This is a genomic window from Priestia sp. JNUCC 25 (assembly GCF_053667915.1).
In genome coordinates this window covers 1,800,527-1,858,197 of the sequence record NZ_CM132211.1, presented here as the reverse complement: position 1 = coordinate 1,858,197, position 57,671 = coordinate 1,800,527, and the positions used below count along the sequence as shown (strand labels likewise).

Annotated in this window: 53 protein-coding genes and 4 pseudogenes (1 of these 57 cut by a window edge); 17 read left to right on the top strand and 40 right to left on the bottom strand. The window is 33.9% G+C overall.

Going from position 1 to position 57,671, the window contains the following annotated elements; all coding sequences use genetic code 11:
• The first annotated feature begins 484 nt into the window (after positions 1-484).
• Positions 485-1,837 (top strand): branched-chain amino acid transport system II carrier protein, encoded by a 1,353-nt coding sequence (gene brnQ / locus JNUCC25_RS09430; protein ID WP_029321146.1) that lies wholly within the window; start codon positions 485-487, stop codon positions 1,835-1,837.
• A 722-nt stretch (positions 1,838-2,559) separates the two neighbouring features.
• On the opposite strand, the gene JNUCC25_RS09425 is transcribed toward brnQ, so the two are convergent.
• The 6 genes from JNUCC25_RS09425 to JNUCC25_RS09400 form a co-directional block, all read right to left on the bottom strand.
• Positions 2,560-3,159 (bottom strand): hypothetical protein, encoded by a 600-nt coding sequence (locus JNUCC25_RS09425; RefSeq protein ID WP_140456754.1) that lies wholly within the window; start codon positions 3,157-3,159, stop codon positions 2,560-2,562.
• A 46-nt stretch (positions 3,160-3,205) separates the two neighbouring features.
• Positions 3,206-3,580, bottom strand: coding sequence for a DUF5412 family protein (locus JNUCC25_RS09420; RefSeq protein WP_029321142.1), 375 nt, complete (start codon positions 3,578-3,580; stop codon positions 3,206-3,208).
• A 59-nt stretch (positions 3,581-3,639) separates the two neighbouring features.
• Entirely contained in the window at positions 3,640-3,996 is a 357-nt protein-coding gene (locus JNUCC25_RS09415) for a CPCC family cysteine-rich protein (RefSeq protein WP_029321141.1), read from the bottom strand.
• 60 nt (positions 3,997-4,056) lie between these two features.
• Positions 4,057-4,392, bottom strand: a complete 336-nt coding sequence (locus JNUCC25_RS09410; RefSeq protein WP_407728414.1) for an Imm8 family immunity protein — start codon at positions 4,390-4,392, stop codon at positions 4,057-4,059.
• Between the two features lie 142 nt (positions 4,393-4,534).
• A complete protein-coding gene (locus JNUCC25_RS09405) occupies positions 4,535-5,014 on the bottom strand; it encodes a hypothetical protein (protein WP_029321138.1) in 480 nt (159 codons plus the stop codon).
• Between the two features lie 759 nt (positions 5,015-5,773).
• On the bottom strand, positions 5,774-6,994 hold the full coding sequence (locus JNUCC25_RS09400; protein WP_029321136.1) for a DUF418 domain-containing protein: 1,221 nt from the start codon (positions 6,992-6,994) through the stop codon (positions 5,774-5,776).
• 451 nt (positions 6,995-7,445) lie between these two features.
• Between JNUCC25_RS09400 and JNUCC25_RS09395 the strand changes: the two genes are divergently transcribed.
• From JNUCC25_RS09395 to JNUCC25_RS09385, 3 genes are all read left to right on the top strand, one after another.
• The gene (locus tag JNUCC25_RS09395) at positions 7,446-7,952 is read left to right on the top strand and encodes an RNA polymerase sigma factor (protein ID WP_407728358.1); all 507 of its coding nucleotides are present in this window, start codon (positions 7,446-7,448) and stop codon (positions 7,950-7,952) included.
• Positions 7,936-8,859 (top strand): anti sigma factor C-terminal domain-containing protein, encoded by a 924-nt coding sequence (locus JNUCC25_RS09390; RefSeq protein WP_407728357.1) that lies wholly within the window; start codon positions 7,936-7,938, stop codon positions 8,857-8,859. The genes JNUCC25_RS09395 and JNUCC25_RS09390 overlap by 17 nt, the downstream gene beginning before the upstream one ends.
• Before the next feature lie 148 nt (positions 8,860-9,007).
• A complete protein-coding gene (locus tag JNUCC25_RS09385) occupies positions 9,008-9,244 on the top strand; it encodes a hypothetical protein (protein WP_029321134.1) in 237 nt (78 codons plus the stop codon).
• Positions 9,245-9,516: 272 nt separating this feature from the next.
• On the opposite strand, the pseudogene JNUCC25_RS09380 reads toward JNUCC25_RS09385, so the two are convergent.
• Positions 9,517-9,636: pseudogene (locus JNUCC25_RS09380) on the bottom strand (heavy metal-binding domain-containing protein); the annotation flags it as partial.
• A 528-nt stretch (positions 9,637-10,164) separates the two neighbouring features.
• Here JNUCC25_RS09380 and JNUCC25_RS09375 point away from each other — a divergent pair.
• Entirely contained in the window at positions 10,165-10,293 is a 129-nt protein-coding gene (locus JNUCC25_RS09375; RefSeq protein WP_255286331.1) for a hypothetical protein, read from the top strand.
• 6 nt (positions 10,294-10,299) lie between these two features.
• Here the strand turns inward: JNUCC25_RS09375 and sda are convergent, their stop codons facing one another.
• The 4 genes from sda to JNUCC25_RS09355 form a co-directional block, all read right to left on the bottom strand.
• Positions 10,300-10,446, bottom strand: coding sequence for a sporulation histidine kinase inhibitor Sda (gene sda, locus JNUCC25_RS09370; RefSeq protein ID WP_029321131.1), 147 nt, complete (start codon positions 10,444-10,446; stop codon positions 10,300-10,302).
• Between the two features lie 534 nt (positions 10,447-10,980).
• Positions 10,981-11,631 carry a sigma-70 family RNA polymerase sigma factor gene (locus JNUCC25_RS09365; RefSeq protein ID WP_035438898.1) on the bottom strand — a complete coding sequence of 217 codons (651 nt, stop codon included), beginning with the start codon at positions 11,629-11,631 and terminating at the stop codon, positions 10,981-10,983.
• 203 nt (positions 11,632-11,834) lie between these two features.
• Entirely contained in the window at positions 11,835-12,659 is an 825-nt protein-coding gene (locus tag JNUCC25_RS09360) for a putative protein N(5)-glutamine methyltransferase (RefSeq protein ID WP_407728356.1), read from the bottom strand.
• Between the two features lie 257 nt (positions 12,660-12,916).
• On the bottom strand, positions 12,917-13,405 hold the full coding sequence (locus JNUCC25_RS09355) for a DinB family protein (RefSeq protein WP_029321126.1): 489 nt from the start codon (positions 13,403-13,405) through the stop codon (positions 12,917-12,919).
• A gap of 757 nt (positions 13,406-14,162) precedes the next feature.
• On the opposite strand from JNUCC25_RS09355, the gene JNUCC25_RS09350 reads away from it, so the two are divergent.
• Positions 14,163-14,624 (top strand): hypothetical protein, encoded by a 462-nt coding sequence (locus tag JNUCC25_RS09350; protein WP_029321124.1) that lies wholly within the window; start codon positions 14,163-14,165, stop codon positions 14,622-14,624.
• 904 nt (positions 14,625-15,528) lie between these two features.
• On the opposite strand, the gene JNUCC25_RS09345 is transcribed toward JNUCC25_RS09350, so the two are convergent.
• From JNUCC25_RS09345 to JNUCC25_RS09335, 3 genes are all read right to left on the bottom strand, one after another.
• The gene (locus tag JNUCC25_RS09345; protein WP_013056517.1) at positions 15,529-16,302 is read right to left on the bottom strand and encodes an SDR family NAD(P)-dependent oxidoreductase; all 774 of its coding nucleotides are present in this window, start codon (positions 16,300-16,302) and stop codon (positions 15,529-15,531) included.
• Between the two features lie 126 nt (positions 16,303-16,428).
• Entirely contained in the window at positions 16,429-17,214 is a 786-nt protein-coding gene (locus tag JNUCC25_RS09340; protein ID WP_029321121.1) for an SDR family oxidoreductase, read from the bottom strand.
• 210 nt (positions 17,215-17,424) lie between these two features.
• Positions 17,425-18,162, bottom strand: coding sequence for an SDR family NAD(P)-dependent oxidoreductase (locus JNUCC25_RS09335; RefSeq protein ID WP_387569640.1), 738 nt, complete (start codon positions 18,160-18,162; stop codon positions 17,425-17,427).
• A gap of 195 nt (positions 18,163-18,357) precedes the next feature.
• Here JNUCC25_RS09335 and JNUCC25_RS09330 point away from each other — a divergent pair, with 195 nt between their 5' ends.
• The 3 genes from JNUCC25_RS09330 to JNUCC25_RS09320 all read left to right on the top strand — a co-directional run bounded on the left by JNUCC25_RS09330 (position 18,358) and on the right by JNUCC25_RS09320 (position 22,325).
• On the top strand, positions 18,358-18,966 hold the full coding sequence (locus JNUCC25_RS09330; protein WP_454223190.1) for a TetR/AcrR family transcriptional regulator: 609 nt from the start codon (positions 18,358-18,360) through the stop codon (positions 18,964-18,966).
• Between the two features lie 739 nt (positions 18,967-19,705).
• The gene (ltrA, locus tag JNUCC25_RS09325; RefSeq protein ID WP_328243077.1) at positions 19,706-21,355 is read left to right on the top strand and encodes a group II intron reverse transcriptase/maturase; all 1,650 of its coding nucleotides are present in this window, start codon (positions 19,706-19,708) and stop codon (positions 21,353-21,355) included.
• A gap of 502 nt (positions 21,356-21,857) precedes the next feature.
• The gene (locus tag JNUCC25_RS09320) at positions 21,858-22,325 is read left to right on the top strand and encodes a DinB family protein (RefSeq protein WP_454223188.1); all 468 of its coding nucleotides are present in this window, start codon (positions 21,858-21,860) and stop codon (positions 22,323-22,325) included.
• Between the two features lie 757 nt (positions 22,326-23,082).
• Here the strand turns inward: JNUCC25_RS09320 and kduD are convergent.
• From kduD to JNUCC25_RS09260, 12 genes are all read right to left on the bottom strand, one after another.
• Entirely contained in the window at positions 23,083-23,862 is a 780-nt protein-coding gene (gene kduD, locus JNUCC25_RS09315) for a 2-dehydro-3-deoxy-D-gluconate 5-dehydrogenase KduD (protein ID WP_454223187.1), read from the bottom strand.
• 22 nt (positions 23,863-23,884) lie between these two features.
• Positions 23,885-24,715: a 5-dehydro-4-deoxy-D-glucuronate isomerase gene (kduI, locus tag JNUCC25_RS09310; protein ID WP_454223185.1), complete on the bottom strand. Its 831-nt coding sequence runs from the start codon at positions 24,713-24,715 to the stop codon at positions 23,885-23,887.
• 307 nt (positions 24,716-25,022) lie between these two features.
• Positions 25,023-25,991, bottom strand: coding sequence for a hypothetical protein (locus JNUCC25_RS09305; RefSeq protein WP_454223183.1), 969 nt, complete (start codon positions 25,989-25,991; stop codon positions 25,023-25,025).
• A 6-nt stretch (positions 25,992-25,997) separates the two neighbouring features.
• Positions 25,998-27,140 carry a glycoside hydrolase family 88 protein gene (locus JNUCC25_RS09300; protein ID WP_454223182.1) on the bottom strand — a complete coding sequence of 381 codons (1,143 nt, stop codon included), beginning with the start codon at positions 27,138-27,140 and terminating at the stop codon, positions 25,998-26,000.
• A 15-nt stretch (positions 27,141-27,155) separates the two neighbouring features.
• Positions 27,156-28,007, bottom strand: a complete 852-nt coding sequence (locus tag JNUCC25_RS09295) for a carbohydrate ABC transporter permease (protein WP_454223180.1) — start codon at positions 28,005-28,007, stop codon at positions 27,156-27,158.
• Positions 28,007-28,960, bottom strand: coding sequence for a carbohydrate ABC transporter permease (locus JNUCC25_RS09290; protein ID WP_454223178.1), 954 nt, complete (start codon positions 28,958-28,960; stop codon positions 28,007-28,009). Before JNUCC25_RS09290 ends, JNUCC25_RS09295 begins: the two co-directional genes overlap by 1 nt.
• A gap of 56 nt (positions 28,961-29,016) precedes the next feature.
• Positions 29,017-30,327 carry an extracellular solute-binding protein gene (locus JNUCC25_RS09285; RefSeq protein ID WP_454223177.1) on the bottom strand — a complete coding sequence of 437 codons (1,311 nt, stop codon included), beginning with the start codon at positions 30,325-30,327 and terminating at the stop codon, positions 29,017-29,019.
• Between the two features lie 78 nt (positions 30,328-30,405).
• Complete coding sequence (locus tag JNUCC25_RS09280) at positions 30,406-31,410, bottom strand: LacI family DNA-binding transcriptional regulator (RefSeq protein ID WP_454223175.1); 1,005 nt, start codon at positions 31,408-31,410, stop codon at positions 30,406-30,408.
• A gap of 523 nt (positions 31,411-31,933) precedes the next feature.
• Positions 31,934-32,959 carry an ABC transporter substrate-binding protein gene (locus tag JNUCC25_RS09275; RefSeq protein ID WP_454223173.1) on the bottom strand — a complete coding sequence of 342 codons (1,026 nt, stop codon included), beginning with the start codon at positions 32,957-32,959 and terminating at the stop codon, positions 31,934-31,936.
• 77 nt (positions 32,960-33,036) lie between these two features.
• Positions 33,037-33,801: a class II aldolase/adducin family protein gene (locus JNUCC25_RS09270; protein ID WP_454223172.1), complete on the bottom strand. Its 765-nt coding sequence runs from the start codon at positions 33,799-33,801 to the stop codon at positions 33,037-33,039.
• Positions 33,802-33,831: 30 nt separating this feature from the next.
• A complete protein-coding gene (locus JNUCC25_RS09265; RefSeq protein WP_454223170.1) occupies positions 33,832-34,887 on the bottom strand; it encodes an ABC transporter substrate-binding protein in 1,056 nt (351 codons plus the stop codon).
• 38 nt (positions 34,888-34,925) lie between these two features.
• A complete protein-coding gene (locus JNUCC25_RS09260; protein ID WP_454223168.1) occupies positions 34,926-35,897 on the bottom strand; it encodes an aliphatic sulfonate ABC transporter substrate-binding protein in 972 nt (323 codons plus the stop codon).
• Positions 35,898-35,936: 39 nt separating this feature from the next.
• Between JNUCC25_RS09260 and JNUCC25_RS09255 the strand changes: the two genes are divergently transcribed.
• Complete coding sequence (locus tag JNUCC25_RS09255; protein WP_225519253.1) at positions 35,937-36,002, top strand: hypothetical protein; 66 nt, start codon at positions 35,937-35,939, stop codon at positions 36,000-36,002.
• On the opposite strand, the pseudogene JNUCC25_RS09250 reads toward JNUCC25_RS09255, so the two are convergent.
• From JNUCC25_RS09250 to JNUCC25_RS09220, 7 genes and pseudogenes are all read right to left on the bottom strand, one after another.
• Positions 36,000-36,689: pseudogene (locus JNUCC25_RS09250) on the bottom strand (enoyl-CoA hydratase/isomerase family protein); the annotation flags it as partial. The gene JNUCC25_RS09255 and the pseudogene JNUCC25_RS09250 sit on opposite strands and share 3 nt — an antisense overlap.
• A 19-nt stretch (positions 36,690-36,708) precedes the next feature.
• Complete coding sequence (locus tag JNUCC25_RS09245) at positions 36,709-37,092, bottom strand: hypothetical protein (protein WP_057274777.1); 384 nt, start codon at positions 37,090-37,092, stop codon at positions 36,709-36,711.
• A 17-nt stretch (positions 37,093-37,109) separates the two neighbouring features.
• Positions 37,110-37,880, bottom strand: a complete 771-nt coding sequence (locus tag JNUCC25_RS09240; protein ID WP_454223166.1) for an ATP-binding cassette domain-containing protein — start codon at positions 37,878-37,880, stop codon at positions 37,110-37,112.
• A gap of 18 nt (positions 37,881-37,898) precedes the next feature.
• Positions 37,899-38,681 carry an ABC transporter permease subunit gene (locus JNUCC25_RS09235; protein ID WP_454223164.1) on the bottom strand — a complete coding sequence of 261 codons (783 nt, stop codon included), beginning with the start codon at positions 38,679-38,681 and terminating at the stop codon, positions 37,899-37,901.
• A 26-nt stretch (positions 38,682-38,707) separates the two neighbouring features.
• The gene (locus JNUCC25_RS09230; RefSeq protein WP_454223163.1) at positions 38,708-39,793 is read right to left on the bottom strand and encodes an LLM class flavin-dependent oxidoreductase; all 1,086 of its coding nucleotides are present in this window, start codon (positions 39,791-39,793) and stop codon (positions 38,708-38,710) included.
• Between the two features lie 55 nt (positions 39,794-39,848).
• Positions 39,849-41,033 carry a CaiB/BaiF CoA transferase family protein gene (locus JNUCC25_RS09225; RefSeq protein ID WP_454223161.1) on the bottom strand — a complete coding sequence of 395 codons (1,185 nt, stop codon included), beginning with the start codon at positions 41,031-41,033 and terminating at the stop codon, positions 39,849-39,851.
• Positions 41,034-41,193: 160 nt separating this feature from the next.
• A complete protein-coding gene (locus JNUCC25_RS09220) occupies positions 41,194-42,069 on the bottom strand; it encodes a LysR family transcriptional regulator (protein WP_116739938.1) in 876 nt (291 codons plus the stop codon).
• Between the two features lie 310 nt (positions 42,070-42,379).
• Here JNUCC25_RS09220 and JNUCC25_RS09215 point away from each other — a divergent pair, with 310 nt between their 5' ends.
• Both JNUCC25_RS09215 and JNUCC25_RS09210 read left to right on the top strand, forming a co-directional pair.
• Positions 42,380-43,561 carry an acyl-CoA dehydrogenase family protein gene (locus JNUCC25_RS09215; protein ID WP_454223158.1) on the top strand — a complete coding sequence of 394 codons (1,182 nt, stop codon included), beginning with the start codon at positions 42,380-42,382 and terminating at the stop codon, positions 43,559-43,561.
• On the top strand, positions 43,558-44,133 hold the full coding sequence (locus tag JNUCC25_RS09210) for a hypothetical protein (RefSeq protein ID WP_454223156.1): 576 nt from the start codon (positions 43,558-43,560) through the stop codon (positions 44,131-44,133). The genes JNUCC25_RS09215 and JNUCC25_RS09210 overlap by 4 nt, the downstream gene beginning before the upstream one ends.
• Positions 44,134-44,765: 632 nt before the next feature.
• Here JNUCC25_RS09210 and JNUCC25_RS09205 read toward each other — a convergent pair.
• Positions 44,766-45,611: pseudogene (locus JNUCC25_RS09205) on the bottom strand (Rpn family recombination-promoting nuclease/putative transposase).
• Positions 45,612-45,867: 256 nt separating this feature from the next.
• On the opposite strand from JNUCC25_RS09205, the pseudogene JNUCC25_RS09200 reads away from it, so the two are divergent.
• Both JNUCC25_RS09200 and JNUCC25_RS09195 read left to right on the top strand, forming a co-directional pair.
• Positions 45,868-45,963: pseudogene (locus JNUCC25_RS09200) on the top strand (VOC family protein); the annotation flags it as partial.
• Positions 45,964-46,634: 671 nt separating this feature from the next.
• Positions 46,635-47,837 (top strand): COG4705 family protein, encoded by a 1,203-nt coding sequence (locus JNUCC25_RS09195; RefSeq protein WP_454223155.1) that lies wholly within the window; start codon positions 46,635-46,637, stop codon positions 47,835-47,837.
• Between the two features lie 192 nt (positions 47,838-48,029).
• Here the strand turns inward: JNUCC25_RS09195 and JNUCC25_RS09190 are convergent, their stop codons facing one another.
• The 5 genes from JNUCC25_RS09190 to mreC form a co-directional block, all read right to left on the bottom strand.
• A complete protein-coding gene (locus JNUCC25_RS09190) occupies positions 48,030-48,698 on the bottom strand; it encodes a phosphatase PAP2 family protein (protein ID WP_029324511.1) in 669 nt (222 codons plus the stop codon).
• A 140-nt stretch (positions 48,699-48,838) separates the two neighbouring features.
• On the bottom strand, positions 48,839-50,257 hold the full coding sequence (locus JNUCC25_RS09185) for a HAMP domain-containing sensor histidine kinase (protein ID WP_454223153.1): 1,419 nt from the start codon (positions 50,255-50,257) through the stop codon (positions 48,839-48,841).
• Complete coding sequence (locus JNUCC25_RS09180; protein ID WP_029324506.1) at positions 50,254-50,934, bottom strand: response regulator transcription factor; 681 nt, start codon at positions 50,932-50,934, stop codon at positions 50,254-50,256. Before JNUCC25_RS09180 ends, JNUCC25_RS09185 begins: the two co-directional genes overlap by 4 nt.
• A gap of 322 nt (positions 50,935-51,256) precedes the next feature.
• On the bottom strand, positions 51,257-51,952 hold the full coding sequence (locus JNUCC25_RS09175) for a response regulator transcription factor (RefSeq protein ID WP_098602758.1): 696 nt from the start codon (positions 51,950-51,952) through the stop codon (positions 51,257-51,259).
• A 167-nt stretch (positions 51,953-52,119) separates the two neighbouring features.
• Complete coding sequence (gene mreC / locus JNUCC25_RS09170; RefSeq protein ID WP_454223150.1) at positions 52,120-52,911, bottom strand: rod shape-determining protein MreC; 792 nt, start codon at positions 52,909-52,911, stop codon at positions 52,120-52,122.
• 432 nt (positions 52,912-53,343) lie between these two features.
• On the opposite strand from mreC, the gene JNUCC25_RS09165 reads away from it, so the two are divergent.
• The 3 genes from JNUCC25_RS09165 to JNUCC25_RS09155 all read left to right on the top strand — a co-directional run bounded on the left by JNUCC25_RS09165 (position 53,344) and on the right by JNUCC25_RS09155 (position 56,250).
• Positions 53,344-54,108, top strand: coding sequence for a COG4705 family protein (locus JNUCC25_RS09165; RefSeq protein ID WP_258198348.1), 765 nt, complete (start codon positions 53,344-53,346; stop codon positions 54,106-54,108).
• A gap of 113 nt (positions 54,109-54,221) precedes the next feature.
• Positions 54,222-54,602, top strand: coding sequence for a hypothetical protein (locus tag JNUCC25_RS09160; protein ID WP_140456750.1), 381 nt, complete (start codon positions 54,222-54,224; stop codon positions 54,600-54,602).
• A gap of 299 nt (positions 54,603-54,901) precedes the next feature.
• A protein-coding gene (locus JNUCC25_RS09155) for an IS3 family transposase (protein WP_454223148.1) occupies positions 54,902-56,250 on the top strand; the annotation gives its coding sequence in 2 pieces (ribosomal slippage) (positions 54,902-55,349 and positions 55,349-56,250; 1,350 coding nt in all).
• A gap of 240 nt (positions 56,251-56,490) precedes the next feature.
• On the opposite strand, the gene dhaK is transcribed toward JNUCC25_RS09155, so the two are convergent.
• Positions 56,491-57,671: the 3' portion of a dihydroxyacetone kinase subunit DhaK gene (dhaK, locus tag JNUCC25_RS09150; protein ID WP_064471556.1), read on the bottom strand. The gene runs 583 nt beyond the window's last position; only the last 1,181 of its 1,764 coding nucleotides appear in the window; its start codon lies off the right edge, out of view; the stop codon is at positions 56,491-56,493.

Sequence of the window (57,671 nt, the reverse complement as noted above, 5' to 3'; positions counted from 1 at the left end):
TCACTAGCTCAGGAGATAAAAGTAAGCGTTCTTTATAAGACTTAGAACGCTCCATTTCTTGAAGTAATAAATCAACTACTTTTTCCTTTTAGATGTTTAGCTCATATTAAAAAGTTTTATAAGTTTCGTAGTACTATATTTACAAACTTTCTTGACTTAATTGCATATCATTCAATCAAATTAATTAAAAGGATAATATACGCGATTTGAATATGATTTATAATTTTTTAAAAATAATACCGTTATTAACCTACTTAACGTACGCATTTTGAATAAAAATCTGGGTTTTTAATATTATTTTTATTTTAATAATGGATAATGAACGGAAAATTGATAATTTTTTAAATTTTATCAAAAAAGTTTATTTTTTATATTGAAATATGTAATTTGACTGTTTATAATACAAAAAAGATAAGTTATTTGCAATTTAAGTTGTCTGAAAATTTAATTTTTTATGAAGAATATTATTAATGGGGGTTTCACCTTGTCAAACAAAGTACCGTTTTCTTTTATAGTAATCATTGGTTTAATGTTATTTGCATTATTTTTTGGAGCTGGAAATTTAATATTCCCTGCTATGCTTGGCCAGTCAGCGGGAGCAAATATCTGGTCAGCAAATGCGGGTTTTTTAGTTACTGGAGTAGGCTTGCCTTTACTTGGTGTACTAGCTTTTGGATTCTCCGGAAAGGAAGATTTACAATCATTAGCAAGTCGCGTACATCCTATCTTTGGTTTAGTATTTACAACTGTTCTTTATCTAGCTATTGGACCTTTATTTGCTATCCCACGAACAGGTAACGTCTCTTTTGAAATCGGACTTAAACCTTTCATTTCTGAAAGCTCTAGTTCTATAGCTTTACTCGTATTTACTATTATATTTTTCAGTATTACATGCTTTTTTTCTCTCAATCCTGCGAAAATTGTCGATATTGTTGGAAAATTCTTAACGCCAATTAAATTAACATTCATTGGAATTTTAGTTCTAGTTGCTTTTATTCATCCTATTGGAAAATTTCAAGCACCCACAGAAAAATATGTAACAAACTCTTTTTTTAATGGGTTCCAAGAAGGATATCTCACAATGGATACTCTTGCATCTTTCGTTTTCGGAATCATTATTATCAATGCAATTAAAGAGAAAGGCGCTAAAACAAAGAAGCAAATTATAACTGTTTGCCTAAAAGCTACGGGAATTGCTGCTATTATTCTTGCAACTATCTATTCTGCCCTTTCATACATGGGCGCTTCAAGTGTAGAAAAGCTTGGGCATTTAGATAATGGTGGTACGGTGTTAGCGAAAGTTTCTGATTATTATTTTGGAGAATATGGAGGATTACTACTAGGCTTAATGATCACAGTAGCTTGTCTGACAACTAGCGTAGGGCTTATTACTTCATGCTCTTCTTATTTCCATAAATTATTACCTTCTATTTCTTATAAGAAAATTGCGATTAGCTTATCCGTGTTTAGCGCAATCATCGCAAATGTTGGATTAAATCATTTAATTTCTTTTTCAGTACCTGTTTTAACAGTTCTCTATCCATTAGCAATTGTTCTAATCTTTTTGACTTTCCTTCATTCTTTATTTAAAGGATGTGCTGAGGTATACCAAGGTAGCCTATTCTTAACATTTGTTGTAAGCCTGGTAGATGGATTAAATGATTTTGGCTTACACATCCCTGGTATTGACCAATTATTTACTTACTATCTTCCTCTTTACCATATTGGATTAGGTTGGATATTCCCTGCGATTATTGGAGGTCTTGCAGGTTATGGAGTTAACTTGTTTAAAAATAAAGAGCAATTTACTTCTAAATCAACAAGGTTAAATAAATAAATTTACTTTAATTCTCTGGATAAATTAAAGCATTTAGATGAACACTTTGAAGCCTACTTTTATTACTATTTGGTACTTAGTATAAAATGAAGCTTCAATTAACTTCTAAATAAGGAATATAACTATGGAGAAAACGTCACAAAATTATAGTTGTATGGATGCGTTAGTATTTAGATAAGATTAAAGAAAATTTAATCGAAGAAGATGAATCACTTAAAAATTCTCTTAAATAATAAAGCAAATGTAAAAAGAGTCTTTTACTATACGAAGTAAAAGACTCTTTTTACGCGTTGCTTTTATTATATATGTTTTTGATAAAATATTATTAGATTTCTGCTTTTAGACATAAACAAGCTTCTATATCCCCCTTTTTTGTAAAGATCAATCAAATCTCTTAAAGATCTTAGCTTTTTGAAATTAATTATAAATTAATCTAAGAATAATTCAGTCATTTATTTAAAAGCTCTTATTACATATTTAGGTAAGTCCTCTTACCATTTTTATACTTATTTTAAACTTATATCTATATCATTCTAAAAAAATGTTCGTAAAAGTGTAGAGTTTTCAAAAGACGTTCGTAATTCGTTTTTTAATTTAAACGAACGATGGAAATGATAGGTTTTCTATATAATAGAAAAGTCCGTAAAGGTATACTTTTACGGACTTTTAGTTTAATTCTTTTCCAATTTGTTATGATAACAAAAAAAGTTCTACACTTCTTTTTATTTTTGTAACTTTTGGTTGAAGGTCTCAGCAATAAATACAAATTCTATATCGTCTTTATGAATGAAAAATGTAGTACATCCATGAATATCTGTAATGCTATTGGATTGACCGCATACAACATCTATTTCAACTAACTCAAAATTGACAGCATGAGCATTTTCAATATCCAAACCAGTTGTTAAACAGTGAATACTATCTCCAAAAGACTTAAAAATAAGCCTTTTTCCTTTTAAGTCCTCTTCGTTAACTTCAAAATACTCATTATCTAATATGCCTTTAAAAGATGATGTTTTCGGAAAACATTCAATATGATGGATACCTTGATAGTATTTTAAACTAAACATATAGGTATGTGTTTCATCTGGCTCAATCTCGATACCGTATTTATAAGTAAAAGTCTTATAAACCATTTCATAAAACAAGGGCATGACAATATCGTCCCAAGCATAATAAGCATGGGCATGTATAGGTACTAGATGTGGGTATAAGCTTGTAATTGCTTGCTGAAAATTCAGCAAAATTTTTGTATCTGTAAGTTCAGATAAAGAATCGTCTATTTCATGATTTTTTATCTTCAAGACCCTATTATCAATCATCGTTTTCTCCTCCTTCTCATTGCCCTTGATTGTTTGAAAATAGATTTTAATTATCTATGTCATTAGCATTAACCGTATCCTTTTTAACGTTTAATGTATGACCACTAATTTCAATTGTTTCGTTATTTATCCACTTTACTGTAGCTGTTTCTTGAGGATAGTTCCAATAGATATTTTTTCTTTTGTTGAAAGTTTTGTTTGTATTGATTAATTCTCCCCTTATAGCGAAGGGAGTGGTGGCGCCACCATTTGAACGATAAATTTTCACAATATAATCACCTTTAGGTGAAGTACTTTGTGAAGGATATTCTCCCTTTGGTACAAATTGAAGATAACTAGGTGCAAAGAGGAACCACCAAATAAATCCTATAACCATCAAAGTACTTAATACACTTAGTAACCTTATATATCTTTTTTTCACTTCTAGCTCCTATTTAGATTACATTATAGTTTCATTTTTCTTTCCTTTTACAATTATTTTCAAAAACCTCGTTCATTTAGTAAGAAATTTTCATAGTGTTTTATCTCTCTCCAAATTTCTTCATTGTTACTTGATTGATCGGGATTTAACTTTTCAAAAGCACTTATTAATAATTTCTTTATATGCTTCTCTTTAACTGACGGATTCTTTTCCATGGTGTCATACATAACACCATGACTTTGAAAGTTTTTTCGTCCCTGCGTTAAAGAATATTCTCCGTTTGACCCTCCAAAAATTTCATCAGCATAAGGGTCATCCTGGCCATCGTCTTCCCAATTACATAGAATACAAATTTCAAATTCGCCTTTATTTTCTAAAGTTAAGTATTTACAACATGGACATTGCACGCGTTTCATTTAAAAGTTTGTTCTCCTTTTTAATTAGGGGGTTGCTACAATCCCCACTTTATCCGAACTTTACGTTTCACACCCTCTAATAGCGTATCTACTAACTGCAAGTAAGCATTCTTCCCAACTTGGTCTGCTGCAATGTAGGAGTAATTTCTTAAATCGATCTTCTACAGCCTTAATATTAAAGTCATTCATAATAAATAAGCCTCTGCCTGTTTCGATTTCTTGGTCTTTTAGCATTGAACTTAGTCTATAGGGGCTCTTAACATATATTGAAAATACTTCTATTGGGCTTTTATGTCCTTTTATTCCAATGTCAGCTTCTAATTTGACGTAAAAATCGTTATGATTCTCTCCCCATTCATCATCTATAATTGTTAAATCATATAAATGTAGTGTCACCAATATCTATCATTCCCCTATCTATATTTTTAGCTACTGTTATACTTACCTTATTAAGCTCTGAGCTCCTAAAATAACTACTGATTAAAGTTTTCCTCCGCCCATTTAACAAATGAAGTACCGAATATAGATATGAATTGTTTTAATAAGGTGACTCGAATTCTTCTACATATAACCCCAATGATTTAACGCTTTTACGAGCTCCGTGGCAATTGCTATTTGCACCTATATACATGTAATAGTCGTATCCGAAATGAATAAAAAAGAGATTTTTAATCCCTAATTTACACCAAACTGCCTCTCTTAGGGTTAGTTTAGCTAATTCTTTAACTTCTTCAATTGAAATCCCTTTTCCAATCCATAGGTTTGACGTGAAGTCAGATACATGTTGGTTTTGTATTTCATTTGAGGAAAGCTCTAAAGCATGTATATAAACTGTATTAATGTTCATATCGTTCATAAAAGCTACAATCGCGTGAATATAAGCTCCTTCTATTCTTAAATAATCGGATAAGCTAAGCTTGTTTCCTACTTCATGAAAAGAAGTCCAATCATCATAAAGGTAACTTCCCTCGTTGCTTCTATGTAAAGGGTTATACTTTGTTACTCTCCAAGAATTCAATACCGTACACTCTCCTAAATCTATAAAAATATTACATAATTATACTCTATAGGAAACTTAACTTCTATTAAAAAAGCAAAATAAAAAGCCACCCAGTATTTGCAGGACAGGTGGCTTTTTACTATAAAATGCATGTGCAGACACATAATAACATATTTTCAACAAGAATAATATATTTTAAAGAACTAGCATATGTATAAAAGGTGCACTTCTTATACATTAGTTTCTCAACCACCTACTGAGAAAGCGTTGATAAATCAAGGATGTATAAAAAGCTGCATACTCCGGAAAAAGAACCCTTGTCAGAGTCCTTCTGCCATACGGGTTCTTTTTTGTGATGTGTACCGGAAAGAGTGATTATGTTAACTAACTCTGTATATGATATGCATATCAAAATAAGTCAATTATTGAAACGATAATACTTCCTATAATTGAGAGTTTAAGAATTAATTTTAATTTAGCTTTCTTTTCTATCCGATAGCCATTAAGTTTCTCTAATGCAAACGAAACAAGCCAAATTATAATTAATGCTTCAAAAAAATTACCTATAAAGTTAAAAATAAAGTCCATTTGTTCTCACTTTCTTGTTCTGAAATATTTACTTGTTCTATTAAACCACTTATATATAAACATTAAAATACTTTTATTCCTATAAAATCCATTATGGTAACTACGTTTGCATACGATATACAGCGCAAGAATAGAAGAAACTATTCAAATCTCTTTCAAATATCTCCTAAACGAATTTGGAGATATTTTTTATTTAATCGAGTGCATCTTCCAATAAGAAATGCTCTTCCATATCCATTCTAGTGGTCCAAAACGAAAGTGTTTTAACCAAATATTGCTCAAACATATTTGTAACACAAAAAATATAATCGCTACAATTAATGCTTGCCATGTACCAATTTCCCCTGAAAGACCTAGACCATAACTATAAAAAATAAACGAATACAATACTGATTGTAGAATGTAGTTTGTTAAAGCTATTCGTCCTATATTCGAAAATGGAGATAATAGATATTTTACTTTATTGTTTTGCAATCCAAGTACAATAACAGCTGAAAAACTAAGAGAAAGTATAGGTCCTGTTAGTGTTTGATTTAAAAGAAGGATAACAACTCCTGGAATAGGAGGAAGTACTTTGGTTAATATTATGATAATAATGTTAGTAGTTAAACCTATTCCAATTCCCCAACGACTTAGTCTTTTCAGTAGAGATTGATAGCGTGAGATATTTCGTAAAATATCTTTTTTGCCTACATAAAAACCTAATAAAAACATTGCTAATATTGTTGGAACTCGTGATAATAGAAGAGGAAATACCTCTATATATCCAGTTACTCTAGAAGAAATAAGTTCAGCGAAACTACCAGAGCTCAGAATTTGATAAGTATCTTGTTGTCCATTTTTAAATGCATTCACAAATGAAATATCGAATTGTTGAAATTGATTTGCATACTGTGACATACTACGAAGAATCTCAATACTACTGAATCCAATGATTACAATAACGTTAGGAATAAGTAATAGCATACCGGTCCATTTCAGTAATGTTTTCTCCTTACAGTTTCGAAATAATAATAAGATAAACCCTACTATTGCATATACCACTAATATATCTCCATCCCATAATAAGACGATATGTAAGAGACCAAATATAAATAATGCTCCTAACCTTCGGCTAAAACGAAGTGCAAACCCATCACCGCGTTGTTTTGCACGAATTAATTGAATCGAAAATCCTAATCCAAACAAAAAAGAAAATAGCGTAAAAAACTTTGATTCTACAAATAATAACAAAAATGTCGTTATCCAATTATCAACACTATTGGGACTATGGGTAAAACCAGGAGGCCCACCAGGTGTAAACGATGCGATATTAATTGTTAAAATTCCGAATAAAGCAATACCACGTAGAATATCTAAACTGGATATTCTCTCATTTATAGTTATAGGACCTGTGTAAAGGTCATTCAAATTATTCACCACTTTCGAATGGAAATATTAATAGTTTTATTTATACAATCTTTATAAAATAAGATCAAATTTTTGAAAATCCATCACTTTAAATTACAAACAATTGTATCTTTTAACTTTGTATTTGTGTTGTTTTTAATCCTTAATTTTTTGAAAAACAACACCTTATAATAGTTAAAATCCATTTGCATATCAGTCATTCTCTCCTCTTAGTAAGCCTCATAAACATATATATATATATATATATATCAATGTTTATATCAATATATGAATTTTTTTCTCCTTTTGTTTTAAAGGGTCCCGAAAATCCGTTTTATGTTAACTAAATTGAGTTTTTAAGAAAAGTAATTGCCTAAAAAGCAATTACTTTTCTTTTTTATAGAAAAATATGAAATGATTGTATACTTTTTCACTTTTCATACGTTATAAGACAGGAAGGAGGAAAAAACACTTGAAAAATCGGTTATCAAACGATCAATTAAAAATTGTCATGAATCAACTTTACTTATATTTAATCAAACAAGGCGCAAACCAAGAAACAGCTAAAGATATTGTTCAAGAAGCTGTTTGTAAACTACTTCTTCATCTTGAATCGATTGATACCGATAGATATAAATCATGGCTTTTTAAAGTAGCTATAAACTTATATTACGATTACTGTCGAAAGAAAAAAAAATCTCAGTACGTGGTAGTAGAGGATTACCTTATTACCAATGAACGATTAATTGAAGAGATGATGATTGTACAAGAAAATCAGCTTCTAGTAAGAAGCATACTTCAAAAGGTGTCTCCCACCTTTAAGCAACTACTTCTTTTAAAGTACGAGCTAGAGTGGTCTTATAAACAAATTGCGGAATATGTAGATATGAAACCTGAAGCCGTGAAAACGTATTTAGCTCGTGCTAGAAAAACATTTAAAGAGATGTATAGGAGAGAATGTAATGAAAAAAACGAATGATGAGTTAGATTCTATTTTTGATGAAAAGTCTTTACATAGAACGCTTAAAAAAGCAAAGTATAGAGCAATTTTACGAACAGTTTTTATCTCCGCACTCGTAGTTAGCTTTGTAATTGCCGTACTAATAAAAGGGAATAGTTATTTTATAAACAAACAAGGGGATAAACTTGCTGATCGGTTAATTACAGAAAATCAGGTGAGGATGTCTCCAAACACATACACTAACACTGATAGTATTTCAATTGGAGTTTTAAAGGGAACTATTAAAAGTGAAGCATTTAAAGTAATTGAAGACAAAGTGATACCTTGGGGGACAGAAGAAATAACGTACGATTTATTTGGAAACTTGAATGCATCATTCTCCATGAGTAGTACAATTGTCAATGACACGACAATTTATCATATTCCTAATGGGCAACGTGAGATGTTATTTTACGTACCCAAATACAAATATAAGTTGTATGCGAATGACTTTGACATGATTAAAGATTATCCAAATGACAAATACATGGAGATGGCCATATCTTTCAATAAAAATTACACATTGAAAGAAGTACAAAAGATGCTGCCTACATCTGCTCACCAAACATGGTATTGGGTAGATAACTATGCAAAGTCTACTGGTTACAGAGGTGAGCCAGAAAATGGACAATGGTTATTAGGTATTTCTAAACCATCACCACAACTAGGAGCAAAACTAACGACTACTAAAATTAAAACAGAAGCAGACTTTTTGAATAAGCTCCAAAAAACAGATCCAGGGGAGTCGAAAAATTTAAAAAACAGACAGAAAAATGGACTGATTATAGGCGTAGTTATTACAGGAACAAAAGAAGAACTGCTTTCCTTGCGAACTAAACCATATGTTAAAGCAGCTAGTTTAGGAGCAGTAGTAGATAAATATTGAGTTTTAGGGACTTGAAACGAAGAAAATCTTATAGGAGTAAGTTTCCATAAGGTTTTCTTCGCTTCCGATATCGGTGATTATGTGAACTATATCTATGTATTGAATGCATGAGATAATAAAGGAAAATAGTTTAAAAGGAAAGATGTAGATGCTTAACAAAAGGTTTTCAATTGAAAAAGCTCAGTATTCAAACGAGAGAGAAAAAGACTATACAGAATATTGTTCAGAAATCGTGTTTAAATTTGGCGATACTTTATCAGTGGAAGGTAATTCAGTATATTTGTTAAAAGATGAAGAGGAAATAAAATTAATTCAACCATTGCGCTCTAAGACATTTTGGTATGAAACATGGCTAAATCTAAAAGATTTTTATGGTTTAGAGTAATTGGGAATATTGAAGAGAAAATCTTGTGAAGAAGCCTTTTTTTCATGTTCCTATAAGGTACATTATGGTAAATAAGGATATATAACTATTCATTCAACTCTTTTGGATTTATTTAAGGTACAACTATAAAAAACTCTTGCTGTTTATTCAGGAGCTCTTTATAGTTTTCTTCATTAAGCTTCTTCTACTTGAAACAAATTTCTATCAATATTTCCAAAATTATCTTTGTATCCATCTATACTCAACCAATTTTTACCTCCTCTATCGTGGAGTTTAAAATTTTTAGAATCCTCATTTCCAATCCCTCTTGCTCGTACAGTTAATCCAAACACAGGACCCTTTACTTCTACTGTTTTATAGTTTGGCACATTTTCTGTTGTAACAATAATCATTAACCATTTCTCCTTTTATTTATGATATTAACAAGATATTTAAAATGAAAGAGTTACATAGCAACCCTCAATTATTGTTTATTTGTATGTGTTTTTCACTCCCCCTCTATTGTACAGTTTTTTATATATTGCCGATTCACATGTGCTTTCAAGGTGTGTAGATTTCATCTCTTTGCACAAAATTGGCCTTCTTATACAAGGTCTAACTTATTTATTCTACTTCTAAATTAAAGACATTCACTAACTGAAACATTTACTAACCTAATTTTTTTGTGTTAAAATAGATTTATGCAAAAGTCCAACGTTGCATAACACATAAGAATATACATCTTAACCTTTTTCTAAGAAAAGTCCTATTGTCAGTGTTCAAAACTGCTTTGGGGCTTTTCTTTTCTATAAAATCATTAGTCTTCATTTGTTTTTTATGCTTTTTAAAAATTTCAGTATTAAAACCAAACAAAATTTGACAAAATAAAAACCTTAATCTTATTCTATACTTAATAATAAACTCAAGGAGTTATAACATAAATGGATACCATGCAACGTTTTGTAGAGTTAGTTTTAAAGTTTGAACAATCCTTAAATAGAAAGCTAACTAATCAAGAAAAGGAATTTCTAATGTGGGTTGTAAAAAAGGAAAAACAGATAGAAGCGTAATCTGAATTAATTACTCCTATCTGTTTTAGGAACGAAGGGTAGACCCCTTCTTTTCAATTCTTCTTCCAGAATAAGAATGAAATCTTTATCTAGCTTTAATTCAATTGCTTTAAAGTACGATGCTAACAATGTTTGATCATTTAATTTCTCCATACTTCTCCTCACTTGTTTTTTTAAGCAACATCTTTAAATATATAACAAGTTGAATTTGATGTTAAGTATTTAAAAAATATCTATATCTTGTTTTTGGCTTATATAGTTTGCAGAACCCTAGCAAAAATGAGCTCTTATCTTCAAGAGCTCACTCACCTTTACGCAGTTATCGTTTATGCACCATGTTCCCTTTTGATAACTCAACACTTTAGTTAGAATTATAAGTGAGTAAATATAATGAACTTTTAGCTCTTCTCAACTTACTGTTATAGAAACTGATATCTCTATAGAGTTTTCACTTAATATATTGTTTATTTTATCTAGAAAAGAAAAAACACTGTCCCTAAAACCTGTTTAACGATTTGTTGCTCTTCCATTGCCATCATCTTCTGTTAGATTAATCAATATTATCTTTATGATAAATCAAAAGAACCCATAAAAAAAGAAACACCTATGTACTAGATGTTTTCCCCCTTTAAACATCATTGCTTACAGTAACTTTCTTCTTTTATTCCGTGTTTGTCAGGATGATTCCTATAAATAAAGGTATTTCATTCGATGCCTCATCTTTTTCTTAATTCGGCAAAGTGCATTATCTACTGTTTTGTGGGAAAGATCTAGTTTTTTAGAGATTTGCATATATGTTTGTCCATTCATGTATAGGGCAAATACGTTTTGTTCGGTGACTGATAATATTTCTTGCAAGATTTGTTCTCTCTCTCTTTTATTCTCACTTTCTACAGCCGCCTTTTCCGGACATACTGTTTGTGGATGAGGAAGTATCTCCATAAGGGTTATGTCATCTTCTGCTCGTTTTGAATTTCTAGATATGTTTAAAGAAAGAGCATTATTTAAAGGCGAGTGTTTTTGACGATTCCCTGCCTTTATAGCTGTAATAAGTTGACGTGTTATGCATAGCTCCGCAAAGCCTCTAAATGAACTTTTCCCTTCTATTCTAAAATCTCGCGCAGCTTTATATAATCCTAACTTTGCCTCCTGTAAGAGATCTTCTCGATCTCCTCCTAATAAGAAGTATACTTTTACCTTCGAACAGACTAAATACTCATATTTCTTTACTAATAGGTTGAAAGCAACCTGGTCGCCCAGTTGAAACGCTTGAACACTCTCTTCATCACTTAAAATTGTCTTTTCTTCTCTTGGTTTTACGTTGGCTAATATGTTCATTTGCGTTCCTCCTCTTGTCTTATGCTTTCTATGCACTTTATATTATAAAAAAGAGAAGGTATAAAAAATGTCGAAAAAGCAAAGGGTAAAAAGAATATTCAGATAGAAAGAAAAGAGAGACTATACAAAACCTCATATGTGTCTTTATTTTATATATACACTAATAGATGCCAAATTAGTTAACAGAATCAATGTGATTTATGTTATTTACAAGCTTTGTTTACTCTACTGATCCGAGTTCCAATTACAACTGTAGCATCTAGTTCGACACAATGTGTTACTTTGGGAATTAGTCCATTTTGAGCAAGTATCTCAGCCGTTTGAAAGGCCTGTTTCTGGCTAGTCTCGACAAGTAAATAACCACGGGGCGCCAGCCATATTAGTGCTTCAGAAGCTACCCGTTTCTGGACATCTAGACCTTCCATCCCTCCATCGAGTGCTACCCTTTTCTCATACTTACGTGCCTCCTGAGGTAACAATTCAATTGAATCCGTAGGCACGTAGGGGGCGTTTGCAACCAAGACATCGACACCGTTATGTAATGCGGATGGAAGGGGATGGTAGAGGTCACCTTCATACACATTCCCCCCAAAGAAAGTAGTATTTTGACGTGCACACTTTACTGAAGTTGGGTCGATGTCGGTTGCATACAGCTCAATGGGGCCTATGACTTTGGCCAGCGCGGCTCCAACTGCACCCGTACCACAACACAAGTCAACTATGATGGATCCTGGAGTAGCAAGAAAAGCTGCCTGTTTAACAAGAAACTCGGTGCGCGGGCGTGGTATAAAGACTCCCTGTTCCACTTCTATTCGAATACCGCAGAAATCTGCCCAACCAATAATATGTTCGAGGGGAAGACCAGTTACTCGCTGTTCCACCATGTCGGTGAGTTTGTCCAATGTCTGAGCCTCTGAAATAAGTAACCGGGCCTCATTCTCTGCAAAAACACAACCGGCAGTTCTAAGCTTCTTTATTATAATTTCCTCTGTTTTCTTGTCTATATAATTATGAATCTGTTTCTCCATTCATTTCACCATTCCAAATATCTTATTGAAGTTATATTCATTGATAACTAGTTCCTTGAAATTTAGAGGAGCCCTTCTTCAAGTATCCTTTAATTGCATAAGCAAGGTGTATATCATATAGTTAGTGAGGGTATTCTTAAGAGTACCTTCCTACTGTAACTAGTAAAGAGTATCGCGTATAATGGAAGCTGCCGAAACTTAAAAGCCCATATTCTCTTAACTATAAGCCATGAAATCTAGCAATAAAGTTCATTAATTTAAGTTTTTGGCAGCGTATGACTAAGCTCTTTACCAATAAGATTGGCTGAAACCGGTTTTTTTCCTATTTCCCTAGCCCATACTGATAATTGTCCAATATGGTGTATCTCGTGAGCAATCATATGACGCATAACTTCTCCCCAAGTATCAGTTACTATACTTCCATCTGGTTGTGGATCATAAAGAATATTATTTTCTTTTTCTACATTCCAAGACCTAACAAACTCTCTTACCTCAAGCTGAAAGTTTGTATCTAGCTGCCGAACTTTTTCTAAGCTTTGATATTCCTCAAAAATCTCTTGGAAATCATCTTTTCCCTGAAGAATACGAACCCAACTCCACTCTACATCAACAATGTGAAAGAGAGTATGTAGTATTCCTCCTACCCCTCCTGTTCGCTTCCTAAGTAATTCCTCTAGTGGAATATTCTCACACCATTGATACCACTCTTCTCTAACCAACCAGTTATAATGGAACATAGTTTGCAAATTAATTCCTCCCTTTATTGTATTTTTTACTTTGACTCTTTTTTAATGAGGTATTAATTAGTTCGACAAATATTTATAGATACCTATTTCATAGGAGTAAGAAAAAGTAATAAGTAAAGTCGTATAGGCTGTTTTGTTCCTAACTGTATTATGTTAACTAAAGATGTATAAGATATGCAGCTTAAAAACAGAAAAACCACTGGCTTATATCAGTGGTTTTCTGCGATGCATGTTGTCAACTCTATAAACCATGAGGATTTCCAAATGGATGCTTCACAGCGTCTTGAGTAGTTTGCTTAAGATGCATAATAGTATGTATTTTTAATTATAATTATTGAACTTTTTAGTTATTCGTCTTTCTAGATCTTCTAAAGTGTTTCGTAACCAAAGAGTTTGGGCAAATGCTGCTATCATAGATATAAAACCCATAATTAAAATAAAGCTTAGCTTATTATTTATTTTTCGATACATATTAGGTTGAAGCCACCTTTACTGTTTTACATAGTATTCTCCTCCAAATCTTTTTTATTATAAAGATTCCTCGAAAATCCATTATGGTAACTAAACATATATATCATATTCATTAAAAAAATAAATGGTCCACTAATGAATTTATGGGCTATTTACATATGTATTATCTTCTTCAACAAACCGAACAGATTAGTTTAAAAAGCATTTGGTATTAACTAACCATAAATGCATATTTTCTTTCAAAAAAAGAAATTCTAAATAAAAAGAAATAAAAGGAAGTTTAAATATGTCAATGAAAAATAAGTGGTTATTTAATATTGCCATGGTATTATTCTCTTGGGTATCAATATCTTTTTTGGACCGGCGTAGTATAAAAAGATTTTTCCCGGCTTTTATTTTTGTGTTTTTAATAAATTGTATTGATGTTCCTGTTGGAAAGAAATTTAGATGGTGGTCTTTTTATAATAAACCACATTCCTTTATTTATAATGAATTTCCTTTTTTAATAGGTCCAATGCTGGCGGTGGCTTTATGGTCATTAAAATGGACATACGGAAATTTTAAAAAGTTTATTACTCTAAATGCTCTTTTTCAATTATCTTTTGCATTTTTAGCTAAAACTTTATTTGTAAAAATAAAATTATTTAAATTAGTTCGATTTAATGCATTTCAATTCTTCCTTTACTTCTTTTACAAGGCCTTTCTCCTGTATGGATTTCAATACATTTTTGAAAGTAAAAGAAGATGAACATAATCCACTAAAGGTTAGAAATATATATTTATTCTAGTCAAAAAGGGACGAAAAAATTTAGATTCAAAATTAATTGTAGGACATAAACTATCATATGAATATCAAAAATCTTGTTGAACTAACAAAGGTATTAGTTCAACAAGAATCGCCTATTTAATTTCGGATAACTGTGATTATGTTAACTATCTTTGTATATCATGTGTAATAGATTTCCTAGAATATATAAGCTTAAATCATGTAAATTTGTAACTTTTATGGGATTTATTCGTATATATTATGGGAGGCGGTATTGTGAGCGTAACAAGTATTAACTGGGGAGATATTGCTTGGCAGATTTTTAACCTGGTAGTTTTATTTGGAATTGGAGTTTTTATTTTTAATTTTATAAAGAAATTAAAGAAGAATTAACAACAGAACCTTCTAGAAATGGTCTAGAAGGTTCTGTTAGTTCCTAGAAGGTACATTATGGTAACTAACTATAGCATACATCCTGAACTGATACATAATCTCTGATAAAATGTAATTATAAGGAAAATAACGAGAGTGGAGTTAACGAAAATGAAAAAAAGACTTAAAAGGGCGGAAACTAAGTGAAAGAGATTGTTCGGTTTTTGATACGTTATTTAGGTCGATTTATTTGTTTTTTTCTAATAACTGCTTTTCTTTTATACGGAGCTATTACTTACTTACCAAACAGCCTAATGAGTATTTATTGGATAGCCTTATCTTTATTAGTTTTGTTGCTAGTTTACAGTGTATATTTATTTAAAAGAAGTATTTGATAATAAAACCGACTTCTCCCTTAAATAGAAAAGCCGGCTTTATATATAGACTATTATGAGGAGAGCCCTGATTGTTAGATAAAAGTTATATTCACCTCAGTCTATTAGGACAGTCTTTTTTACACCGATGTAGCTCCTTGTCCACCATCAATACGATAATAAGAACCTGATATGAATGATGCCTTTTCAGAAGCTAAAAATGTGATTAAGTTGGCGATTTCAGTAGCCTCAGCATAACGATTCATTGGTACTGACGCTTCAAAAACGGATTTGGCTTCTTCCTCTTTACCTGGCATTGCATTTTTTTCAATAGAACGCATCATCTGAGTATCAACACCCGAAGGACAAACTGCAACAGAACGTATGCCATATTCTGCACCTTCAAGTGCTGCTGTTTTATTAAGAGCGATCACTCCGTGCTTAGATGCTACATATGAACTCATTCCAGGTGCACCTAGCAATCCACCATTAGATGCCATATTTACAATTGAACCTTCTTTTTGATTCATCATTACTTTCATGACATATTTTAAACCTAAGAATACTCCAATGACATTAATATTTAATACATTTTTAAAGTTTTCAACGGTTTGATCCACAATATTTGCAAAATCCCCATTAATCCCTGCATTGTTTACAAATGCATCAATTCTTCCATATCTTTCAACAGTATCATCAACATATTTTTTTACTTCTTCTTCATTCGTTACGTCTGCAGTCAATAATAAAGCATCGTTAATCCCTGCTTCTTTAACTGCCTTTTCTAAGCTTCCCTTTTTTAAATCAACTAATGCTAGCTTTGCGCCTTCCTTAGCAAAAGCTTTTGCCGTAGCGATACCAATACCGCCAGCAGCACCCGTAATTAAAACAACTTTATTTGAGAAATCTCCCATGATGTATCATTCCTTCTATTAATTATTTATACGTGGTTTATGTGTTCTATGATAATTCACTCTATTATTACCTTATTTATAAATGAAATTATGATCGTGCAGTAACTTTAGTTTTCGCAAAAATCTTCAATATTTATAAGATTGACCACCATCGATTGGAATAACAGTTGCATTTATAAAGTTTGCTTGATCAGACAATAAGAATGCGACTAAATAAGCCACTTCTTCTGGTTTGCCAAATCGTTTCATCGGGTTTGTCTCAACAAATTGTTTTCCTGCTTCTTCCCATTTTTCTGAATCAATTTGTCTTAATGAACCTTCGACCATTGGTGTCATGATTGCACCGGGTGCAATGGCTTTGATACTGATTCCGTATTGACCATATTCAATTCCCGAGTTTCTTGTTAATCCAACTACACCGTGTTTACTAGCTGCGTAACCAGATTGGTTTCCTAAACCACGAATACCACCAACTGAAGCAGTATTAACAATAGAACCAAAACCTTGCTCTCTCATGACTTTCAATACGTTCTTCAAGCCATAAAACACACCATTTAAGTTAACATTAACTACTTTTTGAAATTCTTCAATACCAAAATCCTCTGTTAGACTTTGTTTTCCTTCGATCCCTGCGTTGTTGAAGAAACCATCGATTTTCTTAAATTTCTTAACTGTTTTATTTATATAGTTTTCTACTTCTTTTTCATCTGACACATTTGCAGTGATAAGTAACACTTCTGCGTTCGGTACAACTTCTAACACTTTATTTTTTGTTTCTTGTAATGAAGAAGCGTTTAGATCAACGAGTGAAAGTTTTGCTCCTTCTTTTGCTACTTGTAAGGCAGAAGCTTGACCCAAACCGGATCCTGCACCGGTAATTAATATTACTTTCCCATCAAAACGATTAACCATCGAAAATTCCTCCTTTATTATTCTCGTAGAAAATGGAAAATAATTTATGATAGATATTCTATTATGTTTCCTTTAATTAAAATATCTTGAAATAAAGATATATAATCATGTAAGTCATCTACTAGTACCCAAGTGGTACATTTAATCCGGCAAAGCTAACTATTTCCTGTTTAAAACTCAAAAAGCAAGAGGGTTCACCTTCTAAATTTATTATTGAGCTGTATATCCACCGTCAAGGGTTAAACTATTACCAGTCATATATGAAGAGTCATCAGAGGCCATGAATAATACTGCTTTTGCCATTTCTTCTGTTTTACCCAAACGTTTTAATGGTGTAATTGCAGCTAAGGCTTGTTTGTCTTCTTCTGGTATAATTGGTGTATCAATAAAACCTGGGCATAATGCGTTGATACGGATATTTTGTTCTGCATATTCAAGTGCAAGTGAACGAGTTAAGTTGATCACGCCGCCTTTTGCAGCGTTATAGGCAGCTGAACCGGGTGATCCAACCCAACCGTACATAGACGCTGTATTAACAATGGTACCACCATCTGTTTTTAACATTTCACGAATGGCCTCACGTGCTACCAAGAAGACTCCATCTAGGTCCACGTTGACAGTTTTGCGCCATTCTGAGTACTCTAAATCGTGTGATGGATGAACCCGACCGATACCCGCATTATTGAAAACAACATCCACTTTACCAAACGTTTCAACAGTTTGTTTGAAAATATTTTTGACTTCTTCTTCACTCGTAATATTTGCCTTTATAAAAAGAACTTCTTGGCTAAGCTCTTTTAACTCTTTCTCAAAAGCTTTTCCTTTTTCCTCATTTAAATCTACAAGAACTACTTTGGCTCCTTCTGAAACAAATAAACGTGCCGTTGCTGCCCCAATACCGGATGCTCCACCAGTGATAACAGCTACTTTATCTTGTAATTTTCCCATTCTAAATCCTCCTAGTTATTGAAAATCATCTACCATATTTAGAATAAAAATGCTAGATATATTTTATATCTGTGCTTTTTTGTTCATAATTTAATTGTACTACTCTGTTCATATTTAACAATCATTAAGATATCATTAAGTGTCCACTAACTAGACACTTATGATAAATCTGTCTACTTTAAAGGAGGTTTTTTCATGCATAATGAACAAAATACAACATCTCAACGTCAAAATCGTACAAAAGAACATTTAAAACAGGCATTGATTGAACTCATAAAAGAGAAGGGCTACCATACCGTAACTGTAAAAAATATTGTTGATTATGCTTCTTATAATCGCAGTACCTTTTATATTCATTACCCTGACAAAATTGAACTTGCTAAAGATTTGCTTGCTTCCATGCTTCAAGGGTTAGAATCTTCAGTAGGCAGTCCATATGTACCTGGTCGTAAAGTGTATACAACTAAGCTAAATGCACCGTATTTGAACATCGTTTTCTACATTTATAAAAACCGAAATTTTTTTGAACTCATTAATTACGATGACACCTTACCGGGGTTGCATATACAGTTTCCTCAAATGATCTTAAAGATCTATAAGGAACAATTTATTTTTGAAACCATCAACAATATAGCAGTTAATATGGAGTATTTTAAACGTTATACAGCCTATGGATTTTATGGGCTTCTTCAGAATTGGATTCGGAATGGCTTTAAGCAAAATCCAGACGAATTTATTCACGAAGTCATTGATCTAGCGAAAACACATATATACTCAATCGAGTATATTGGAAATGAAAGGTAAATAAACTAATAATTTTAGCATCTTGATTAGTTTGCTCAATACATGTAAATTTGCTCATTTATATAAAAAATAAAAAAGAGGAGTTCAGAAGCATGATCTTCTCTTTTTGTTTATAGGTTCCGGTAACATTGATTATGGTGCGACAAGAAGTCGCTTTCTTACAGTGTAGCTGACGCTACTCATCTAGACGCGAAGATGATCTCCATCCGAAACGGCATGTTTGGTAACGAGCCTGTCGGTTGCATGAGGAGATGCGGAAACAGAGGACAATTGCATGGTCCGGAATACTGCTAGGAGAAGATAGGTATGGTAAACGAAAGTGAAGGTTTGTAAGCTTCGTAAGTGTTAGCTCAAGATAATGCATAGTTTTGCTTGGGTCTTGGCAAGAGGAAAAGTAGAATCATAATGCTACTCTGATGCGTCCCGCATCTTGCCCGGAGTACAGAACCTACCTACCCCTATCGCATCTGTAGAATGTGGAACTTGGTAAGCCCTATGTCATCTGTGTAAAACAGTAGGATGACTGCAAAGTCAAACGATGTGGCAGAGGGTATGGGATATGAGAAAAAGCGAAAGCCGTTATCTCGAAAGAGAACAGGAAAGCAGGAACACTGTATAACTGGACGGATACTGTTGTCTTTATGGACAATGACAGGCTCGAAAGAGTGCCCACTTTTCATTGGTCTTCAACACGAAAATAAATTTGTGGCTATCTTCTAACGAAAAGGAGCGTGCTGTTATGAATACCTCTCTACGAGCGTCGGCGCACGTCTCACATAAAGGTTGGTACTCTATTAATTGGAATACTATACAACAATATGTAACGAAGTTACGACAAAGAATTTATCGTGCCGAACAACAAAATCAACGAAGAAGAGTAAGGAAACTTCAACGTTTACTCCTCCGGAGTAAAGCCAATTTATTACTCTCCATTCGCAGAGTGACGCAACAAAATACCGGTAAGCAAACACCTGGTGTAGACGGCTATACGGCCTCAAAACCAAGCGAACGTATCAAGCTATATCAACAACTGCTAAAACGTAATATTTTTCAGCATCGCCCAAAGCCAGCGAAACGAACGTTTATCACTAAGAAGAATGGGAAATTAAGACCTCTCGGTATTCCGACAATACGAGATCGAATTTATCAAAGTGTTGTGAAGAACGCCCTAGAACCGCAATGGGAAGTCAGGTTAGAAGCCAGTTCCTACGGTTTCCGCCCTAAGAGAAGCACTCATGATGCCATCAGTAATCTCTTTAACAAGCTTAATACGAATAGTAAGAAAAAGTGGGTGTTTGAAGGAGATTTTCTAGGATGTTTTGACCATCTTAATCATCATTGGATAGTAGAAAAAACGTCTATGTTTCCAGGAAACACTCTCATCAAAAGGTGGCTCAAGATGGGATATATGGAACAAGGTACGTTACACAACACAATGGAAGGAAGTCCCCAAGGAAGTGTAGCTTCTCCTCTTTTAGCTAATATAGCGCTAGATGGAATGGAAAAAGAGATTGGTATTGTTTACCGAAAGACATACAAATCAGGCGCGAGCTACAAGATTGATCCAAAGTGTAAGATGGGACGTGTCGCTTACGCAGATGACTTCGTCATCGTAACAGAAACGAAGGAACAAGCTGAAAGTATGTATCAGAAACTTACTCCTTACTTACAAAAACGAGGAATTAGACTGAGCACGGATAAAACGAGAATTACACATATTGAGAGTGGATTTGATTTCCTGGGTTTCTCACTTCGCCAATACAAAACGGAGCAAGGCAATAAGCTACTAATCAAGCCTAGTAAAGACAGCATCAGAAAAGCAAAAAGCAAGATAAAAGATACGTTCGCAGTGATGCGAGGCCGACCAGTAAAAGAAATCATACGTGTCTTAAACCCTATTATTAGAGGTTACGGACAGTATTGGAAACATGTCGTATCAAAGAAGACATTTGGTTACATGGACAATTATCTTTTCTTAAAGGTAAGAAAACACCTTAAACAATTACATCCAAGGAAGTCGTGGAAGTGGATTCGAAAGCGTTATTTTAAGAAACCCCACCATGGAGGAAATGATAAATGGATTCTCACATGTCCAATCACTAACATTCAATTGATGAAGATGTCCTGGATTAAAATAGAACGACATGTCATGGTAGCCTACAAAAACAGCCCAGATGATCCTAGTCTAAATGAATATTGGGAAAAGCGAGACCGAAAGGTCTTCAATCATGAAAATACCCTAGATAGGATGAAACTTGCAAGAAAACAAGGGTATCGTTGTGCACTGTGTAAACACACTCTTCAAAATGGAGAAACGATTACGGTACGAAATCTAGAAGTTACTACAGGTAAAGTTACTAAATTGGTACATGTACCCTGTATAAAGTAAAAGAGATGTTCGGATAAAAAGAAGGCTTGAGCCGTGTGAAGGGAAACTTTCAAGCACGGTTCTTAGGGGGGCGGGCGCTCGTGAGAGTGCCTGCCTACCCGACTAAACTGATTTTGTATATGATATACACCATAAAATTAGAAAAACTCCCTGAATACGTTAAGGGAGTTTTTCTGCTACATTTTATTCATCCAAAGGATTGGAACCTTACCAGTTTCTTAAGTAGTTTGTTCAAGTTTGTACAACTTATATTTACCAATTAGTTTCTTTCTCATGAATTATAAGGATCTTCTTCCATAAATGTATGCACAAATAATGTTTCGTTAGTAAACAGTATCTAGTTCGAGAGGTAATTCCTATTATTTATTTAATACAAAGATAAATTTGTAGCTGAATTCTAAAAAAGAGTATATCTTTAATATCACTAAATGTAGAATGCGTGCTTGTTTTCTGTTAAAATGATTATCTTAATTTATTGCATAATAAGAAAGGAAGAGTCACTATGAAAAATGTAGAACAATTTTTACAGAGATTTATAAATCATAGATCTGTTACTTTAGAACTGATTGATTGTATTGAAGATGTAACTTTTAAACCATGGGAAGGTGCTATGTCTGCTGGATTACTAATGTTACACACAATTGGAGCTTCTGACTTTTTTGCAAATATAGCTATTACAGGAACTATAAAGCGTCCAGATTTATCTTCTTCTCCAGATGTCTCTAATATATCAGTTGTTCGTGATTTGGCTCATTCTCTTTCTGATAAAACAGTTAATACATTGAATTCTTTATCTGACGAACAATTGAAAACTATAATTAAGACGAACAATCCTATATTTGGTTCTAACCCAACTATAGCTCAAATTCTTGATTTTATGCTGGAACATGAGATTCATCATAAAGGCCAGTTGTTTCTATATGCACGTATGACTAATTCACCCGTACCTAAAAATTTTATTGCACATTAATTATTATTTTTTTAAAGTTTTCCTCTTATACTAACGTTTACGGTAATTAACGACGTATAATTATAAACAACCTCATTGTGTCATAGAGAACCAAATAAAAGCACTCACCTTTGATTTAGGAGAGTGCTTTTATTTTTTAGATGCTTCTTATAATCCCAGTTATGGTAACTAGATTTGTAGAGCTTATAAAATATAAGGATCACTCTTCATATTCAACTTCAGCCCCTTTAATATTTAATATTTTTGGGAAAGGAGCTAATAATTGAATTAGTTGAAGAAAATAAATCGTCATTAGATAGGGAAACAACAGATGCACCATCGTAAAAAACCCAAAACATTGTGCAATCTTTTCGTAATGTAACAATAGGCATTTGAACCTTTCTTCTTCCAAATAAGGTTTTCATATCCCGTTTTTCAAAGCTAAATAAATCTTCTGACAGAGACCAAGCAGCAAAGCAATTCATACTTCCTTGGCTATATAAAAAAGGCATAACGACTTTAAATTGTGTATAATCTTCAATTTTAGCTTTAATAAAAAATACATACGATTTAAAAGATACGAGTTTATGTAAACAAACAGGAAAAAACTAGGTAGGCTAACCCAGTATTTTTCCTGTTTCGTGAGTCTATATGTTACAAGCTACTAGTATAATTCTAAAGATAAAGAAATATCAGTTTCTTGTATTTATTATATAATGATTTTTATCTTCCTTTTTAGAGCTTTCTAACTAACGAGGATTTACTGAAGAATATTGTACTATCTAACTAACCATCCACCATCTACTGCTAAAATGTGACCATTTATATAGTTAGAAGCTTGACTCGCTAAAAATACTACCGTCCCCATCAAGTCAAATGGCTTTCCCCATTGACCTGCAGGAATACGGCTCAGAATTTCTTTATTACGATTAGCATCTTCTCGTATTGGTGCGGTATTCTTAGTTTCAATATATCCAGGAGCAATTGCATTGGTCTGTATATTGTAAACAGCTAACTCATTTGCAAACGCCTTCGTCAATCCAGCTACGCCATGCTTACTAGCTGTATACGCAGGCACAAACTTTCCGCCTTGAAATGTTAACATAGATGCCACATTAATAATTTTCCCACTTCTTTGTTCAGCCATCACTTTTGCTACTTCCTGGCTTAAAAAATAAAGTGAATTTAAGTTCAAGTCTATTACATCACTCCAGTCCTTTTCTGTATATTCAAGTAGTGGAGAACGTCGAATAGTACCTGCATTATTGACCAGAATATCAATTTTTCCATATTTGTCCAAGCACTCATTTACAATATTATTAATGCTTTCTTTCTGTTCTAAGTCTACTTGAAAAAAGGTAACTTTCCTTCCCTCTTTTTCAATTAATGCTTTCGTTTCATTCCAATTCGTTCCATGAGTGACAATAAACAAATCAGCCCCTGCCTTTGCTAACGCTACTGCGTACCCTTGGCCTAAACCTGTATTACCTCCAGTTATAATAGCTACTTTTCCATCTAAGCGAAAAAAATCCATTGAGAATTGTGATAGATCTCCCATAATTTTTTCTCCTCTTTCCTCTCTATTTTAGGTCCTCCATTTTAACAGCGTCCATATCGTCATACGTAATGTTTTCTCCACACATTCCCCATATAAATGTATAATTACTTGTACCTACGCCTGAATGAATAGACCAACTTGGAGAGATAGCAGCTTGCTCATTTTTAATTACTAGGTGTCTAGTTTCACTAGGTTCTCCCATAAAATGAAAAATACGTGTTTCAGGGGCCATGTCAAAGTATAGATACACTTCCATTCTACGTTCATGTGTATGACATGGCATCGTATTCCAAGCACTACCAGCTTCTAACATAGTGAGACCAAGCTGAAGCTGGCAACTCTGACAAACATTAGGATGTATATATTGATAAATTGCACGTTGATTTAATTGACTTGGTTCCCCTAGACGAAGGGGTTCAATATTATTAATATCTATCTTTACAGTTGGATACATATGATGTGCAGGTACTGAATTGATATAGAATTTGGCAGGATTATTTATATCTTTAGAACGAAAATAAACTTCTTTTGTTCCTTTTCCAATATATAAACCATCTCTACATTTCATATCATACTCAATTCCATCCACAATCATAATACCTTCCCCACCAATGTTTATTACTCCCATTTCACGACGTTCTAGGAAATAATTCACACCTAACTCTTTGCTCAAAGAAATAGATAACTTTTCTTTTACAGGCGTAATACCACCAAAAATCATACGATCTACATGCGTATATGTTAAATTAACTTGATCGTTTTCAAAGATTTTTTTCACCAAAAATTGGTTTCTTAATTTTTCAGTTGTATATTTTTTCATATCCTCTGGATGATTGGCATAATGTGTTTGCATAGTTATTTCCCCTTTTCCTTTTTATTCTTAAATATAAAACATAATAGATAACACTTTTATTTAGCTTTAATTCAATATGCTTAAATAAAAAACATTCTTATTTTAGGTAGTCCCTTACTACATAAGAAATTCCTGTTAATAGACATATAATAAAACAGTACCTAGTTAGGGTATGAGAGAATCCTTCCTTAAAATAAAAATATAAAAAAGCTAAAAAAAAGGGAATAAATGTCGTAACAGCATATTTTTTTAAAATAGTATTACTAGGAGTATTCATTTTATATCCCCTCTCGGCAAAGAATCTCTCTTAAATAAATGGTGAATAATTTAATACCAACCTTAATTGAGGATAAGTGGATACTAAATTAGGGAACATTTCCTGAAGTACGGCAAGATTTTGTAACGTTCCCAACGTATTATGGGTATCTTCTAACAATATATTTAACTCTTCATTATTTTGGATTTTCGATAGAGTGTACATAGCATTTGTTTTTAAAGTAGGTATGCTTTTATAACGTAATTCTTGATTAAAACGGCTTAATCTAGATAAAGTAAATGTGGCATCTAAATCTATAAAGCCTGCTGGCCATTCGTTTAACCAACTCCCATTTCCTTTTTGAAGAGACAAAGTAGATTCAATAATCTGTGGAGCATAGTTAATAGGACGTTTAAAATGTTCGTACATAAAATAGAAGTGAAAAGCTGACCCTAGATGATTAATAGATAAATTATTTGCTGAGTTCTTAGGCCACATTCCAGTTCTATGGCTTTGCTGTTCATCTAGCCAATTAAAGAGCTTATCAAACCATTTTAGGTTTACAAGCTCCAAGTTTGCAAAGATAGACATTACTGCGGGAACATCATGTCCGCAACCGTTCCATGGATTTATGTCCCAGTCCCTTTTATTAAGCCAGCAAATAATTGCCTCCCACTCACCTTTCAATTCTTCCAAAAAAACTAAAGGATACTTAGGCTGTGCCCCTAATAATTTTAAAGCTGATACAGCCATGGCTGTGGAATGGTATTCACTACGATGATCGCTTTTATCAAATTGACCAGTTAAGGGGTTTTGGAAACTGTTAATAGCATCTGCAAATTCTAACTTTTCACCAATCGTAAGCTCCATTTTATTGATTGTATATAAGATGTTTACAACGTCACATGTTGCGTAAACATCAGTTTTAATATCTTTATTTCGAGTGAAAAATCCGGGTTTTCCGGACGGAATTGCTCTTTGTTTTACATATTCTTGTAGAGTATTTGTGAATTTGTCCATATTTCCTTACCTTTCAAAGAAAGATTTTACATTATTTAATTTAACTAGGGATTCTAGAAAGAAATAATCTCCATAGATGATTCCACTTTCAATTCCAGCTCCTCTAGGGAGGTCTGAACAACCTTTTCTTAGTAATGCTTCAAAATCAGATTCGCAGGAAAGATACTCCCTACATAAAGAATTAATAATTTCTAATGCCTTAAGATAATATCTTTCTTTTTCTGATTCTTCTAGTTCACTAACAAGCAGTAATCCACTTGCAGCTATCGCTGCTGCAGAAGAATCTTTAATATTATTGTTTTCTACTGCATCAAAATCCCAACTAGGAACTGAATCTTCAGGTAAACGTTCAATAAAATAGTCTGCTAGTTTCATTGACATCTCTAAAAATTTTACTTCTTTTGTATATTGATAGACTAAAGCAAACCCATAAATGCCCCATGCTTGTCCCCTACTCCAGCATGATTCATCTGCATAGCCCTGCTGTGTTTTCCCCTTCTTTGGAGTACCAGTTACGTGGTCAAAGTTAAACGTATGGTATGTTGAGAAATCTTCTCTTACAATATAGTTCATTACTGTTTCAGCATGCTCCTTAGCTACTATAAAATAATCATCATTTTTAGTTTGTTCAGAGGCCCAAAACAGCAGAGGGATATTCATTAGACTGTCTATTATCACTTTACCTTTTTTTTCTTCCCTGAAATCTGCTGTATCATCTTCCCAATCGTTCCATGCTCTTATAAATTTCCCTTTAGAATTAAAACGATTTTTTAACATATCAGCAGCTTTTAACGCAATTTCCTTACTTTTGGCGTCACCAAATAGCTTATAATGCCCTAAAAAAGTAGGAATATATATAAATCCTATATCATGATCAAGAATATCCTCTCTATCTAGCAACTTTATTAAGTGATTACTACAATCCTGAAAGGTCTTGAGAAATAAATCATCCTTATAATATTGATAGGCTAATAGATTTAATGCTGGCCAAAATCCTGTTGTCCAGAATCCATCGTTACGATAGGAGTAACGATTTCCCTTTGTGAAGTGTGGAAAATTAGTAGATATTTTATGAGAATTTTGAAGCATTTTTCTTCTTAATTGAGTTAGGATATCCTTAGTACTATCTTTTTCTTTTATAATATTCATGTATGATTACCTCCTTTATCCTTTAACACTTCCAGCACTTATACCTTCCATCACACGTTTCTGCGTCAGTAAAAAGATAATAACAATGGGTACTGTTACTAAGGTTGATAAAGCCATGGTGGATTGAAAATCAATTCCTAATTCTGAATTTAAGTTTACTAGTGCAGTTGCTAAGGTGTATGTTTTTGTATCATTAGAAATCAGTAATACTGGTAACCATAACCCCCATGTCAACATAAATGTAATGAGAGTAGCTGTTGCATAAACAGGCATTGCTAGAGGAACAATAATTTTGCTTAGAATCCTTAATTCACTGGCTCCATCTATTTCTGCAGCTTCAATAATCTCCTTGGAAATTTTCCCGAAAAATTGCCTAAAAAGAAAAAATGGTAAAGCTCCTCCCCAAGCTCCTCCAGCAAGAATTAGAATAATTCCCTTATAAGTTCCCAACAAATGAAGTTTAAAAGCTATTATATACAGTGGAATTAGTAATAACACAGCTGGATACATAATGGTTAATAAAAAACTGCTTTCTATAACCCTAAATCCTGGTAATGACGGGTTGCGATAAAGGGCATATGCACCTAGTGAGGTTATTATTATAATAATAAGTGTAGCTAAAACAGTGATAATTAAGCTGTTTAAAACATATTTCCAGATAGATAAACCTCCTAACAAAGAAATCTTCTCGTATGCTTCCATAGTAAAAGACGAAAAGTTAATTTTAAAAGGAGACGTTAATATTTCACTAGAGGGTCTGAAAGAACTTATGATCATCCATATAAATGGGTATATCATACATATAGAAATGGCAGTTAGAATTATATAGATTAACACCATACTAATTTTGCTATGCTTATTAATCATTACATTTCACCTCTTTTCTTCGTAATTATGTAAGTACATAAGGTAACTAAAACTACAATTATAAATAATACTGTAGCCATTGCAGTTGCTTCTCCATACTGCAAGGTACTGAATTTCTGATAAGCATAGTACGATATAAAATTAGAGGAATAATTAGGCCCCCCTTGTGTCATAATCAAAGCAACCGTAAAAGTTTTTAAGAATTGAATCAATGCATATATAGAGTTTAATAACAAAGCAGGTTTTAGCTCAGGTAAAGTGATGTACCAAAAGCGCTGCCATTTATTTGCACCATCAATATAAGCCGCTTCATATTTAGAATCGTCAATATATTGAAAATTTGTCAGAAATATAATTGTATATAATCCTATATGCTTCCATAATTCTACGATTAATAGTGTGTAAATGACTATTCCTGTGTCAGTAAGCCATCCTACTGGTTCTATCCCCACACTTGTAAGTAACTTGTTAATAAGGCCAACATCATTGTTAAATAACCAACGCCAAATGATAGCTCCTACTACATCAGGAACAATTACTGGTGTAAATATAGCTACCTTAAAAAATAAGCCTCCAACTTTTACCTTACTTAATAAAACAGCGAGCCCTAACGCTAAAATGATGTTTAATGGTACAGAAAGGGCAGTGTATTTAATAGTAACGTATAGCGAATTAATAAAGTAACTATCCTTAAAAATAAGCAGGTAATTATCTAGCCCAACAAACTCCCTTTGATTAGTTAGAGCCGTAGACGAATCAACAAAAGAGAGAAGAATACTTTCTACAACAGGCCAAACTCCAAAAATTACTGTTATTAGTAAAAAGGGCAACATATATAAATAAAGTATCCTATTTTTTTTGATTTCCCCTATCTTTTTTGAAGATAAGAATTTTTTACTGAAATTTGGTTTGGGGGCTGGATTTGGATACTCATCTATAACCTTGGATTCCATCAATTTCACCTCTTCTACAAATTAATTAAAAATTGGTTTTAAAATCAATTGAACTACTAATTTTTTCTAATTTTAATAACTTCGTTTATATTATTGGAACCTCGTTTTAAAATATCTTTAGAATCTTCTGGGTTACTATTTACTAATTCAGCTAACATTTGCTCATATTTTTCATTCATATTTCTGTAATACTCGTATTTTGAAAAATATGTGTCTACAGCCGTAATGTTGGTTTTAGGATCAAGAAACGGTTTTAAAGTATCAGACGCGTTAAAAGCTAAGTCTGTTCTAATAGTTGAAGAAAAATATTTGAAGCTTAGTTTTTGAGCTTTTTCTGATAACAAAAATTGAAGAAATTCTTTAGATTCTTTTTCATGCTGAGAATTCTTAGGGACTGCAAAGCCTCGAACATTAAGTTGAACAAAGTTGTTACTGTCTGTTTTGTTCATCTTAGGAAAAGGACCTACGATATAATCATTTTTAAGAATAGGAGTATCATCCCATTTTTTCACATTCCAATTTCCTACACGAAACATCCCAACTGTTCCACTCTCAATAACTTTATACATCTCAGAAAAATCTTGAGTGATAGCATCCTTAGGCATAATGCGATTCTTAGTATAAAGCTGGGATATTTCAGAAAATCTATTTATATTTTCCTTATCTACAACTGTTGGCTTGGGACCATCTTTTAACCAAACGTTCCTGTTACCGCTTCCATTTATAAAAAGGCTAAACATTTGCCCTGGATCTACTCCTAGGTGCATAATAAATCCTGAAGTATCATGTTTCCCATTGCCATCTGGATCCTCTGTTGAAAACTTCTTACCCACCCTTACAAAGTCGTTCCAAGTATTTGGGAATTTTTCATTTACATTATTTAACCAACTTTTTCTGATTCCTAGACCTGCTAATGTTCTATTCACAGGATATACAATTTCTTTGTTGTTAAAATTAATAAATGAATTATCCTCTGGTGTGATAAATTTTTTCTCTTTTGAACTTTTAATAACCTTATTCAAGCTAATAAAACCTTTAGTATTTTGTTGAATTTCTAGTATTCGACTAGCATCGTTAAATACTAAGTCAGGAGCATTATTTGTAGATATTGAAGCTAGCGTTTTCTGTTGCCACTGATTTGTTGGAAAAGATGTAGATACAATTTTGATGTTTGGATGTGTTTTTTGATAAATTTGACTTAACTCTTGTATATATTTAATTCCATCGTCACCTTTATCATGCCAAACTGTTAACACAACTTTTTTGTTAGTCGACGATGAAGTGTCAACTTTTTGATTACATCCAGCAACCAACAAAATAGTAGTGATTAACAATAAGGTTTTTTTTAAAACTCTTACCCTAATCATGTAAACCTCCTATATAATAATGTGGAAACGTTTCCACAAAAGTATTAAACTAATCTAAGACCGTTTAATAAAACGTCCTTAGATTCTACAGGTAGAATTCCTAATTACCAACTCTGGCTGCAAAATAACCCTCTCAAATTTTTTTTCAGTATTATTTTCAATTCGATCTATTACCAACTTTGCAGAAATTCTTCCTCTCTCTTCTACTGGTTGAGAAATTGAAGATAAACCACTCTTAAAGAATTCAGAATATGGGGAGTTATCAAATCCCATTAATGAAATATCTTTCCCTACCTCCATGCCTAGCTCTTCTAAATAGGTCCACGTTTTCATTGCAATTAGGTCATTTAAGCAAAGTATAGCAGTCGGTTTCTGTTTAAGAAGTTCTTTAATTTCCTGTAAAGAGGGAAGGTAATTTACACTGTCTCCAACTAGAACAAGATTTGGATCATATTTTATTTCAAAACTTTCTAGTCCTGTTTTATATCCTTTAATTCTATCTTTAAAAGAAACTCCATCGGCCGGACCTCCTATAAAAGCTATCCTTCTGTGATTATGATTTAACAAATATTCTGTCCCAATAAATCCTCCTTTAATGCTGTTTACATAAACCATATCTATATCCATTTCTACTTTCCCTACTATTACCATAGGAACGACACTTTTTACTTTTTCAAATATCTCATGTTTGTCATGAATAGTAGCACAAATAATTCCATCTACTCTTCTCTTTAATAACATATCAAGGTTATTTATTTCTTCTTCTAGTTCTCCATCTGTGTTAGTCAATATTAAATTGTAACCGGCTTGCTTTGTAATTTCTTCTACTCCTTTTGCGATTAAAGGCCAGAAAGGATTTGTAATATCCGGTACCAATAATGCTATAACACCTGTTTTTTTACGCTTAAGACTTCCTGCTACATAGTTTTGAATGTAATTCAATTCTTCGCAAGCCTTCATAACTTTTTGTTGAGTAGCTTCACTGGTATAACTAGTTTTATTTAGTACTCTTGATACGGTAGATACTGCTACTTGAGCTCTCTTAGCTACATCTACAATAGTAGGCTGTTTTTTATTCATCATATCTTACCTCCGGGAAACGTTTCCATAGATACATATTAATTTATGGAAATATATAAAGTCAACATATTTTCTGAAAATAAATAATATTATATTTTTTAAAATGCTGTTCTCGTGTAAAACTTATATATCATTGAATTGAAGATATGGAGTGAATACCTAGTAATTAAATGATTTTTTATAAAACTCTACTTTGTAAAATTATTTTGCGAATAGAATAAACTTATTTATTAACTAATATTTAGCTATAACTAAAAATTTATAGGAAACAAAAACAAATACTATAATATTTCAAATGCACTCCTTGTTTTCGTTTCCTATAATACGTTTTATGTTAACTGCAAAGAAAAAACATCCCATTTATGGATTATTTAGTTTCTTTCTGCTATTTAGAAAGTACAGTATGGTCACTAACTTTAATTTTTATTAAAGGAAAAAAGCAGAACATTAATCAAAGTTCTGCTTTTCATTGTTACCGGATACTCACTGTATTAGAAAGACTTTAGAGAATAAAGACTTCTTAATTTTATTTGGCCGTAAAAATTTCTTTATCTACCAATCTATCTACATTTACTTCTCTTGATAATACATTTTCCTCTTTAAATACGTCTGCCACTGTCTGTACAGCACGTATATCCTTTTCTTCAACAGGTCTTACTTCAGCATTTACTCGTCCATTAATTGTTCGTGAAACGTCATTAGGCAACCTCGTGATATTAGAATACAGTTTAATGTACTTCTCTTTGTTTTGATTTTCCCACTCCCATGCTTTTGAAATTCGTTTAATGACGTCTTGAAGTGCTGCTTTTTTTCCAGGATCCTGTAGTGCTTTGTCTGAAGCTGTGATAAACCCTAATCCTGTATTAATGCCTTTGCCAGTACGCAATACCCTTCCTCCGTTTTTCTCAGCAATCGCTAAATACGGATCAAAAGTAGCCCATGCTTCTAGCTGGCCAGCTTTGAAAGCTGCGGCGGCATCAGTAGGAAGAACAAACTTAACATTAACATCTTTCGTAGACAGGCCTTCTTCTTTTAGCGCTTCAATTAATAAATATTGCGCAATACTACCTTTTGCAGACGAAACTACGACTGTCTTTCCCTTTAAATCCTTTATCGATTTAATTGAGGAATTTTTCTTAACCAATATTCCCACAGCTTCGGGAGAAGATATGCTAGTAGCAATAATTTTTAATGGCACTTTCGAATCTGCGGCTGCGAGTACCGGCGTATCTCCGGCAGGAGCTGTATCTACTGACCCTGCTTTTAACGCTTCAAACAAAGGAGCCGCGCCTTGAAAGCTCGCCCACTTTACTTTATATGGTGTACCTTCTAGTACTTTAGAAGCTTCTACTTTGGCCTTCGTCATTCCAGCTTGATCTCCTAACACAATCGTTACTTTTGACAAATCTACCTTCTTTTTTCCTGCTGTTTCCTTTGCCTCACTGCAGCCAGATAAAATAGATATACTTCCTATAGTAAGAATGCCTGCTACTAAAATCCTCTTAGATAGGTTTTTCTTCACACAACCTAAAGCTTTTTGAAGGATGTTCATATATACTTGTTCTCCTTTGCATCATACTTACTTAGGCATTGATACTCTTATATCAATGCCTAAGCTCTTTCTTTTATTTAGTTTAATACATCCGGTTCTTCATCAAGTAGCTTATACCATAGCTGTTGAAAGTTGAACCAGCCTCCCGACGGACTGCTTACTTGAGAGTGCGTCAAAACAGCCGTTTCATGATCGATTGGAATAGGTTTTCCTGCTGCTTCAGCAAGAAGCTGAGCATGGCAAGCTCGGTCCATAGCAATAAACCAATAAGCTGCTTCATCTACGCTATTTCCAACCGTAAGAAGTCCATGATTTCTTAAAATAACGCCCTTATGTTGCTGAAGTGCATCAGCAATGCGTTCACCTTCACTTTTCTCTAATACTACTCCAGTAAAATCATCAAATAAGCCGTGATCTTGATAGAATACACATGAGTCTTGCGTAAGAGGATCAAGTAACCTTCCTAAAGACGACCATGCTTTACCATAAAGGGAGTGAGAGTGGGCAGCAGCAATTACATCTGGTCTTGCTTGATGAATTTGCGAGTGAATTGCAATTGCTGCTTTGTTAATTGGACGATCTCCTATGACGACATCTCCGTTGTGATTAACAAGATGCAAATCACTAACTTTCATTTGTCCAAAATGTACACCTAGTGGATTCACCCAGTAATGATCTTTTTTTTCAGGATCTCGAACTGTTATATGCCCCGCGACCCCTTCAAATCCAAATTGATTAAAAATTCGAAATGCACCTGCTAGTCTTTCCTTACGATGTTGACGCTCTTCCTCTACATTGTGAAATGTTGGCTGGTTATAAATCGACGCTGCTTTCGTTGACATAATCATCTTCCTTTCCGAATATTCCGTTTTTTATTTCGATTGTATTTTTTCTACGTCACTATTTAATTCATTTGTCCAAAACTTCTTGACATCTATTTCTTCTTTTAGAAGTGACTCTGAATAAAATGTATCTGCTACATCTTGCTCCGACTTAATTTGCTGAGTGTTAATAGGAGTAATAATACTTGGACGCTGTTCTTCTCCTTCTTTCAGTGTTATTAGTGCCTGGCTAACTGGCTGGTGTGTGTTTATTGCGACAACCTTTGCCCACTCCTCCTCGTTTTCTCGTGTCCATTTATGAGCTTTTTGCAATCGATCTAGCAAGTCAACCAATGCTGCTTTTTTATTTTTATCTTCAAGGAGCTTAGGTGGCACAGCAATAAGGAAGTTTCCTGATAAAATGTCTTTACCGCTTGCTATCGTTTTTGCTCCTTTTTCATGAGCAGATATAATAGATACACCATAGCTTGCGAATGCGTCCACATTTCCTCCTAAAAGTGCTGTAAGCCCATCAGATGTAGAAAGTTCCACTGGCTTAATGTCTTTCCACTCTAATCCAGCTTCTTTTAGCAGTTTGAGTAGAAAATAATGAGCCGTTGTATTTTTTACATAAGCAACTTTTTTTCCTTTTAAGTCAGCTACGTTTTTTACTGAAGAGTTTTTGGGAACAACTACTTCTTGATTTAATGTATTGCCCTCTTGTACAGCAACTACCTTGAAGTTCCCATTTCCTTCAGATAAATTAGCAAATATAGGAGGAATTTCGCTGGATAGCGAAAAATCAATATGGCCTCCTGCCATTGCTTCAAGCTGAAGGTTTCCACCTTGAAATACACTGTAATCAACTTTATATGGTGTATTGTCTAGCCCAGCAGACTTTAACTCCTCTTCAATACTGCTCCATCCTGTTTGGGCTACTCGTAACGTTACATCAGAGAGTTCATTTTTTTCTGGTTGACTAGCAGAGCTTTTTTGATCACAAGCAGTCATCAAGCATCCTATAAAGATAGTTAGCAAGAGAAGCAGGAATCGAAGACGAAAAGCTCGTTTTTTCATTTGAACACTGGTCACCCCTTTAACCTTCATACTTTATTACACGCTCCTTTCATATTCTCTTCTCATTTTTAAGGAGCCCAGTACGAATTTTGAACGTCAATTTGTTTTGTAATTAATTTCATTTCTAAAAGGTCATTTGCCTGATCTTGAAGATCATCTGCAGCTTTTTGATTCATAAATTGAACGTCAGCTGGCTTTTTCTTTAAAATCTCTTTCCAAGTGTCAACTGGAATCTTGGTAGCATCTGATACTAATTCAGCTGCTTCCTTAGGATTTTTATTAATTTCTTTTCCAACCTTTTGAAGTTCTAATACGATTCGTTTTGTTGCTTTCGGATTATCTTTCACAAAATCCTCACCAGCTACATAGAAGGAACGAAAGGAAACAAGACCAGTAGCATCTGATAACACGCGATTTCCTTTATTTGCAGTTGTTGTAAAGTAGGGCTCCCATATAACCCATGCATCTACTTGGCCTTGTGAAAAAGCAACACTGGCTTCTGGTGGATTAAGATAGACTGGCTTTATATCACTCTCTGTCATTCCTTCCGACTTCAGCGTTTTTAACAGCAAGTATTGGGAGATTGAAGCTTTATTAAAAGCAATTTTCTTACCTTTAAGATCTTTAATAGTTTTAATAGACGAATCTTTCTTTACTAAAATGCCTTCGGATTCAGGCACAGAAGGTTCACTTGCAATATATACAAAATCAAGCCCCCTTGCTTTTCCAAATAAAGAAGGAGAATCACCTAAACTACCAATATCAATACTCCCTGCATTCAACGCTTCTGCTACTGCAATTCCCGTATTGAACTCATACCATTTCACTTTATATCCTAATTTCCCTAAGTTCTTTTCCAACAGCTGCTTTTTCTTTAATAGCAGCATAGGTGCAGACTTTTGATATCCTACTTTTACGACACCTTTTCCTTCTACTGATTGATTGCCTGCTGTTGTTTCTTTACCTCCTCCACATCCGGTTAAAGCTAGGAGCAACAGCAGAATAATGGTTGTTGCATAAAATCTTTTTTTTGGGATCATCTTAAATCTCCTCTAGCTTTTTAGCATTTATTTTGCCTAGTGCCGTACTTTTTTCTTATTATCTTGCACATATTGACTGAATCGGTCGATAAAATCTCCTTCTAGCACCGAAGCACGCGTCAGTTCATGAAAAGACCTACCTGAATGACAAACCTCTTTTATTGTTTGAGTCGTGTATGATGGAACATTTGCTAGGACCCTTGCCCATTTTAAACTACTTTTTTGGCCAGCTTCTTCATCCGCACTCAGTTCGTGAACTAAGCCATACTCCAAAGCTGTTTGTCCACTTATCTTCTTACCTGACAATGCTAAAAAACGAGCTTTGGAAGAACCGATTTCATTAACCAAGCGCTGTGTCCCTAAAACCAAGCCAAACTGCGGACCGGGAAATCGAAAGTATGCTGATTTACTAGCAATGCGTACATCGCATGAAATGGCAAGATCAGCTCCTGCTCCGAAGGCATATCCATGTACAAAAGAAATCGTGGGAACAGGTAAATGAATCAGCATATCAAACAGCTTCGATAGTTTAGTGAAAAAATTGCTCGCTTCTTCATTGCTTAAGCTTTGAATAAACTGTAAATCCACGCCTGCACTGAAAGCATTAGATACTTCACTGTTTAAAATCAGTGCGCCTACTGTTTTATCTTTTGAAATATTCTCTAGGGATTGCTTGAGCTCTTCATATAACTCTTGATTAATAGCATTAAGGTTACGAGGTGCGTGTAAGGATAAAATAACAATTTTTTTAGATGATGGCTGATGATTCACCGTTACGTTGACATATTTCATAGCTTCTCCTTCTTAACCTTTACTCATTAGGTAGTACAATCGCACTGGGCTCGATTTCAGTCATTGGCAAGTCGGTGACTAACTGAATATCTCTGTTCTTTATCAGCTGTTTAAACTCTGCAAAGCCAATATTGGTCCTTACTCGGTAATAATGAAAACCTTTCGACTTAGCGCTGTCGTAAGATAATTCACAAAGCATGCCAGGCGGTGCTGCTAGAACTGTTATACCTTGACTTTCAGCCCATTTGACAACCGCGCCTCTTTTTCCTTGGCTTAAATAAATAGAGGGGTTTGTAAAATCTTCCGTTTTTTCTGTTTCCGTATCGTATAACCGGATAATGTCTCCTTCCACAATGGGAACAATTTTTTCTGTCTTGCTATTCACTACAACGGCTACTTGCATTACATACTCTTCTCCTTTTATACGGTCGTAGCATCTTCTAAAAGCGACGACGTTTCTTTTTTCATAACTCTTGCTAACACTTTACTTTCTAGTTTTCCAAAGGAATGACTTCCTCTTTCACGGGGCCTTGAAAGAGGGATGCGTAAATCCATCGCAATCTTTCCTTCTTCAATTAAAATAACTCGATCAGCCAGCGTAATAGCTTCTGACACGTCATGGGTTACTAAAAGAACCGTGAAGCGCTGTTCTTGCCATATTCCTTCAATTAGTTCCTGCATTTCAATACGTGTTAACGCATCTAATGCACCCAACGGCTCATCTAGCAACAGCAGCTTAGGCTGAGTGGCTAATGCTCGAGCAAGTGCGACTCGCTGGCGTTGCCCACCGGATAAAACAGACGGCCACTCATTTGCTCTACTCTCTAGCCCTACTTGCTTAAGAGAAGTTAACGCTTGCTCTTTCCACTCGCCTTTTAACCCTAAACTAACACCTACGTTTGCCACAATTTTTTCCCATGGTAGTAGCCTTGAATCTTGGAACATAAATCGAGCATAGGGATTGATTGAATGTAACTTTTCCCCATTTTGTATGATCTGTCCACTTGTTTCTTTTTCTAACCCTGCAATATGCCTTAATAACGTACTTTTCCCGCACCCACTTTGCCCGACGATAGCAACGAATTCACCAGGCGCTATATCTAAGTCAATTCCTTTCAAGACTTCGACATCTCCAAAGAATTTCTTTAAATGCTGTATTTGTAATTGAATTCCTCCACCTCTATGTTTCATATTTGATCACTCCTTACTTTACGATTTTTGATAGTTTGGATTCCATTTCAATAGCTTTACTTCTAATAGCTTGGCTAAAGAATCAGCAACTTTTCCTAAGATGGCGTATAGCAAGATAGCAACAATAACAATATCGATTTGCATAAATTCTCGGGCATTCATCGCCATGTAACCAATGCCGGAATCAGCTGCTACAGTCTCTGCTACAATTAATGTCAGCCACATAATCCCTAATGAATAGCGAATACCAACTAAAACGGATGGAAGAGCCCCTTTAAAAATCACTCTTACTAGAAGTTTATTTTTGCTTAAGCCATACACTTTCCCCATTTCAATTAACGATTTATCAACTGAAATGATTCCATGGTACGTATTTACATAGATAGGGAAAAATACGCCAATCGCTACTAAAAAAATCTTGGCTTCTTCTCCAATTCCTAACCATAAAATCACAAGTGGAATAAGAGCCAAATGCGGAATATTCCGAAACATTTGGATAGTTGTATCCAAATGTTTTTCCGCAACAGGATATACTCCGTTTACAATTCCCAAAATAAGCCCAATACTTCCCCCAATGGCAAAACCAATAAACGCTCGGCTAAAGCTCACTTTGATATGATTAAACAGCTCTCCAGTTTGAACTAGATGAATTGCACTATATAAAATATCAAGTGGAGAAGGAAGTGTTTCTTTTGATACAATGCCTGTAACCGAAAATAGTTCCCAGAATACAACTAATAGAATTGGTAAAACCCAAGGTGCTACTCGTTTGCTATAAATGTTTGCTTGCTTGTTATTCACAATTAGACCTCCTTTGCTTTACTATTTTACAAGCGAACATTTGCTTGCTTTTCTTTTAATCGACCTTTAACTTTTGGAATAATTTCTTTCCCAATAGCTTCAATGACTTCTAAATGAGGAAATCCTCTTAGTAATACTTTTTCAAACCCTAAATCTACATACTCTACAACTCGATCAGCTATTTGATCTGGCGTACCTACTAATGCAATAGAGTTACCGCTTAAAACTTGGGTTAATCCAGCCCAAAGATTGGGCCCAATAATAAAATCTTTTTCTTTTGCTTCTTCCATTAATTTATCTAACCTTTTATGACCGACAGATTCATCTTTTAATCTAAATTTCTTTTTACTTTCTAAGCTACTTTCACTTACTTTGCTAATTAGATTGCGGGCTTTCTCCCATGCCTTTTCTTCTGTCTCTGCTGTAATAACTTGAAGAGAAACTGAGTACTTCAGCGTTCTGCCTTCTTTGGCTGCTAGATGTTTCATCTCTTCGATTCGAAGCTTTGTATCTTCTAATGTTTCTCCCCACAACATGTAGACATCTGCTAATTTAGCAGCTACTTGTTTACCAGCTTCAGATGCACCACCCATAAAAATTTCAGGTCTTGGGTGTTGGACGGGCTTTGGAAAAAGAGATGCCTTTTTAATGGAGTAATATTCCCCTTGATAATTTACCACATCTTCAGTAAATAAACGTTTTAAAATATGAACAAATTCTTCGGTTCTTTTATAGCGTAATTGGTGGGGGAGACTATCGCCATCTCTTTCTAGATCAGCCTGTGAACCTCCAGTAACCACATTAATGATAGCTCTTCCGTTTGATAAATAATCAAGTGTAGCAAATTGTTTTGCAAAGACTGTTGGGCTAATGAAGCCTGGCCTTGCTGCATATAAAAACTTTAAATTTTTAGTTGATTGTATTAAAGAGGAAGCTACAATTGATGCATCTAGACATTCTGCTCCTACTGGGAGAAGTAGCGCTGAAAATCCGGTCTGCTCAGCCATTTGCGCAATTTGATGATTGTATTTAAAAGAGGGTTCAATGTCCCATGGAACTCCAACATATTTTCCGTCCCCTGCTGTAGGAGACATTGTAAGTATTTCAACCATTTTTATTCCTCCAATATCTTATTTTTTTATATAAATAGTCGGTTTTAAAGTGAACTTAGACCTTTATGGATAGTTTTTTCCATTCTTGTAAAACCTCATTTGTGTGTTCACCAAGTAAAGGAGGCTTTCGATACACGGAAAATTCATAACCTTTAACTTTTACAGGAAATCCTACTGTTGGTATAGATGAACCGTTTGGTAGTGGTAAATCTCTAACAATATTCAATGACTGTGCCATAGGGCTGGCTAATGCCTCCGAAAAATCATTTACCGGAGCTGATGGAACGCCTCTTTGGTCTAATTCAGAAATCCACAATTCAGCTGGCTTTGTGCTGAATACCTTTTGTAAAAGAGCTGCAAGCTCTTTTTGATTTTTAGCACGTGCGGTTTGGTCCACGAATCTAGGATCTGTAAACAACTCTTCTAATTTGGTTGCTTCGCATACTTTTTTCCAAAGTTTATTATTACCAGCTGCAATGACAAATGGTTTGTCACTTCCGTAGAATCCTTGATAAGGAGCATTGCGGGGATGCGCAGTTCCTAACCGTTTCGGCGGCTGCTTGTTCCCGAAATATTCACTCGTTTGCAAAGCTGAAATACCTAGTACACTTCCTAACATGGAGCAATCAATATGAGTACCTTCTCCTCCTTTTTGAACATTTAAAACAGCTGCTGTGATTGTATAGGCGGCGTACAGTCCAACAGCAAAATCGGCTACCGGCACACCACATTTAACTGCTTCTCCATTTTCTTCACCTGTGACGCTCATTAATCCGCTTATTGCTTGAACTGTTACATCAAAAGCTCCTTTATGAGCATAAGGGCCTTCCTGTCCATACCCTGAAATAGAGCAATAGATTAGCTTGGGATGAATACTAGATAAACTCTCGTGATCTAGTCCAAACTTCTTTAATACTCCTGGACGAAAATTCTCTACAATTACATCAGCTTGTAAACAAAGCTCCCTTAAAGTTGCTAATTGATCTTCATCTTTAAAATCGATACATATACTTCTCTTATTCCGATTTAGAGATGAAAAGTTAGCACTGTACTCTTCTTCCTCTTCATTTCTTACAAATGGCGGCCAAAGCCTCATGCCGTCCCCACCATTTGGATTTTCGACTTTGACAACATCGGCTCCTAAATCAGCTAACAGCATTCCAGTATATGGACCGGCTGCAATTTGACCGAATTCAAGAACGCGTATACCAGATAGCGGTTGGTTACTAGGTAAATTCATTTCACTTTTCCTTTCTTTTCGTAATTTAACTCATTTTTAATTAAACTTAATCAATCAACTTACTATGTTTTCACAAAGTATATCTCACTTTCCTAGATTTGTATAATTGATAAATCCGAATAGTTGATTCAAAAAAAATGAACTTCAAAAAATAGAGTCATTAAAAGTGGGTCTTTATAAGCCGAATTAAATTCTCAACGGCCGTTCCATTGGTTACAGCATTAATTTTTCTTAAAATACCTGTTGTTACGCCAATTTTGAGGTCGTAAATCTTTTTTATTTCCGTTCCGGGTGGCGGGTTTCTTACCATAACATCAGGTACTACAGCGATTCCAAATCCTACTTGCACATATTCTTTTAATGCGGACATGCTGTTCACTTCAAGTCGAATGTCAGGACTAACACCAGCTTCCACCAACGATTTCTCCAAACTGATTCGGTAATTGCACACAAACCCGCTCAAAAGAAGGCGTTCTCCTTTGAAATCAGCAAGTTCTACTTGATTTTTCAAAGCTAACGGATGGTTTTTAGGTACTAACAGGGATACTTCTTCAATAAAAAGCGGCTCAAATAATGTTGTATGATCCAAATTAGGCGTATTGCAGATAGCCAAATCAAGCTCTCCTTCTTTAATCATCTTTGTTAAGTTCTGTGTATTATCAATTTGGATACTTAATTGAACATTAGGGTATCTTTCATTAAACGGCAGTAAGATGCTCGGCAAGCGAAAAATCGCCATGGGCTCAATGGCTCCTACCCGTACTTTACCAGCTTCTCCATGAAGCCATTGCTGCATAGTATCTTGTACGTACTCCAAATCTCTTAATAAAAGGTCTGCTTTCTCATGAAAAAGCCTCCCTGCTTCTGTTAAATGTATTTTTTTTCCTCGTTCAATGAGCTTTACGCCCAAATCTGATTCGAGTTTTTGTATTTGCATCGTAACCGTTGATTGCACGTACTTAAGCTCTTCTGCTGCTTTTTGAAAACTTCCTAAGCGTGCAATTGTTTGAAATGTTTTTATCGTTCGTAAATCCATTTGCCAACTACCTCCTTGTCTATGGTCAACGTAAAAAACCTATGCATGTGTTCTAGAAAATGTCATAGGTCTAAAAAGCAAGAAATGAATTTTTATGCATTCTTATTATTCAATTTATAAGTCAAGTTCCTAAAATGTCCACAAAAATTGCGTTTAAATTAAGTATTAAAATGAAACAATTCATTTTTAATGAATGATCAATTCTTTTTTTTCAATTATACAAAATTGATTTTTGCCTTTATCATGTTAGTTAAGTTTTTAATTTCACATGATATGTTTCTACTCACTAACGTTTAAGGAGGAATAACATATGCCAATTGGTACCTCTATGAAAAAATCCATAAAAGAACAAGCACGACTATTAGCAGCAGAGTTTAAAAAAACAGCTATCGAAAGGGATAAAGATGGTGGGAATCCAAAAGTGGAGCGAGATCTCATTCGGAACAGTGGATTGTTGCACCTCTTAATTCCTGATGAGATAGGCGGTATGGGAAAGACGTGGATTGATGTTTGTGATATTGTGCGGATTTTTGCTGAAGTAGACAGTTCATTAGCACATGTATACGGCTATCATTTTCTTAATCTAACTACTCCCTATTTTTATGGAACGCCCGAACAAACAGCTTTTTACTACAAAAAAACAGTTCAGCAGAACCTCTTTTGGGGAAATGCCTTTAACCCTGTTGACTTGAATCTTTTTGCTACAGAAGAGAATGGACGCATTATGCTAAATGGTCAAAAAACCTTTTGCTCTGGAAGTTCAGACTCTGATTATTTAATTGTATCAACTGTTTTTAAAGATACAGAAGCTCCATTAATTGCAGTAATACCAACCAACCGGGAAGGCATCAAGGTTAACAATGATTGGAATCATTTTGGACAACGACAAACGGACAGTGGATCCATCACGTTTAAGAACGTTCCTGTTTATAACGAAGATATTTTAGCAGCTGTTCCACCCAATAAAGAATTTTTAAAAGTTCGATCTACAATTGCCAACTTTCTTATCACCCACATTATGCTTGGAATCATAAAAGGCGCCATAAATGAGTCTCTAAAATACGTATCAACTAAGACAAGGCCCCGTTTTGCACAAAACTCATCTGCTGTAGATGACCCTTATATCCAAAGACATCTTGGACAATTTCATATTCAATATAAAGCAGCCGAATCCTTAATTCTTCAAACAACTACTATATTTCAAAAGGCTTGGGATAATGGCTGGAACCTTACGGAAGAAGAGAAAATTAGTATACAAAATTCCATTGGAATAGCTAAAGCATTTGTTACTGAAGCAGGGTTGGATATCACTTCGAGGATCTTTGACGTCATGGGTAGCAGAGCGACTTCCAACACGTATCGCTACGATCGTTTCTGGAGAAATATTAGAACACTGTCTATGCACGCACCTATTGATTACGAAATTCAACGGCTTGGTAGTTGGACACTGCAAAATTACAAGAATTTTTATGACTTGGAGGAAGATAAATGACTATTTCAACATATATTGCAGAATTAGAAATTGCTATTCGTAATGTCTTACAGCAAACAAGTTTAGAAAAAGAGATTGTAGAACAACTTAAGCCTCACTTTGATTTATTTTTAAAAACAAAAGATTTATTACCAACTACATATAAACAGCCTAAGGAAGATAAATACAGCCAGTTTTTGTTGTACAAGCCAGAAGATGAGGCTTTTTCGATTGTAGGCTTTGTATGGGGACCTGGACAAACTGCTCCTATACATGACCATTTAGTATGGGGATTGGTTGGGGTATATGAAGGAGCAATTGAGGAAACTAGATATCAAAGAATTAAAAGCGAAAAAGATAGCTATAAATTAAAGAAAGTAGGGGTAGTAACAGCAAAAGCTCAGGATATTTCTTATGTTTACCCTCCGAACAAAGATATACATAGTGTCCGTAATCCATTTGCTGAGCCGGCCATTACCATTCATCTTTACGGAGCAGATATTGGTTCAAAGGAGAGACATATTTATGATGAATCTGCTTCTTCTAAAAATATCGTGACTGCTCATGAAAATGAAGTTCCGTTGTACATGTAATATTAGTTCATAAAATGAATGTACGAAGGCAGATCAAACACGAGTTGACAGACTCTTATATTCGTTTTTAGACGTAAGATACGTAATATCTAGTTAATATAAAGTTTCTTGTTGTAACCAAGCATATTATTGCTTTTTATTTCTACCCACAGATAAGTATAAAACTCCCTTTTAAATTTGGGAGTTTTATATTTTCACCCTATACCAATCTATCTTTTACTTCCCTTTTAATAAATTATTATACTTGATATAACTCAATATAAAATTTATAAGTATTTATACTTGATTTATCTTTAATAAAATAATCTATATTAAAGATAGAAAATAATTTAATAGAATAATTCAAAGCTTTACTTTAAAGCGTTAAATTGTTATTGTGTTAGAAGACAATCTTTTAGTTGCTATTCCTTAGCCTAAAAAGCACAAACCATACAGAGTGGGTTTGTGCTTTTTTTATTTTTACAAATATCATTAAACTTATTTCCCTTTACTTTCCTACCTAGATAGAAAAATGTAAAAATTACTGTTTATTCGTTTTCCCATTGCGCATCACAAGTCACCGCAAAATTGAATAATTATATAATAAAAAAAGCTTTACGAAACCTTTCTCAAAGCTTTTGTCACCCTCTATATTATCGTATTACTCTTCCTACTTCTTCTATACTTAAACCGGTAAACTTTGCAATATCATCTAAAGGTATACCATTCTCATACATGCTGCGAATCAATTGGATTTTTCCTTCTTCTAATCCTTCTTCACGGGCATGGGCTAGTTTAGCTTGTTCATCAAGTAGTAATTTTTCACGCGCTTCATATGCGCTTCGGAAAGAAGAATCGTGACTCATAGTTTCCCATTTATCCATCGCTTTTTGTAAAATTGGATCTTAAATGTTTGAGTTAAAGGTTCATCTTCATGAGCTGGTAATAATATCTAACGAACGAATGCATTTTCCCGCAGGTTGACTTTTTCTTCCCGCCATTGTTTCACAAGCTTTGGAATTTCCACAAAATGAATTTCAATATCATCGCTTAAAACACGTTGTTTTATTGTGTCCCACAGCTGACCTGTCGTCTGAAATTCTTCATCTGAAGAGAATAAAATGAAATCCAATAAATTAATGGTGATGGTTTTTCGTAAAGCACGATAAGGCATCCCCCTCTTGCATTTGTGACGTATATAATTTACTCCAATAATATAAAGAGCGCTTAACCATATCATGGGTATTACGAAGTTGAATCTCGATATTCACTTGTGTTCCGTTATTCAATGTGGCTAGTGAATCCAAGATAGATAACTTGTCATCTTCGTGAGCCTTGTGAAGGTGTGGGTCTTACAATTGAAGAGACGTAATGGGTGCTTCTAGAGACTTTTCTAAAACAGCGTTTAAAAAATCTGTTAAGATATCCTCGCTGCCTTTGGTACCAAATAACTGTTTAAAAGCGAAATCAATTCGTAAATTCACTAATTTTGTGGACATGAATTTCTCTTCCTATCTTTCTTATTTCTTACTCTTATTTTATAAGATAGTAGAACGTGTTTGCAAATGTCCAAAAGAAAATCAACTAGTTGTCATGATCATCATACTAAAAATTATTATGACTTGTCACAATCTCAATTAGGTTACTATTGCATTTATTCCTCTTTTACCCCATTAACGTTAATAGAGAAAAATGTTTAAGGTTGTTTTTTATTAGACTCTTTACTACTGTAAGAAACCCTCATACAGTGTAAAAAAATTAAAAGAAGGTAGTCAAGTAGGAATGCCACTTCAAGAAACTTTTTGGAGCCCACCATATCGACAAGTAACCGATAAATTCGGTGTTACCTAGAAAAATCCATCACAAGTTGATGATAATAGGTAGTTGGTGAAAAGTTGGTTTTTTCAACTACATTAAATACCTTATTGAACTAAAAAGGTATCAGGTTAGTAAGATCCATCTAAGTATAATTAAATTTTATTTTAAAGTATCATGGATCCCCTTCTTTTTCGTACATACTCGTACGGAGATGGCGTTTATGGCTAATCAGTTAGAAGTTCTTACCCACCATGTCAATGATAAACAATACTATTACTGGCTTCATTACGATTTACTTAGTGCTCAATGATGGCTAATTGTAATTTTAATTGTGCTCTTTCTATTTATTCTTTATCTGCTCGTTGACCGACAACGAATGGTATTTATTCTCTTAGTCTTTTTCATTAGCTTCGTTGTAGTATGTATAAATTAAAAAATATATTAACTATTCTAATGAATTATTAATTTATTTTTCATAGATACTTAAGAGTATTGCCATACAATTATCTTAACGTTAAAAACATATTGGATATGAGGTTTTTTTTGACAAAAATTACTTTCAACAAAAACAAATAATAGTAAATAATTCATGGAGTAAATTGCACTCGTTTTTTGAATTCTAAAATGTATGGCAATGCTAAAGAACAATCAGCTTGTTCTGTAAAAAAAGTTGTGGGAAACCACTGTAAAGAAGGGGAATGTGTATGCAAGAGAACCAAAATAAATTGGGTATTTCACTTAATAAAGTGCCAGAAGTCACAATTTTCTTCTGGATAATCAAAGTTTTATGCACAACTGTAGGTGAAACATTTGCTGATTTTCTAAATTTCAACCTTGGATTTGGGTTAACTCTCACTACTATAATTATGGGAATAGCATTTTTTATTTTATTGTATCTTCAATTTAAAGCAACTAAATATGTCCCAGGGATTTATTGGACAACGGTTGTGCTTATAAGTGTATTTGGAACACTAGTAACTGATAATTTGACAGATGCAATGGGAGTACCTCTTGAAGTTAGTACAATTGTCTTTTCCGTTCTACTTGGATTAACTTTTCTTTTTTGGTACCTGAGTGAAAAAACACTCTCTATACATTCAATTTATACAAGAAAAAGAGAAGTTTTCTATTGGCTTACTATTCTATTCACATTTGCACTTGGAACAGCAGTAGGTGATTTATATTCTGAACAACTAGGTTTTGGATATCTTAAAACGGGAGTAACAGTCATCATTATCATAGGCTGTATCTTTTTGGCATACAAATCGAAACTTAATGGGATTTTAGCATTTTGGATTGCCTATATTCTTACTCGTCCACTGGGAGCATCATTAGGAGATTACCTATCACAAACAAAAGTTAATGGTGGGTTAGGTTTGGGAACAACTGTTACTAGTGTTATTTTTCTTTTAGCTATTTTAGCAATAATCGTTTTTCTTGCTATTACAAAAATTGATATAACTTCAAAAAGTGAAATAGTGGATACACGCCAAACACGTGCAAGTAAGAAAAATATTTTGACACAAACCATTGTAGTGCTTTGCCTTTTCTTATTTCTAAGTATAGGTGGTTATATCTGGCGCAGTAATGATATAGCATCACAATCCACTGCTTCACAAGCTACATTATCTGGGCAATTAAAGGATTTTATTAAAATTGAAATTGACATGCTCAAGGATGTGAATTCAAAAAACTTTACTTCAATGAAAAAAGGAGCAGACGATTTAGAACATCAATGGGACTCGTCGGAAGCTAAACTTAGAAAAGTAGATGGTTCTAAATGGACTAAAATTGATGGAACTATTGATGTGGTATTAGCAGCAGCTCGTTCATCTAATCCTGATGATAATAAGTGCAAATCAGCTCTTAATAATTCGCTAAGTGTCCTAAACGCAGCTAATAAATAAAAAAGGAATCGCGATTTGCGATTCCTTTTTTATTTCAAAGACAGGTTTTTATTATCATATTTAAATACAAAAGCCGATTTAAATGTGAATTTCACCTAAAATAGACACTTTTGATTTTTAATGCTTCATTCTCTTCCCCCACTTAATAGCTATTGTTGTGCTTTCATGTCTTTATATAAGTGCATTGTGTATTCACTCTCTACTTTGCTTAGCTTCTGTTTGTTCAAAACGTTTTTCCAGGTAATGTTGATAAAACCAAATGGCGATAGCAAGCCAGAAACCACTAGCAAAATACCCTCCAATAACGTCGCTAGGATAATGCACACCTAAATAAATACGACTAATACCTATTGTCAGAATCATTATAATGCTAGTAACGATTAAAAGTGTACGTCCCCAGCGAGTAGGAATATGACGCCAGAGCAAGAATGAAAGAACGCCGTAAACAGCAAAGGCACTCATAGCATGTCCACTTGGAAAACTATAACCATTTATTTTGATTAATCGATGAAAATCAGGACGTGCACGATGAAAAAGCAGTTTTAGCAATTCATTAAGAATTGGAGAGCCTACAATAATGGCTATAAATAAAATAAGCTCCGTTCGATGTTTTAATACTTTATAAAGAAAAAATAAACTAAAGAGAGAAATCACTGCAACGGATGGTGTAGAGCCAATGAAAGTAAAACACTTCATAATAGCCGTTAACCCAGGAGATTCGAATCCTTGAATAAACGATATAATAGAATGATCGGATGCCTCAATTTTTGATCCACTAATTAAAATAGCCATCCCACTAAAACAAAGAAGGGAGAATATGCTTAACATAAAAGCCAGTGTAAATTGGAATTTCAACTTCATACTAGACACCTCTAATTTCTGTCCTTTATCAAGCTACTTTTGATGGAATGTGATAAGGTCTTTTTATTTTTACATTTTAATGTTTCTTTGTTTTTGCAGTTAGGAGTATTAAAAATAAAGAGCTTGTTTTATATGCACATTTATAAAGAGTTATTAAACAGAGGCAATACAATCGTTACATTTGTTCCTTCGCCTTCTTTACTTTCAATGTTAATAATGCCGTGGTACTGTTCAACCCAGCGTTTGGCTATAGCCAGCCCTAAGCCCAACCCTCCCTGTTTTCTGCTCCTTGCCTTATCCACTCGATAAAATCTATTTAAAATATAGGGTATATCTTCTTCTGGAATTCCAATTCCTTTATCCATTACTTTAAGGGATACCTTTTCATTGATTAGAGAACAGTCTATAACTACCTCTTTCTCTTCCTTCTTAGAATACTTGACTGCATTATCTAACAAAATGATCAATATTTGTTCTAGATGTCGAGAAGAAATATTCACATAAAGATTTTTATGTGAATGTTTTATTTTAAACTCATAGTTGTTATACAGTACTTCAAAATTCCTTACAACATGTTGAACAGTGGCCAATACGTTAATAGGTTCAACATCTATAGGATTTATCAGACTATTTTCAGCTCGGGATAGCTCTAATAATTCTTGCACCAGATTCGTTAAACGCTCTACTTCTTTCAGACTGGATTTCAAGGATTTATCTAGTACTGCTGCATCATTTTTCCCCCAGCGATTTAACAATGTCAAATGTCCTTGGATAATGGCTAACGGAGTTCTCAATTCATGTGAAGCATCCTCTACAAACTGTTTTTGCTGTAAGAAGGAGTCTTCGAGGCTATCCATTAACTCATTAAATAAACTGCCTAATTGAGCAAATTCATCGTTTTTTTCATTAACTGGAACCCGTTCTTCAAGGCCATTTGTTTTTATTTTTTTCATCGTCAATGTTAACGCTTGAACGTTAGATAGTATTTTCTTTGCTAGAATGGTTCCACCTAGAATACTAAAGATTAGTGAGCCTATCCCTGCAGCAATCATTAATAAGAAAATCTTATCCATAAAGGCATCGGACATCTCCATATTTCTAATAATTTCAACCGTTCCAGAGAAGTTGTCGGTGACGATAGGAGAACGAAGAACGAGTAGACGTTCGTCGTTCTTTCGAATCACTTTATACTCTTGATGCTTCACTGTTTTCGGTTGCTGCCAGTTTGGTGAAACATTATTTGAGGTACTAGTTATAACGTTTCCTTTCGTATCAAGAATCCGAATCAGCTGATTCTTCTCATTAATTTTTGATAAGTATCCTTCACTGTTTTCAATTTGGTTTAAAGATAAAGGTTCATCATCAGATTGAATAAAAGCTAGAACTTCTTTTAATTGATGAATACCATTTTGCTTCTCGTAATTTAAAATACCGTTATCAATCACAATATATTGAAAGAGGTTATAAGAGAGAAAAAGAAAAAATAAAAACATGGAAGACCATAAAGTTATCTTCCATCTTATAGGTAAATCTTTTATATATGTTATCTCTTTTCTCATTCACGCATCACGTACCCAACTCCTCTAATAGTTTGAATATATAACTCTTTGTCCTCTGCACTTAATTTATTTCTTAAATATCTGACATATACATCTACAACATTCGTTTCAACAACTGAATCGTACCCCCACACTTGTTCTAACAGTATATCTCTCGTCAATACTTTATTAATGTTACGCATAAAAATGGCTAGAAGTTCAAATTCTTTGTTCGTGAGTTCAATAGGCTTTTTTTCTTTTATCATTGTTCTTGATTCCAAATCAAGTTCAATATCTTTAAATGTTAATAGTAGCTTCTGATTCAACATCTTGTTGTTTTCTTGACGTCTAAAAATGACTCGCATCCTTGCAAATAACTCTTCAATTGCAAATGGTTTCGATAAATAATCATCGGCCCCATTATCAAGCCCCATTACCCTATCCATGACACTATCCTTAGCTGTGAGCATAATAACAGGAGTATCCTTAGTTGTTCTTAGTCTTCTACATACTTCAATTCCATTTAATCCAGGCATCATTAAATCAAGTAATATAATATCGTAATTCTGCTTGGTTGCTTTATCTAAACCAGCGCGCCCATCATAAGCTACGTCAACCAAATATCCTTCATATTTTAGTTCTAGTTCTAAAAATTCTACTAATCCTTCTTCATCCTCTATAATTAGTACCTTTTGCATATAAGATACTCTCCTTTGTCTAAAAATTAAAAAACATAGAAACTTTTTCTATCATTAATGAATGCTGATGCTATGTACCCTGATTTTAAAAGATAATAATAAAAAAGATGAACTGAGTTTTTCTATAATTCCTCTTCTTCCTTCAAACCTTTTCTTCAATTTATCAAGTGAAAATTAGATTTCAATAAAAAAGAGATTAAGAATAAATGAAATTATTTCTTAATCTTCTTTAATCAATCATATAAAGCTACTCTCGAGATTCCCCTTAGAACCTTCGATGTCAAACGTCATGGTGAACTGTGCATATTCTTACTATTAAAATTTAACTTTCTTTAATGGTGTATCCTATACCTCGAACAGTCTCAATGAGTGAGGTACTAAATCCTTCTTCAACTTTCTTTCTCAAATAACTTATATAAACATCAAGTACATTTGTGTCGCCATCGTATTCATATCCCCATACATTCAGTAAGATACCTTCACGCGTAACCGTTTTATTTTTATGAAGGACTAAATAAACCAATAAATTATACTCCTTAGGTGTTAAGCAGATTTTTTGCCCAGCTCTAGTTACTTCTCTTGATTCGGTATTTATAACTACATCTTTAATTAATAATAATGATTCATTTTCTGTCTTATCTCTAATAACAAGATGCTTATAGCTTAGTAAAGAACGTATCCTAGCTAGCAATTCTTCAGTTTTAAATGGCTTAGTTATATAATCATTTGCTCCATGATCTAATCCCATTACCTTGTCTAGAGTTGAATTACGGGCTGTTAAAAGAATAATAGGCACGTAATTTTCTCTCTTTCTTAATTTACGCAAGACCTCTATACCACTCATTTTCGGCAGCATAATGTCAAGTAGAATTAAATCAAACAAATCTGATAAGGCTGTTTCGAGACCATCTCTTCCATTGTTTTTTATTTTCACTTGGTAACCTTCATGTTCAAGTTCCATTTTTAATATGTTTCCTATTTCTACTTCATCTTCCACAATTAGAATGCTTTCTTTCATCGAACCCCTCTTTTCAAACTCTAGATTTTTACATATCGTTGTTCCCATAACGAAGAGAAGTATATAGCTACCACAAACCAACACCTCATTGAAAGATAGGAAATTTTAAGTGCTGAACATAAAAACATAAGATAAAAGACTGCTATTAAGATGTGATATCAAATTCCCTACCCATTGTTCTTTGCTTTAATAACAATTACTTCACTAATATCATTAAAGTTGGATGAGGGTTTTAAAATGGCCAATTGTGTTAGTCCATATTCATCGGGTTTTACTTTAATTACTTTTCCTAAAGCTAATTTCCCTTGAAAAATTGAACTGATAGGAGAGGTTTGAACTTTATCTCCTACATTAACCTCAGCCTCACTAGGAATTTTTCTAATAATTAAATTACCCTTTTTATCATCATAGCCTTCTAATGTTCCATTTACGTTTTTCTTATCCTTTAACATTACCGCCATGCGATTTGTCCTAAGGTTTGAGCTAATTAGTTCTACTATAGAGGTTGACGAGAAAACTTTAGATACCTTCCCAATGACTCCATTTGTACCTAGCACATTCATATCTATTTTTAACCCCTGATTCTTTCCCTTATCAATTGTTATTTCATTGTTCCAATTGTTCGTTGAGCGACCAATTACGGTAGCTGTTACAGGATTATAGGCTTTCACCTTAGCTTCTGTTTTTAGAATTTTTTTAAATGCTTTATTTTCATATTCCAACTTATAAACATTTGCTTCATCCTGATTTTCAGTGGCTAGTTTATTCTTTAAGGTAACATTTTCCCGGTAAGTGGAAAATAATTGACTCACTTGTTGAGGTTCACTCCAAGAAACCTTGTCTAGAAAAGGTAAGCTATCTTTGTACAAGCTCCCAACAACAATGAATCCTCCTATAGCAAGAATCCCTCCTATCAAAATATATCTATGTCTTCTCTTCTTTCTTTGAAAACGTATCAAAATGGCACCTTCCTACTAATAGTCATGCTATTTATAATATTATTAGCTGTTTCTTAAAAACTTCTTAAGTATTATCATCTTTGAACTCTTAATAGCTGTTTGACGTTCTCCTTCTTTCAATGAATTGTACTTATTTTCTGGTTTCAGAAGCTGAAGGCATAACGTTATGTTTAAAAAAATTGGCTCATATGATTTAAATTTAATACTGTGTAATGAAATTTAAATGAAATTTAAATGAGAATTCAATGAAAAGTTTTTTATAGAAATCTCATTAAATTCTTATTTACTTTTCATTTTCATTTTATAAAAAGACTGTACAGTTTGAATTGCAATGATAAGGCTTTTAAAGAATTTTTCAGAAAAACTTTAGGTATGTGTGCCGTTTATTTAAGAGAATAAACAGTTAGCACAAGAAGGAGAGAAAAATTAAAAATGCAAGCATCTTCGCCAATGAATAAAATTGCACAAATCACCCTTGTTTTTTGGATTATGAAGATTTCTGCTACGACACTAGGTGAAACCGCAGGTGACTTATTAGCACAAACACTGGGAGTTGGATACGCAGTTAGTACGCTAATCTTTTTTAGCATATTTTTAATTACACTTGTAGCTCAACTGAGCTCTAGGAGATATATTCCGGCCCTTTATTGGACTGTTATTCTGTCAACTAGCGTAGCTGGCACAACAATGTCTGATTTTATGGACCGTACACTGGCATTAGGTTACGCAAAAGGCTCGATGATATTAATCACTATATTGTTGTCGATATTTGCATATTGGTATTTTAGCGAGCGTTCATTAAATATCAATTATATTAGAAATCGCAAGGCTGAAGTACTTTATTGGATTGCCATTCTTTTCTCAAACACATTAGGTACAGCTTTAGGGGATTTTTTGTCTGATACGTCTGGCCTTGGGTACATAGGTGGAGCTATTTTAATCGGCAGCTTACTAGCATTCATCGTTATATGTAACTTCTATACAAAGATTTCTCGTGTATTTTTATTCTGGGTAGCATTTGTTTTAACTCGCCCTTTCGGAGCAACATTTGGAGATCTTTTGACAAAGCCACATGAAAAAGGTGGTTTGGACTTAGGTACGACAGGATCTTCTCTAGTCCTAGCCTCCATTCTTATTGCCTTTATGATTTATACAACATTTAAACAAAATAACGTAAGTTCAGAACAAGCCCTGTAGATTTTCTTTTTTATTTAATACATTATAAAATTCATAAAAAGGAAAAATCTAATGAAGTGACTGATTGCATGAACACCCCCTTTTTCGCACATACTCGTACGGAGGTGGTGTTTATGGTTAATCAGTTAGAAGTTCTTACCCAGTATGTCAATGATAAACAATACTATTACTGGCTTCATCACGATTTATTTAGTGCCCAATGGTGGCTAATTGTGATTTTAAGTGCGCTCTTTCTATTCATTTTTTATCTGCTAGTTGACCGACAACGAATGGTATTTATTCTCTTAGTATTTTTCATTAGCTTTGTATTAGTAGGTATTGTGGATGAACTGGGAAAGTTCTTTGATGTATGGAGCTACCCTCATCAATTCCTAGTGTTTACCCATCGGTTTAATTCCGTTGATTTTGCGGTTATCCCAGTTATACTTACGTTGGTGTACCAATTCTTTAGCAAATGGAAGTTCTATTGGATTGCACTATTATCAAACTTGTAGTCCCACTTATAAGCTCCTACTTTGGATGCTGGCTCATACTTAGCTAAAAACCATTTGTTATTTACATTCATCTCTATATTTTCCTTTATAACCTTTATATTTTGCCATCTGAATAGACTAAATCACAGGTTTATTATATTTTAATTATATATCAAAATTGAGTTGGGAAACTTGAATATCATATACAAAGTTAGTTAACATAATCACTCTTTCCAGAAAACATGTGAAAAACGATCCCTTGATAATGAACTGCGCCCCAATTGTTAGACATAATCTAACCAATTGGAGGCGCAGTTTTTATGAGGAGATTTTCAGAAGAAGAGAAACTAATGGCTGTGAAAAAATATTTATCTAATGAAGGGTCTTTTAAAAGAATCGGAGATTCTATAGGGGCAGATGAAGGAGATGTGCGCAGTTGGGTTCAACGCTTTCAATATCATGGGAACGAAACGTTTAAAAATTCCTATGCAAGGTACTCAGTAAAAGATAAACTAGATGTACTCACCTATATGAAAGAACAGGGTACGTCAATAAGAGAAACAGCTGCCATCTTCAATATTAAATCTAGAAGAACGCTTAAAAGGTGGCAAACTCTTTATGAGAATGGTGGTATTGATGCCCTAAAACCTAAGGGAAAGAGGCGTCCATCCATGAAGAAGATAAAGAATAAACAAGAAAACCCTACTACTCAATCAATTGATGCTCTACAAGCTGAGCTAGAATATTTACGTGCAGAGAATGCTTATTTAAAAAAGTTGAAGTCCTTAGTTCAGAAAACATCTCAACACGAGAAAAAGCAGAAGTAGTACACGAACTAAGGAAGCAATTTGACTTAAAATTACTACTACTTGTATCTAACCTTGCGCGCAGTACCTATTATTATTGGGTAAATGCTTCTTCCAATCGTATTGATAAATATGGAGATATGAAAAACCTTATCCAAGATATATTTCATCATCATAAGGGACGTTATGGATATCGTCGTATTACGCTAGAACTCAGACGCCAAGGCTATGTACTAAATCATAAAACTGTACGTCGTTTAATGAAAGAACTAGGATTAAAATGTTTAGTGCGAGTTAAAAAATATCGTTCTTATAAAGGAAATGTTGGAGAAACAGCTCCTAATGTCCTGCAGCGTGATTTTCAAGCTACTCACCCTAATCAAAAATGGGTAACGGATGTGACAGAGTTTCACCTGTTTGGTAAAAAGCTTTATTTATCCCCTATACTGGATCTTTTTAACGGTGAAATCATCTCTTATCACATCGAATCAAAGCCTATCTATCCTTTGGTAGGTAAGATGCTTGATCAAGCATTAAAATGCTTAAAACAGGGAGAAAAAGTCATTCTCCATTCAGACCAGGGTTGGCACTATAGAATGTCAAAGTACAAAAAAGCACTCCAACAAAATAATATTATTCAAAGTATGTCCCGTAAGGGCAACTGTCTAGATAATGCCGTCATAGAGAATTTCTTTGGCTTATTGAAGTCAGAGCTTTTATACCTTCAACAATTTAAAGATATGGACCATTTTGAGAGAGAGCTAAAAGAATATATACATTACTACAATAACACTCGAATTAAGGAAAAATTGAAAGGCATGAGTCCAGTCGAATACCGTACTCATGCCAACTATGTTGCTTAAATATAAATTGTCTAACTTTTTGGGTTCAGTTCATAATCAAGGGATCGTTCACTTTTTGTTTTTCTTTTTTATCTTTGAAATACCATTGGTTATTGTACATTTTTACCACTTATAGCTTAAACGAGATTGTAAGAGATTGTCCTTAGTGACCCATAAAAAGTTCCCCTCCACGTATAGTGTAACCCTCACTCTCAAAGAGTAGTTTTTTCACACTATATTTAGAGGGGATAATACCAAATTTTACTTATTTTCTCGCATTACTTGGGCTACTTCAGTAAAAATTACGCCTAAGCCATGTGCACCTGCGTCCGGATAACCAAGACTTCTTTCTCCAACCGTACCAGCACGTCCCATACGTGCAACAATCTGTTCGGTTGATTTTGCTCCTTCAACAGCAGCTTCTGCTGCTTTGACAAGAGCATGTTTCAAGCTTTCACCTTCAGCAGCACTTGATGTTAACGTATCTGCATAAGGTACTAAGGCATCGATTAAAGTTTTATCTCCCACAACAGCTCCACGTCCAAAAGAACGTTCTCCTGTTGCTTGAATTCCTTTTACAGACGCTTGGACCATTTTAGCAAATTCTGCTAAAGTGAGTTCGGTTTTAGATTCGGTGTTCTTTCCAGCCGCACGAAACGCTGATCCCCAAATAGGTCCTGATGCTCCACCACAGTGCTCCATGATAACGATAGAACACGCCTCTAAAAAGTTGCCAATATCATTTGATTTATTTTCTAGAATTTCGTGCCATTCAGATTTCAACTGTTTGAATCCTTTAGCAACACTCATTCCAAAGTCCCCATCACCAGCATGGGAATCTAATTCACAGAATGGTATTTCATTTCTAATAATACATTCACTCATTTGGTCAACCATAAAAATAATATTATTCAACGTCAATCGATTTTCCGTTACTACGGAATATTCTTTGTTGGTTTGCACCTCATAGGACACTTTCGGGGCCTCCACGGTACCGATGATTTCATCATAAGTGACAGCTGGTACTTCACCTTTGATTCTTAGCGCAGGAGTATCGCACTCTTCAGATAAGAGACTCTTTAAGTTTTCATCTAATTTCATAATTGAAATAGAAGCACCGGCCATATCAATGGCTGTCATATAGTTTCCGACAAACGTTCTTGCAATCGTTACTTTTCTACGTGACAATTCACGAATGACAGAATGATTTAATAAATATAGTTCTTGAAGAGGTGTGCTTCCAAATCCATTAATTAGGACAGCCACTTCTCCTTTTCCATCTTCTATCCCTATTTCTTTTAATAATGCCGTTACCATGCGCTCTGCAAGTTCGTCTGCTGAAATAATTTTTTCACGACGGATACCAGGTTCTCCATGAATGCCAACCCCAAATTCCATCTCATCTTCTGCAATCTCAAACGTAGGAGTTCCTTTAGCAGGAA

Coding starts and splice junctions, on each gene's coding strand:
- sda (WP_029321131.1), bottom strand. CDS start 10,446: ATGGAGAAATTAAATGATCAAACATTGTTAGCATCGTACTTTAAAGCA.
- JNUCC25_RS09280 (WP_454223175.1), bottom strand. CDS start 31,410: ATGATGAATAAAAAACAGCCTACTATTGTAGATGTAGCTAAGAGAGCT.
- JNUCC25_RS09210 (WP_454223156.1), top strand. CDS start 43,558: ATGACTATTTCAACATATATTGCAGAATTAGAAATTGCTATTCGTAAT.
- JNUCC25_RS09230 (WP_454223163.1), bottom strand. CDS start 39,793: ATGGTTGAAATACTTACAATGTCTCCTACAGCAGGGGACGGAAAATAT.
- JNUCC25_RS09225 (WP_454223161.1), bottom strand. CDS start 41,033: ATGAATTTACCTAGTAACCAACCGCTATCTGGTATACGCGTTCTTGAA.
- JNUCC25_RS09305 (WP_454223183.1), bottom strand. CDS start 25,991: ATGGACAAATTCACAAATACTCTACAAGAATATGTAAAACAAAGAGCA.
- JNUCC25_RS09190 (WP_029324511.1), bottom strand. CDS start 48,698: ATGAAGTTGAAATTCCAATTTACACTGGCTTTTATGTTAAGCATATTC.
- JNUCC25_RS09260 (WP_454223168.1), bottom strand. CDS start 35,897: ATGATCCCAAAAAAAAGATTTTATGCAACAACCATTATTCTGCTGTTG.
- JNUCC25_RS09265 (WP_454223170.1), bottom strand. CDS start 34,887: ATGAAGGTTAAAGGGGTGACCAGTGTTCAAATGAAAAAACGAGCTTTT.
- JNUCC25_RS09160 (WP_140456750.1), top strand. CDS start 54,222: ATGGTTAATCAGTTAGAAGTTCTTACCCAGTATGTCAATGATAAACAA.
- JNUCC25_RS09340 (WP_029321121.1), bottom strand. CDS start 17,214: ATGGTTAATCGTTTTGATGGGAAAGTAATATTAATTACCGGTGCAGGA.
- kduI (WP_454223185.1), bottom strand. CDS start 24,715: ATGCAAACACATTATGCCAATCATCCAGAGGATATGAAAAAATATACA.
- JNUCC25_RS09215 (WP_454223158.1), top strand. CDS start 42,380: ATGCCAATTGGTACCTCTATGAAAAAATCCATAAAAGAACAAGCACGA.
- JNUCC25_RS09295 (WP_454223180.1), bottom strand. CDS start 28,007: ATGATTAATAAGCATAGCAAAATTAGTATGGTGTTAATCTATATAATT.
- JNUCC25_RS09350 (WP_029321124.1), top strand. CDS start 14,163: ATGTCAATGAAAAATAAGTGGTTATTTAATATTGCCATGGTATTATTC.
- JNUCC25_RS09345 (WP_013056517.1), bottom strand. CDS start 16,302: ATGGGAGATTTCTCAAATAAAGTTGTTTTAATTACGGGTGCTGCTGGC.
- JNUCC25_RS09375 (WP_255286331.1), top strand. CDS start 10,165: ATGGATACCATGCAACGTTTTGTAGAGTTAGTTTTAAAGTTTGAACAA.
- JNUCC25_RS09245 (WP_057274777.1), bottom strand. CDS start 37,092: ATGCAAGTAGCCGTTGTAGTGAATAGCAAGACAGAAAAAATTGTTCCC.
- JNUCC25_RS09290 (WP_454223178.1), bottom strand. CDS start 28,960: ATGGAATCCAAGGTTATAGATGAGTATCCAAATCCAGCCCCCAAACCA.
- JNUCC25_RS09330 (WP_454223190.1), top strand. CDS start 18,358: ATGCATAATGAACAAAATACAACATCTCAACGTCAAAATCGTACAAAA.
- JNUCC25_RS09275 (WP_454223173.1), bottom strand. CDS start 32,959: ATGAACATCCTTCAAAAAGCTTTAGGTTGTGTGAAGAAAAACCTATCT.
- JNUCC25_RS09320 (WP_454223188.1), top strand. CDS start 21,858: ATGAAAAATGTAGAACAATTTTTACAGAGATTTATAAATCATAGATCT.
- JNUCC25_RS09195 (WP_454223155.1), top strand. CDS start 46,635: ATGCAAGAGAACCAAAATAAATTGGGTATTTCACTTAATAAAGTGCCA.
- JNUCC25_RS09365 (WP_035438898.1), bottom strand. CDS start 11,631: ATGAACATATTAGCCAACGTAAAACCAAGAGAAGAAAAGACAATTTTA.
- JNUCC25_RS09415 (WP_029321141.1), bottom strand. CDS start 3,996: ATGAAACGCGTGCAATGTCCATGTTGTAAATACTTAACTTTAGAAAAT.
- JNUCC25_RS09175 (WP_098602758.1), bottom strand. CDS start 51,952: ATGAAAGAAAGCATTCTAATTGTGGAAGATGAAGTAGAAATAGGAAAC.
- JNUCC25_RS09390 (WP_407728357.1), top strand. CDS start 7,936: ATGAAAAAAACGAATGATGAGTTAGATTCTATTTTTGATGAAAAGTCT.
- JNUCC25_RS09385 (WP_029321134.1), top strand. CDS start 9,008: ATGCTTAACAAAAGGTTTTCAATTGAAAAAGCTCAGTATTCAAACGAG.
- JNUCC25_RS09300 (WP_454223182.1), bottom strand. CDS start 27,140: ATGAATATTATAAAAGAAAAAGATAGTACTAAGGATATCCTAACTCAA.
- JNUCC25_RS09360 (WP_407728356.1), bottom strand. CDS start 12,659: ATGGAGAAACAGATTCATAATTATATAGACAAGAAAACAGAGGAAATT.
- JNUCC25_RS09425 (WP_140456754.1), bottom strand. CDS start 3,159: ATGATTGATAATAGGGTCTTGAAGATAAAAAATCATGAAATAGACGAT.
- JNUCC25_RS09165 (WP_258198348.1), top strand. CDS start 53,344: ATGCAAGCATCTTCGCCAATGAATAAAATTGCACAAATCACCCTTGTT.
- ltrA (WP_328243077.1), top strand. CDS start 19,706: ATGAATACCTCTCTACGAGCGTCGGCGCACGTCTCACATAAAGGTTGG.
- kduD (WP_454223187.1), bottom strand. CDS start 23,862: ATGGGAGATCTATCACAATTCTCAATGGATTTTTTTCGCTTAGATGGA.
- JNUCC25_RS09285 (WP_454223177.1), bottom strand. CDS start 30,327: ATGATTAGGGTAAGAGTTTTAAAAAAAACCTTATTGTTAATCACTACT.
- JNUCC25_RS09220 (WP_116739938.1), bottom strand. CDS start 42,069: ATGGATTTACGAACGATAAAAACATTTCAAACAATTGCACGCTTAGGA.
- JNUCC25_RS09240 (WP_454223166.1), bottom strand. CDS start 37,880: ATGAAACATAGAGGTGGAGGAATTCAATTACAAATACAGCATTTAAAG.
- JNUCC25_RS09185 (WP_454223153.1), bottom strand. CDS start 50,257: ATGAGAAAAGAGATAACATATATAAAAGATTTACCTATAAGATGGAAG.
- JNUCC25_RS09335 (WP_387569640.1), bottom strand. CDS start 18,162: ATGGGAAAATTACAAGATAAAGTAGCTGTTATCACTGGTGGAGCATCC.
- JNUCC25_RS09270 (WP_454223172.1), bottom strand. CDS start 33,801: ATGTCAACGAAAGCAGCGTCGATTTATAACCAGCCAACATTTCACAAT.
- JNUCC25_RS09180 (WP_029324506.1), bottom strand. CDS start 50,934: ATGCAAAAGGTACTAATTATAGAGGATGAAGAAGGATTAGTAGAATTT.